The 41,837-nt window shown below is 43.8% G+C and carries 39 protein-coding genes; 14 read left to right on the top strand and 25 right to left on the bottom strand.

Annotated features, from left to right (window positions below):
* Positions 1-1,074 (bottom strand): PAS domain-containing protein (locus tag ACJ751_RS13865; protein ID WP_407746093.1); only part of this gene is annotated, 1,074 nt, incomplete at its 3' end.
* A 636-nt stretch (positions 1,075-1,710) separates the two neighbouring features.
* On the opposite strand from ACJ751_RS13865, the gene ACJ751_RS13860 reads away from it, so the two are divergent.
* The 4 genes from ACJ751_RS13860 to ACJ751_RS13845 all read left to right on the top strand — a co-directional run bounded on the left by ACJ751_RS13860 (position 1,711) and on the right by ACJ751_RS13845 (position 3,990).
* Positions 1,711-2,148 carry a thioredoxin family protein gene (locus ACJ751_RS13860; protein ID WP_407746092.1) on the top strand — a complete coding sequence of 146 codons (438 nt, stop codon included), beginning with the start codon at positions 1,711-1,713 and terminating at the stop codon, positions 2,146-2,148.
* Positions 2,149-2,152: 4 nt separating this feature from the next.
* Complete coding sequence (locus ACJ751_RS13855) at positions 2,153-2,389, top strand: DUF4266 domain-containing protein (protein WP_407746091.1); 237 nt, start codon at positions 2,153-2,155, stop codon at positions 2,387-2,389.
* A gap of 27 nt (positions 2,390-2,416) precedes the next feature.
* Positions 2,417-3,619, top strand: coding sequence for a DUF3570 domain-containing protein (locus ACJ751_RS13850; protein ID WP_407746090.1), 1,203 nt, complete (start codon positions 2,417-2,419; stop codon positions 3,617-3,619).
* Positions 3,620-3,744: 125 nt separating this feature from the next.
* Positions 3,745-3,990: a hypothetical protein gene (locus ACJ751_RS13845; protein WP_407746089.1), complete on the top strand. Its 246-nt coding sequence runs from the start codon at positions 3,745-3,747 to the stop codon at positions 3,988-3,990.
* A gap of 86 nt (positions 3,991-4,076) precedes the next feature.
* On the opposite strand, the gene ACJ751_RS13840 is transcribed toward ACJ751_RS13845, so the two are convergent.
* The 11 genes from ACJ751_RS13840 to ACJ751_RS13790 form a co-directional block, all read right to left on the bottom strand.
* Positions 4,077-4,553 (bottom strand): DUF4251 domain-containing protein, encoded by a 477-nt coding sequence (locus tag ACJ751_RS13840; RefSeq protein ID WP_407746088.1) that lies wholly within the window; start codon positions 4,551-4,553, stop codon positions 4,077-4,079.
* A gap of 78 nt (positions 4,554-4,631) precedes the next feature.
* The gene (locus ACJ751_RS13835) at positions 4,632-5,351 is read right to left on the bottom strand and encodes a DUF3307 domain-containing protein (RefSeq protein ID WP_407746087.1); all 720 of its coding nucleotides are present in this window, start codon (positions 5,349-5,351) and stop codon (positions 4,632-4,634) included.
* Between the two features lie 15 nt (positions 5,352-5,366).
* Complete coding sequence (locus tag ACJ751_RS13830) at positions 5,367-5,999, bottom strand: sigma factor-like helix-turn-helix DNA-binding protein (RefSeq protein ID WP_407746086.1); 633 nt, start codon at positions 5,997-5,999, stop codon at positions 5,367-5,369.
* 242 nt (positions 6,000-6,241) lie between these two features.
* Positions 6,242-7,567 carry an adenosylhomocysteinase gene (ahcY, locus tag ACJ751_RS13825; protein WP_407746085.1) on the bottom strand — a complete coding sequence of 442 codons (1,326 nt, stop codon included), beginning with the start codon at positions 7,565-7,567 and terminating at the stop codon, positions 6,242-6,244.
* Between the two features lie 112 nt (positions 7,568-7,679).
* Complete coding sequence (locus tag ACJ751_RS13820; protein ID WP_407746084.1) at positions 7,680-8,096, bottom strand: RrF2 family transcriptional regulator; 417 nt, start codon at positions 8,094-8,096, stop codon at positions 7,680-7,682.
* Between the two features lie 157 nt (positions 8,097-8,253).
* Complete coding sequence (locus ACJ751_RS13815; protein ID WP_407746083.1) at positions 8,254-8,907, bottom strand: response regulator transcription factor; 654 nt, start codon at positions 8,905-8,907, stop codon at positions 8,254-8,256.
* A 486-nt stretch (positions 8,908-9,393) separates the two neighbouring features.
* Positions 9,394-10,110, bottom strand: a complete 717-nt coding sequence (gene dapB / locus ACJ751_RS13810; protein ID WP_407746082.1) for a 4-hydroxy-tetrahydrodipicolinate reductase — start codon at positions 10,108-10,110, stop codon at positions 9,394-9,396.
* Positions 10,111-10,172: 62 nt separating this feature from the next.
* Entirely contained in the window at positions 10,173-10,823 is a 651-nt protein-coding gene (locus ACJ751_RS13805; protein ID WP_407746081.1) for a DUF5683 domain-containing protein, read from the bottom strand.
* 10 nt (positions 10,824-10,833) lie between these two features.
* Complete coding sequence (locus tag ACJ751_RS13800) at positions 10,834-11,754, bottom strand: ParB/RepB/Spo0J family partition protein (RefSeq protein ID WP_407746080.1); 921 nt, start codon at positions 11,752-11,754, stop codon at positions 10,834-10,836.
* 55 nt (positions 11,755-11,809) lie between these two features.
* Positions 11,810-12,610, bottom strand: coding sequence for a ParA family protein (locus ACJ751_RS13795; protein WP_407746079.1), 801 nt, complete (start codon positions 12,608-12,610; stop codon positions 11,810-11,812).
* A gap of 395 nt (positions 12,611-13,005) precedes the next feature.
* Complete coding sequence (locus ACJ751_RS13790) at positions 13,006-13,695, bottom strand: metal-dependent hydrolase (RefSeq protein WP_407746078.1); 690 nt, start codon at positions 13,693-13,695, stop codon at positions 13,006-13,008.
* 77 nt (positions 13,696-13,772) lie between these two features.
* Here ACJ751_RS13790 and ACJ751_RS13785 point away from each other — a divergent pair, with 77 nt between their 5' ends.
* Positions 13,773-14,285 carry an NADPH-dependent FMN reductase gene (locus ACJ751_RS13785; RefSeq protein ID WP_407746077.1) on the top strand — a complete coding sequence of 171 codons (513 nt, stop codon included), beginning with the start codon at positions 13,773-13,775 and terminating at the stop codon, positions 14,283-14,285.
* A 44-nt stretch (positions 14,286-14,329) separates the two neighbouring features.
* Positions 14,330-15,571, top strand: a complete 1,242-nt coding sequence (locus ACJ751_RS13780) for a metallophosphoesterase (RefSeq protein WP_407746076.1) — start codon at positions 14,330-14,332, stop codon at positions 15,569-15,571.
* A 740-nt stretch (positions 15,572-16,311) separates the two neighbouring features.
* Here the strand turns inward: ACJ751_RS13780 and ACJ751_RS13775 are convergent.
* Positions 16,312-18,942, bottom strand: coding sequence for an ATP-binding protein (locus ACJ751_RS13775; RefSeq protein ID WP_407746075.1), 2,631 nt, complete (start codon positions 18,940-18,942; stop codon positions 16,312-16,314).
* A 129-nt stretch (positions 18,943-19,071) separates the two neighbouring features.
* Positions 19,072-19,767 carry a LytR/AlgR family response regulator transcription factor gene (locus tag ACJ751_RS13770; protein WP_407746074.1) on the bottom strand — a complete coding sequence of 232 codons (696 nt, stop codon included), beginning with the start codon at positions 19,765-19,767 and terminating at the stop codon, positions 19,072-19,074.
* A 141-nt stretch (positions 19,768-19,908) separates the two neighbouring features.
* Here ACJ751_RS13770 and ACJ751_RS13765 point away from each other — a divergent pair, with 141 nt between their 5' ends.
* A complete protein-coding gene (locus ACJ751_RS13765; RefSeq protein WP_407746073.1) occupies positions 19,909-20,910 on the top strand; it encodes a hypothetical protein in 1,002 nt (333 codons plus the stop codon).
* 113 nt (positions 20,911-21,023) lie between these two features.
* Positions 21,024-21,626, top strand: coding sequence for a porin family protein (locus tag ACJ751_RS13760; RefSeq protein ID WP_407746072.1), 603 nt, complete (start codon positions 21,024-21,026; stop codon positions 21,624-21,626).
* Between the two features lie 77 nt (positions 21,627-21,703).
* On the opposite strand, the gene ACJ751_RS13755 is transcribed toward ACJ751_RS13760, so the two are convergent.
* The 3 genes from ACJ751_RS13755 to ACJ751_RS13745 all read right to left on the bottom strand — a co-directional run bounded on the left by ACJ751_RS13755 (position 21,704) and on the right by ACJ751_RS13745 (position 25,130).
* Complete coding sequence (locus tag ACJ751_RS13755) at positions 21,704-22,207, bottom strand: hypothetical protein (RefSeq protein WP_407746071.1); 504 nt, start codon at positions 22,205-22,207, stop codon at positions 21,704-21,706.
* A gap of 160 nt (positions 22,208-22,367) precedes the next feature.
* Positions 22,368-24,026, bottom strand: a complete 1,659-nt coding sequence (pgi, locus tag ACJ751_RS13750; protein WP_407746070.1) for a glucose-6-phosphate isomerase — start codon at positions 24,024-24,026, stop codon at positions 22,368-22,370.
* Between the two features lie 81 nt (positions 24,027-24,107).
* Entirely contained in the window at positions 24,108-25,130 is a 1,023-nt protein-coding gene (locus ACJ751_RS13745) for a threonine aldolase family protein (RefSeq protein ID WP_407746069.1), read from the bottom strand.
* A 245-nt stretch (positions 25,131-25,375) separates the two neighbouring features.
* On the opposite strand from ACJ751_RS13745, the gene ACJ751_RS13740 reads away from it, so the two are divergent.
* Positions 25,376-26,269 (top strand): hypothetical protein, encoded by an 894-nt coding sequence (locus ACJ751_RS13740; protein ID WP_407746068.1) that lies wholly within the window; start codon positions 25,376-25,378, stop codon positions 26,267-26,269.
* Between the two features lie 92 nt (positions 26,270-26,361).
* Here the strand turns inward: ACJ751_RS13740 and ACJ751_RS13735 are convergent, their stop codons facing one another.
* On the bottom strand, positions 26,362-26,778 hold the full coding sequence (locus tag ACJ751_RS13735; RefSeq protein WP_407746067.1) for a DUF5684 domain-containing protein: 417 nt from the start codon (positions 26,776-26,778) through the stop codon (positions 26,362-26,364).
* A 238-nt stretch (positions 26,779-27,016) separates the two neighbouring features.
* Positions 27,017-27,496 carry a YqaE/Pmp3 family membrane protein gene (locus ACJ751_RS13730; RefSeq protein ID WP_407746066.1) on the bottom strand — a complete coding sequence of 160 codons (480 nt, stop codon included), beginning with the start codon at positions 27,494-27,496 and terminating at the stop codon, positions 27,017-27,019.
* A gap of 292 nt (positions 27,497-27,788) precedes the next feature.
* Here ACJ751_RS13730 and ACJ751_RS13725 point away from each other — a divergent pair, with 292 nt between their 5' ends.
* The gene (locus ACJ751_RS13725) at positions 27,789-28,892 is read left to right on the top strand and encodes a DUF695 domain-containing protein (protein WP_407746065.1); all 1,104 of its coding nucleotides are present in this window, start codon (positions 27,789-27,791) and stop codon (positions 28,890-28,892) included.
* A gap of 232 nt (positions 28,893-29,124) precedes the next feature.
* The gene (locus ACJ751_RS13720; RefSeq protein ID WP_407746064.1) at positions 29,125-30,507 is read left to right on the top strand and encodes a sensor histidine kinase; all 1,383 of its coding nucleotides are present in this window, start codon (positions 29,125-29,127) and stop codon (positions 30,505-30,507) included.
* Positions 30,508-30,570: 63 nt separating this feature from the next.
* Here ACJ751_RS13720 and ACJ751_RS13715 read toward each other — a convergent pair whose 3' ends face one another.
* The 3 genes from ACJ751_RS13715 to ACJ751_RS13705 form a co-directional block, all read right to left on the bottom strand.
* Positions 30,571-31,413 (bottom strand): dienelactone hydrolase family protein, encoded by an 843-nt coding sequence (locus ACJ751_RS13715; protein ID WP_407746063.1) that lies wholly within the window; start codon positions 31,411-31,413, stop codon positions 30,571-30,573.
* Positions 31,414-31,514: 101 nt separating this feature from the next.
* Entirely contained in the window at positions 31,515-32,354 is an 840-nt protein-coding gene (locus tag ACJ751_RS13710; protein ID WP_407746062.1) for a class I SAM-dependent methyltransferase, read from the bottom strand.
* Positions 32,355-32,360: 6 nt separating this feature from the next.
* A complete protein-coding gene (locus ACJ751_RS13705; RefSeq protein WP_407746061.1) occupies positions 32,361-34,121 on the bottom strand; it encodes a hypothetical protein in 1,761 nt (586 codons plus the stop codon).
* A 256-nt stretch (positions 34,122-34,377) separates the two neighbouring features.
* Here ACJ751_RS13705 and prfB point away from each other — a divergent pair.
* Positions 34,378-35,467 (top strand): peptide chain release factor 2 gene (gene prfB, locus ACJ751_RS13700; RefSeq protein ID WP_407746060.1). Its coding sequence is split into 2 segments (ribosomal slippage): positions 34,378-34,437 and positions 34,439-35,467, totalling 1,089 coding nucleotides; the frame shifts between segments, so codons are not numbered across the junction.
* A gap of 542 nt (positions 35,468-36,009) precedes the next feature.
* On the opposite strand, the gene ACJ751_RS13695 is transcribed toward prfB, so the two are convergent.
* From ACJ751_RS13695 to ACJ751_RS13685, 3 genes are all read right to left on the bottom strand, one after another.
* Complete coding sequence (locus ACJ751_RS13695; RefSeq protein ID WP_014217451.1) at positions 36,010-36,921, bottom strand: hypothetical protein; 912 nt, start codon at positions 36,919-36,921, stop codon at positions 36,010-36,012.
* Between the two features lie 14 nt (positions 36,922-36,935).
* Positions 36,936-38,132: a hypothetical protein gene (locus tag ACJ751_RS13690; protein ID WP_407746059.1), complete on the bottom strand. Its 1,197-nt coding sequence runs from the start codon at positions 38,130-38,132 to the stop codon at positions 36,936-36,938.
* A 102-nt stretch (positions 38,133-38,234) separates the two neighbouring features.
* The gene (locus ACJ751_RS13685; protein ID WP_407746058.1) at positions 38,235-39,488 is read right to left on the bottom strand and encodes a hypothetical protein; all 1,254 of its coding nucleotides are present in this window, start codon (positions 39,486-39,488) and stop codon (positions 38,235-38,237) included.
* Between the two features lie 210 nt (positions 39,489-39,698).
* On the opposite strand from ACJ751_RS13685, the gene pruA reads away from it, so the two are divergent.
* On the top strand, positions 39,699-41,330 hold the full coding sequence (pruA, locus tag ACJ751_RS13680) for an L-glutamate gamma-semialdehyde dehydrogenase (protein ID WP_407746057.1): 1,632 nt from the start codon (positions 39,699-39,701) through the stop codon (positions 41,328-41,330).
* A 163-nt stretch (positions 41,331-41,493) separates the two neighbouring features.
* Positions 41,494-41,837, top strand: a 344-nt coding sequence (locus ACJ751_RS13675; protein WP_407746056.1) for a bifunctional pyr operon transcriptional regulator/uracil phosphoribosyltransferase, incomplete at its 3' end; no start/stop codon positions are given.

The raw sequence follows: 41,837 nt of genomic DNA, 5'->3' as shown, positions 1-41,837 counted from the left end.
GGGGGCAGCGGTGATCATAGCTTTTCCGTTATAAGTTTCTACCCGGTTTAAAATATTGGTAATGCCAACGCCATTGCGGCACTGATTGGTGTTGAAACCAATGCCATCGTCTTCGATGCAAAGGAACACACTGATAGCAGTGTTGTATATTTTTATGATTGCCTTTTTAGCTTTGGCATGGCGGATAATGTTGGTTAACTGTTCCTGGATAATCCGGTAAATGGTTTCCTTGATATTATCGGGGATCAGCGATTCATCCAATCCATGCAGATCGAGGCAAACAGGTTGTTGCTGCAGGATGTTATCAATTGTTTTTTGTAATTCTGCCAGCAAGGTTGTTTCGGCAAAACGGGGCAATACCAGGCGGTGCGATAAATTGCGGATCTCCCGGATAACTTCTTCAATATTGTTTTTACATCTTTCAACAGTGCTTTTTTCTTCATCATAGTTCTCCAGGCTGTATTCCAACTGCAGTTTTACCGCAGCCAGGATCTGGTTGATGTTATCGTGTAATTCCCGGCCTAATTCATTCCGTTCGTTTTCCTGGGTTTTTATCATCATCTTATTAATTACCTTCTGCTGCTCCAGTTTGTTTTTGTGTGCAGCCTGATTGGTCAATTCTTCTGCAGTGATATCCTTCAGGGTAGCAATCACGCCCACCGGTTTTTTATGGTTGTCCCGGGCAAACGTAACGGTTGATAAAAGATGAAACTTCCGGTTATCCTTCCTGGTAAAAACTACCTTGCCCTGCCAGTTACCGGTTTGTTGTAATATTTGTAAAGCCTGTTCGGGCGAATCGTTGATATACTCGTATTTAATGACCTCGCGAAAAAGACAGCCGGTTACATCTTTTGATCGAATGCCATAAACCTGTTCAGCCATTTTGTTGATGTAAATGATACGCAGGTCCATGTCGGTAAAGATCACTGCATCGCTGATATGATCGAGCAGGGCATTCCGTTGAATGTGTATGGTACGGCTATTGGTTTGGGGGTTAACCTGGCGGAATGTAACAGCAGTGTCTGGTTTTTCGGCACAGTAAAAGTTAACGTGCAGGCGATTAGTTTGGCGCATAGGGATTTTGAGATTTTAAGTGATTTTCTTTTAGGATCTGGCAGGAATAAGGGTGTACATGTAAATCTAACGTAGGAATCCCTCGTAATAATATGATTTAACTCAGGTGTAGTGCAAATTTTAAAAGAAGTTGTTTTAGATCAACTAACAAGTAAGAACGTTTGTAATTTTTTTGTTAATACAGGTAAGGATAAACGTAGCGTTAGAAATAGGGTAAATTTCAGCATTTGATAAGGGTTAGCCTGTACACATTTAGTTGATCAGTTGACAAGTTAACACGTTAACAGGTAAACAAGTTAACTGATTGCCATTTGTATAAGCAAGGGCTTTTTTGCCTTTGGTCGCCGTAGCCTTGGCGTAGGAGACCTTCTGCCTTCTGCTGTCTGCCGTCTGCCTTTTCCTTCATAGCTGTATCAGCCACACCTTCACCTGTTTCGTATTCCTGACGCTCGTCAGGCTTTAACGATAAAGTTTTAGTATGGTTCTTGAGTTTCTTTTCCTGCCATAAAGATGGGTAATAGATTGGTAGGTAAAAACTCTTACCCGTCTGACTTTGAGTATTAATTACCGGTTAATGGCCCATTTCAGGCATACTTTTTCCGGTGTAGCAACGTACCTGTTAAAATCTATATTCAAATGAACTTACCAGCATTGTTGTTGATTGTCACCAGGCTATTATTGCCGGGTTGGGGAACTGATTATGAGCATGCGAAGGAAACTGCTAAACAGGAAAACAAATACATCCTGCTGAACTTCTCAGGTTCCGACTGGTGTGGCCCCTGCATACGAATGCACGATGAAGTATTTGGCAGCGATGCCTTTAAACAGGTTGCAGGCAATAACCTGGTGTTGGTGAATGCCGATTTTCCGCGTTTGAAGAAGAACCAGTTGCCCAAAGAACAACAAAAGCAAAATGAGCACCTGGCCGATCTATATAATCAAAAAGGAAGCTTCCCGTTAACTGTATTATTGTCGGCCGATGGAAAGGTCTTAAAAGAATGGCCGGGCTTTCCTGAAGGAGGCGCCGGGCAATTTGTAAATGAGATAAAAGCAGTCTGTCATGCCGGTAACTGATGTAATGAAGCAAAAGAGCTTACCCCGCTCTTTTTGTGCCATACTCCTGATCGCGGGTAGCCTGTTCATGGGAAGCGCTTGTAAAACCGTTAAGGAATACCAGAAAAACAGGCTCAATGATGCAGAGATGTCATTAAGCAGCAGAAAAGTTGAAAAGCCCGAAGGAAATTTTGAATCGTATCGGGAAGGAGCATCCGGCGCCAATACCGGAAAGCTCGGCGGTGGTTGTGGATGTAACTAATTGCTGGCTTCTACCATTCAATAATTTATGAAGAAGATCTGTTTAACCGTAGTGGGTTTGTATCTGGGATTGTTAACTGCCTTCTCACAAACCATCCCCAAAGACTCCACCGCCTACAAAAGCCGGAAACTAAAACTGGAAGAAGTGAACCTGGTATCGAGCTATTATCAGCAGGATGGCGATCATGCAGCGGTAACCGGCGGTATTGGGTCGCAGCATTTAACCAATATTTCAGGGTCGATAGATCTAAAGCTGAGTAAAAGAGACCGTAAAGACCGTAAACACAGTTTCGTGCTTGATGTAGGGGTTGACCATTTTACATCGGCTTCCACAGATAAAATAGATCCTGCTACTATTTCTTCTGCTTCCCGTAATGATACCCGCATTTATCCCTCTCTGAACTGGTCGGTTGAAAGTGAGAAGAAGGGAACAACAGTTGGGCTGGGAGCCTACTATTCCCGGGAGTGTGATTATTTCGCACATGGGGCCAGTGTAAATTTTGCGGCCAAAACAAAAGACCGCAGTGGCGAATTTTCCATAAACGCCCAGGTATACCTGGATAATGTAAAATTGATCCGGCCAATTGAATTGCGTGACGGCAAACCCATTCCGGGCGACGCCGATAACAATGGCTATGCGCCGCGTAACTCATTCAGCACGTCCTGGTCGTATGCTCAAATAATAAACCAGCGGTTACAGGTCATGTTCCTGATGGACCTTGTTTACCAGCAGGGATACCTGGGACTACCTTTTCACCGGGTGTATTTGAATGATAATTCCGTGCACATTGAACATTTGCCCGACAGGCGGTTTAAACTACCGCTCGGGTTCAGGGCCAATTATTTTGCAGGCGATAAACTCATCATCCGCAGCTTTTACCGGTATTACCAGGATGATTGGGGTTTAAAAGCCCATACGGCAGAGTTGGAAACCGCCATCAAGCTATCCCCGTTTTTTTCTGTTACGCCCTTTTATCGCTTTTATACGCAGCAGGCAACCGATTACTTTGCACCCTACCAGGCCCATACGGCAGCCGATCAATATTTTACCAGTAATTATGACCAGTCATCCTTCAACAGCCACCTGTTTGGCGCAGGAGTACGATTGGCCCCGCCAAAGGGCATATTGGGTAATTCACATGTCAACATGATTGAGGTACGGTATGGACATTATACCCGCACCAATAATTTAAGCTCGAACATTGTTTCAATAAATTGGCGATTTAAATAAAATGTGGCGGCATTTGACGCAATAATTACACAATCTTTAGTTAAACGCTCATGCGTTTGCAATTGGTTAACAATCGGCAGGGAGTGTGGCACGGAATTTTTGGTTGTATCCATAAAGATATAATTATGAAAAAGACCATATTGATGTTATGTGTAGCTTGTGCGCTTGCATTTACCACAACTACAACTTTTGCCCAGGATAAAAAGAAGACAGAGACAGAGGATTCGAAGACAAAAGTAAAACCGAATACAACAGCAGGAGATAAGGCCCATAATGTGATCCATCCTAAACATAAGAAATCACATGGGGTAAAGGCAAAGCATAAAACAGATGAAGGTAAAACGAAAGTAGAAACACAGCCTAACCAATAACATTTATTGAATGCTGAAAAAACAAAAGCTCCTCGCGGAGCTTTTGTTTTTTGTATGTCGACGTTAAGGCTGGTTACATTGTATAATTACTTCTTCGCAGTAACATACCCATTGAATGAAATAGGTTGCCGGTTATTACTGTTAACAACCATCGAGGCTGAACCATTATCAAAGATGGTCATAATAAGTTCCCGGGGGTCTGTGAGGTCTTTGGGCGTAATAGTAACATTCCAGCCGCCCTTTTTATTATTACTCACCATGTATTGAAATTTTGTTGTTGTAAACTGCAGGGGCCCTTCACTGGGGTTTAACGGAGCGGTATAAGCCCGGCCAAAATAGGGGAGGTCGCTTACGATGGTGTCTTTGGATACCCGTAAATCATAATCTGATGTCAGTTGCCGGGTGGCGCCTGCTGTAGGTAAAGCTGTTTGGGCTTTAAACACATAGTTCTGCGCTTCTACTATTTTTTTTATTTCTGCTTTCCTGTCTTTTTTATGTTGTTGAGCCCAGCCAATACCAGGCAGACATATAAAAGCTATTATCGCTAACCAAACATTTTTCATATAACACCCTGTTTAGTCCTATATAAAGAACGGCAAAGGGCTATAAAATGTTTGTTAAATGGGATAACAGGCTGCAGGTCAGATAAAACTTTTAACAATCAGGCCAATCAGTATACTCAGCGAGAAGCTCATCAGCGTGCCAATTAAAATGTACTCTGCTTCCTTACGGGCCTCGGCGCCTTTAATATCATTAAAGCGCAGGATCGATTTGGCGGTAATTAAAAAGCCAACGCCTTCAAAATGGCCTGTTATTACAAATGTGAATACCAGTAAACGTTCAAAAATACCGATCCATTTCCCGGCTTCATTCAGGCTTACGGATGAGCGGATGTTTTGTTCTTCCGCTTCCCGGCGCCAGCGTTGGGTTGCACTGGCCAGTAATAATGATAAGGGAAAGGTAACTATCAAATAGCCGGTGGCAATGGCCCAGGCGCCTTGACTATGCAGTACTGATAGCCAGTTCCTGGGCAACCAGCCGGAAGGGGCTACAAACACACACCATAAAATAAACAGAGTAAGTAAATGCAGGAACTGATCAATGATAAAGTAAATGATCCCCTCCTTTTGATTCAGCTTCCAAAGGTCAATAACAAAGTGCGTGAATATAACCAGTACGGGGAGTTGCCACAGGCCCCAACTGGGAGCAAACAGGTAAACTAAAACCCCATGGATGGCGCAATGCAGGTAAAGCATCCACGAACGCGCTTTTAACCGTTGTTTGTGGCGTACCATGGCACGCGATTGCAAAATGAAGTCGCCTAAGAGGTGAGCGAATATCCATTGAAATAAGGTTACCATGGTTTCGAAGATAACTTAAACCATTGGTATAACCGATTCAAAACGGGTAAGAATTTTTTGCACAACCGGCCAGCCTGCCGCCTGAAGCCGTTGGTGAACCGAAGGTTGTTTTATCTTTAATTTTTTAGCGATGGAAGCCTGGGTATGGTCCTGTAACTGCAGGTAAACCGCTTCGGCCTGTTGTTTGGTTAAACGCTCCAGAATGTAATTGAGGGAAGCACTGTGTACCTGCCATTCGCTGGTGAATTCTTCATCGAAGCAGGCAATGCTAATCATTTCTCCGGTTTTGGTCAATGCATCGAGGTAGGGGCCCGATGCCTGAAATGCCGACCCATCGGAAGTAATTACCTCTCCGCTTTTAAAAGTTATATCACCTATTCCAATGGCCAGCCGTATTTTAAAATTATCCTTTATAAGACAGGTTTGTAATAACAGGGCTATGCGTAAGGCTGCCAGGCGATTTACGGTAAGTGTTATTTGAATGCTATCGCCTCGATATTGTTGCGCCTGCATATCGTGCCATTCCAGTGTGGTGCCTTCAAAGAAGGAACTTAGTAGTTGTTGTAATTTTTTTCTTGAGGCTGGTTTCAGTTGCGATGAGCCTATTATATCGCCACTGATCACTGCTGCCCTTGAGTAATTAGACATAAACTCCCCGGCTTTTCACAAATGTACTCCTTTTCCCGCGGTTTTCCATTATAGTATCACAATACTATAATTGGCCATTATAGTACTGGAATACTATATTGGGCCATTATAGTATTCCAGTACTATATTCACTTTTTTGCATTTTTACGCCAAAAACGTAAAAAGTGAATAGGGCCACTGCAAAAAAATAACCCTTCCCGATGTATCGGGAAGGGTTATCCATATATAACTTCCGGTTATTTTTAGTAGCGGTAGTGCTCTGGCTTAAATGGCCCTTCTTTGGGTATACCCAGGTAAGAAGACTGCTCGTTGGTCAGTTCATCCAGCTCAACACCGATCTTTTTCAGGTGCAAACGGGCAACTTTTTCATCGAGGTGTTTAGGCAGAACGTACACTTTATTTTCGTAGTTCTTGTTGTTTGTCCACAGCTCTAATTGGGCCAGCGTTTGGTTGGTAAATGAATTACTCATTACAAAGCTGGGGTGGCCAGTGGCGCAACCAAGGTTCACTAAGCGGCCTTCAGCCAGCAAAATAACATCCTTTCCATCGATGCTGTATAGGTCTACCTGAGGTTTAATGGTGTCTTTGGTATTTCCGTAGTTGTTATTCAACCAGGCAACGTCAATTTCAATATCAAAGTGGCCAATGTTACAAACAATGGCTTTATCCTTCATAGCACGGAAGTGCTTTTCAGTGATCAGGTCGCGGCAGCCGGAAGCGGTAACAATGATATCAGCTTCTTTAACAGCATCAACCATCTTTTTAACTTCAAAGCCATCCATAGCAGCCTGTAAAGCGCATATAGGATCAATTTCGGTAACGATCACGCGGCAACCTGAACCTGCCAGTGAAGCGGCAGAACCTTTGCCTACGTCGCCATAACCACCTACAACAGCTACTTTACCAGCCAGCATAACATCGGTAGCACGGCGGATAGCATCCACCAGGCTCTCTTTACAACCGTATTTGTTATCGAACTTTGACTTGGTAACTGAGTCGTTTACGTTGATGGCAGGAATGGGTAAAGTACCTTTTGCCATTCTTTCGTACAGGCGGTGAACACCGGTAGTGGTTTCTTCGCTCAAACCTCTGATGTGCTGAACCAGCTCAGGGTATTTATCAAATACGATGTTGGTAAGGTCGCCACCATCGTCGAGGATCATATTCAGCGGGCGGTCGGCGCCACCAAAGAACAGGGTTTGTTCAATGCACCAGTCAGCTTCTTCCAGTGTTTGGCCTTTCCAGGCATATACGCCAATACCGGCAGCAGCAATAGCAGCAGCGGCATGGTCCTGGGTGGAGAAGATGTTGCAAGAGCTCCATTTAACCTCTGCGCCTAAAGCGATCAGGGTTTCAATAAGCACCGCAGTTTGAATGGTCATATGTAAGCAACCTGCAATACGGGCGCCTTTTAAAGGTTGTGACGCTCCATATTCTGCACGCAACGCCATCAAACCCGGCATTTCTGCTTCTGCAAGGCGAATTTCTTTACGACCCCATTCTGCAAGGCTGATATCTTTAACCTTATAAGGAAGTGAAAAATCAATGTTTTTGCTGATAGTAGACATATCTGATTGAATATTTATTTCGGCCGCAAAACTACAATTTTAAGTATAAAACTCAATATAAATCCCCGTTATTAATGGGTGTGGGTTTGGGCCGGTATTTTAACAAAGTGTTTTAAACCATCTTTTTAGTGAGATCGGCTACTGTTTTCTTTTCAAGAATGCGCAGGTTGGCGTCCCGAACCAGTACCATCATGTCGTGCAGCCCGCACTGCTTTTCATCACAGTTTTTACAACGCTCATAAAAGTAAAGGCTTACACAGGGCAGCATGGCTATGGGCCCATCTATTAAGCGAACAATTTTAGCCAGGGGAATGTCTTTGGGCGATTCTTTAAAGAAATACCCACCGCCTTTTCCTTTCTTGCTCTCGAGAATACCGGCTTTTTTCAGTTCCAGCAAGATGTTTTCCAGAAACTTGAGGGGAATGCGTTTCTTTTTTGATATTTCCGCAATAAGAATGGGTTCATTTTCTTTTTTATCAGCCATATACATCAAGGCCTTAAAGGCATACTGGGCTTTCTTGGATAGCATGTATTTTCTTATTTAAACACGTAAAGTCGTCCCGACCTGGGTCGGGGATTATAAGGCCGTAAGATAAAATAATTTATTTATCCTCCACTATGTTAAATGGATGGGTGTATAAGTCCCTGTTAACCGGTATTTGCCAATCCATGCTGCCCGGGAACCTTTATCTTATTATAACCAGTTTATGGTTATAAGCATACTTTATAAGCCCTATTACGCTGTTTGTTTTGGTTTTACGGAAGATGTTCTTGCGATGCGTTTCAACCGTCCGTTCGCTGATGAACAGCCTTTCGGCAATCTGCTTATTGCTGTATTCCTGTTCAATAAGACGAATGACTTCCAACTCCCGGCCGGTAAGGTGGGATTGTTCGGGCGTTACTTTTCTGAGGCGGACAGTAGGATTAGGCATTTCTTTCAGCGTTTTATCGGTTGAGTAAATTTTCTCTATCATATTTTCCAGTGCTTTGGTTATGCTATGTTTATCAATGCTTTTTAGTACATACCCCGTTATGGAACCTTCTTCTATCATGGTATTTACAATGTTATGCTGCTCCTTTTCGAACAAGGCAACCATTTTTACCTGGGGAAATAGCTCTTTTACTTTGTTGACCAGCTCGTGCCCCGTGCGGTATAGCATGGTGATGTCTGCAAACAAGATATCAACGGGTGTACAGGCCATCTGCCGGAGCAGCTCATTGGGGTTGGTGGTTATAATAACAGCTTTGAAATATTCATTTCTTTGTAACAGGGTCAGCAATCCGTCGATTACCGTCTGGTGATCTTCTGCAATAGCCATGCGAATTATATTTCGTTTCATGTCTGGCAGGTTAAGGCCCTAATAGTCAGGTGTATCAAATCTTCTGCCACTGCCTGTAAAAGAAAGAGGCCTGGCTGCAAAGGAGGTAAATAACAGAACGAAGGCGGGAGGACCAGCGGATGTTTTTCCAATTCCAATGTGTGGGAAAGAAGGAAAGGTATAAGCGTATGTAGGATGATCCGGTTTACAGTAGTTCATGTAGCAGTAGTTTGGTAAATCTTACCATAATTTACTTAATTACCCAACAAAAAAGTACAACCGGAATAAAAATTGAGCAATGTCAAATTTCGTATAAGGCAAAAGATGAAACCGCCGGTGAATGGTAAAGTAAATGCAATCCGGTTTTTCAGCTATTATGATTCAAAAAATGACGGTTTTTATAAGTGAATTTTTAAAAAAAACGGGGTTTCCGTTATAAAAAGCAAATAACCCCGTTAGTACGGGGTTATTTACCTATATATAATATTTTAAGTATTTGAAAGGCTGTTATAATCCAAGCACATCGTTCATGGTGAAAATACCTTTTTTATTTTGAAGAAATTCAGCGGCCAATACTGCGCCGGAAGCAAACCCCTTGCGGTTGTGAGCGGTATGTTTTATCTCAATATCGTCAATTTCCGATTTGTATGTGATCGTATGCGTGCCGGGAGCCGGGTCCTCACGTTCACTGATGATCGGCAGTTCCGACGGGTTATTGGTGGCCTCGTTCACCCACTTCTTCTTTTGGCTTATTGAGCCCATAATGCCTTCGGCCAGTGTAATGGCTGTACCACTGGGCGCATCTTTCTTTTGGGTGTGGTGAAGCTCTGTGATCGATACCTGGTATTCCGGATGGGGAGCTATGAGATCAGCCAGCATTTTATTGATGGCAAAGAAAATATTTACGCCTACACTGAAGTTACTGGCATATAACAGCGCGCCGTTCTTTTTAGTACAATGCTCTTTTGCTTCGTTAAACCGTTGCAACCAGCCGGTAGAACCGCTTACCACAGGTACACCTGCATCCAGGCATCTGATAACATTGTCAAAAGCTACTTCAGGACCGGTAAATTCAATAGCTACATCGGCCTTCTTTATATTTTCGATGGTATTATCTCCTATGTTCTCAATACCTACTTTTAAAACTATTTCATGGCCACGTTGCAAGGCGATCTCCTCAATGGCATGGCCCATTTTTCCATATCCTATTAAAGCTATTTTCATCTCTTTGAAGTTAGTTGAACGCGTAAGATTTACAGGGGTGCTAAGTTATCGCTTTTGTGCGATTATCTATCGGCAAACTTGAACACCAGGCTTATACCAATGCTATGGGGCGATGTAATAGCCGGCTTTATTTGCATGGCGAGATTATCGTTTACATTAAAACCTTTCAGGTGGGCGTCAACAGTGGCATCCACAACATTTAACCCCCATAACAGCAGGGTGAATAAAATGGAGTAGTCCATGTCTTTGCGGTACTCGTTACGATAGTTAGCCAGAGAATTTGTTGATCGGCGCTCAACAAGATATTGCATCTTGGGATCTACCTTGTCAAACATGTCCGGGTAGGTGGGATCTGTCGGATCAAGATTAGCAACCGTTATTGCGTATTGAATTTTGTGATATATCCCTCTGTTATAGATGTAAGAATAAATAGGGATGCCTACAGCAGCCCAGGCGAGAGGAACTTTCCAGTATTTTTTGTTGTAAGCCTGGCCAAGTCCGGGGAGAATAGCCGACAAAATAGCCGCCTTGCGTGGTTCGTAAACGCGCTTACCTGTAGAATCGTACTTATATACCCAGTTGCTCTGCTTCACTTTCGAACTGGCCACCACTTTACCTGTAGGTTCTTTTACTATGAGACTATCTTTATGCTGAGACAATGCCAGCACGGGTATACATAGGATAAGCACAATAACAAAGAAAACATGTTTCATGCAGGCGAACTTAAGCCGAGACACCGATTTGATCTAATATCTTATTCAGTTCCTGGATAGAATAGTATTCGATCGAAATAGCTCCGTGCCCGTTTTTATTATGATTTAATCTAACCTTGGTACTGAAATGTGTTGCTAAGTTATCTTCAATTTTTTTATATGCAGGAGGGAGGGAACTTTTTACCGATTCTTTAACGCCGGCAGCGGTACCGCTCTTGTACATTTTTCTAACCAGGTCTTCGGTTTGCCTAACCGACAGGCTGCGGCTTCTGATCTCGTTGTATATGAATAACTGTTTATCTACTGTGTCTACATTGATCAGTGCGCGGGCATGTCCCATGCTGATCTCGTTCTTGCGTACAGCTACCTGAATATCGGGGGGTAATTTAAGCAGGCGAATATAGTTGGCAACGGTGCTTCTTTCCTTACCCATGCGTTCGGCCACCTGTTCCTGCGTATGGTTCAGTTCTTCCATCATCCGCTTATAGCTGAGGGCTATCTCAACGGCATTCAGGTCTTCACGTTGCAGGTTTTCGAGCAGGGCCAGCTCCAGCAGTTCCTGGTCGTTTGCCTGGCGAATATAGGCCGGTACATCAACCAACCCGGCAATTTTAGAAGCGCGCCACCGGCGTTCGCCCGAAATAAGGCGGTATTTGCCGCCGGCTATCTGGGAAACGGTAATGGGTTGCACAATGTCGTGCAACTTTATAGAAGAAGCCAGTTCCTGCAAAGCCTGTTCGTCAAAATCATGACGGGGCTGGCGGGGATTGGGTTCAATTTGATCAACGGGAATGCGTGCAGTGGCAACAACTGTTTCAGCAACATCTTTTTTCAGGTTGCCGGCCGCGTTTTTCAGATCAGAATCAATATTCTGCAACAGGGAACGAATTCCCTTACCCAGCGCGTCTTTATTTTGTTTGGGGGTGGTCATTGATTGTATATGGTTTTTTGTTTTGGATCATGTCAGCTGTTTTGATCCCACCTGATTATTCTAATATCCGTTCTTCCTGCTTGATCTTCGTCATGTCGTTCTTTTGCAGGATCTCTTTGGCCAGGTTCAGATAGTTGACAGCCCCTTTACTTTGACCATCATACAAAATCACCGGTTTTCCAACGCTGGGCGCCTCGCTGATGCGGGCATTGCGGTGGATAATTGTATCAAACACCATTTCGTCAAAATGTTTGCGCACCTCATTTACCACCTGTGTGCACAGGCGCAAACGGCCGTCGTACATAGTCATTAATATCCCTTCAATAGCAAGATCAGGATTTAAACGGCTTTGAACGATCTTAATTGTGTTTAATAATTTGCCAAGACCTTCCAATGCAAAAAATTCTGCCTGTACCGGAACCATTACCGAATCAGCAGCGGTAAGGGCGTTCACAGTTATTAAACCAAGTGAAGGCGAACAGTCGATGATGATAAAATCGTACTGCTCTCTCACCGGCTCCAGTATGTTCTTTAATACACCTTCGCGGTTGGGATAATTAATCATCTCAATTTCAGCACCAACCAGATCAATGTGCGACGGAATGATATCCAGGTTGGGAATTTCTGACTTTAAAATCACATCTTTCCCCGGGGTACCGTTTACCATGCAGTCGTACAAGCTCGTTTGAATATTGTGCAGATCAAAACCTACACCGCTGGTACTATTGGCCTGCGGATCGGCATCTACCAATAATGTTTTGAACTCCAGAACGGCCAGGCTGGCCGCCAGGTTGATGGCGGAAGTAGTTTTCCCAACTCCCCCTTTTTGATTGGCTACTCCAATTACTCGGGCCATAGTGATTAATTACATTCCTCTACCTGCATCTGCAGGTCATTGGATTTTTTAAATTGGTTTCACTTACATCGGCTGCGACCTCGTAAAAACACGAAAAATCAGTACAGTCCATTCGTCTTTTCCGGTATTCAAACCGTATAAAGGGCAAAATTCGGTGACAATATACTTATTTACCGCATTCAATACAGTCGGCAGGGCCGATAGTGAATAAAATTGTATTAACTCCCCAATAAAAAGCATCCCCCAAAAAATGGAGGATGCCCAAATTGGAACGCAAAATTATTACATTAGGTTTATTATCAGCATTTAATGTTTTAATATTTTAAAAGCCGTTGTTTTTCGCCGTTTTTAGCGAAAAATACTCCGGAAAAGCCGACGGATCGCCTGGTTCATTCCTAATGCTTCATTTCCACGGTTTCGCCGATTTTGGGCAAATGCAGTACACAGCTGGTATCGGCAAAAGCTTTTTTGGCGGCGTTATGGTCAATTTTAATATAGCCAAAAGTATCGTAATGTACCCCGATGATCTGCTGGCATTTGATCAGGGCGGCGCAACGCACGGCATCTTCCACATCCATGGTAAAGTTGGAGCCTATGGGCAACACGGCAAAGTTCAATTCAGCCCAGGTAGGCACCAGTTGCATATCCAGCGTAAGCGCAGTATCGCCACTGTAATAGAAATTCCCTGCTTCTGAGGTCACAATAAAACCAACAGGGTTACCGCCATAAGAACCATCAGGTAAGTTAGAGGAGTGTTGGGCAACCACCATTCTCACGCTAAAGTCGCCAAAGTTCCATTTACCACCGGTATTCATGGGGTGAACGTTGGTTACGCCCTGTTTGCCCAGCCATTCGTAAATTTCCCAGTTGCATACCACTTTGGCCCCGGTACGTTTGGCAATGCTTATCAGATCGGCAGTATGATCGGCATGGCCATGCGAAACCAGGATGTAATCAGCTTCCACAGTATCGGCGTTCACCACTTTATTGGCTAATTCGTTGGGCGTAATAAATGGATCGAATAACAGTTTTGTACCTTTGATCTCAACGGAGAAGCAGGAGTGCCCGTAATAAGTAAAATTCATGTAGTATGTTTTCGCAAACATACAATCCATGAACCAAATACAAGAACCAACCCCTTTATTCCAACGTTATTAATACAATGAGTGACATATATACCATCGTTTCCGGAACCAACAGACCGGGAAGTAATACCGAAAAAGTTGCCCGGCATTATCAACAGGTTTTAAAATCAAAGAACATTGCCCCGAATTTCCTTTCCCTGGAAGGTTGGAAGTACATTGATAAAACACCTGAGTTCGTACAGCTGGAAAATGACATTTTAGTACCTACCAATAAATTCATCTTTATAGTGCCCGAATACAACGGCAGCATACCCGGGGTGTTAAAGCTTATGTTCGATATTTCAGATTACAAAAAAACATGGTGGGGCAAAAAGGCCCTGCTTACCGGCGTGGCCACCGGCCGGGGCGGCAATTTGCGTGGCCTGGAGCATTTAACAAGTATTTTACATTATCTGCGGGTGGTGGTTTATCCCAATAAACTGCCTATATCATTGGTGCATAATCTTATGGATGGCAGCACCGGCGATTTTCACGATGCCGGCACCCTGCGCGCCATCGATATGCAGGTGGATGAATTTTTACAATTTTAGTGCAGTTGGTTCGTCTACGCTATTAGTAACAATCAAAGACAATCATGCGTAATTCAGGTTTTATCTTTTTTCTGCTGGGATTAATGGCCTTACTGGATATTTATGTTTTCCAGGTTTTGCAGGTGATACTGCCTGCCTCTTCAAAGGCCCGGCTGGCGATTATTATAGGGTATTGGGTTATTTCGGTATCAGCCATGCTGTATGTGTTTTCAATGCCTTACATCAATCATGACAACTGGCCGCGCTGGGTGGTTACCTATACGCGGGCCATCGTATTCGGACTGATATTATCTAAATTATTAGCCTCCCTGTTTTTTGCGGTAGATGATATTCGCCGGGCCGGCACCTGGGTAATTGGGAAGATGGTACAAAAACCAGCCGAGGTTGCCCAAAGTGGGGCGGGAATTTCCCGTTCGGTGTTTCTGAGCTGGCTGGGTTTGGCTGTGGGTGGAACCGTTTTCAGTACACTCGTGTATGGTTTCGGTAATAAATACCGCTACCATGTAAACCGCTTACGGATGAGTTTTAAGAACCTGCCTGCGGGGTTCAAAGGCATGCGCATCGTGCACATCTCCGATATTCACAGCGGCAGTTTTACCGATAAGGAAGCCGTTGAAAAAGGCATTAAAAAGATCCTGAAAGAAAAGCCCGATATGATCCTGTTTACCGGCGACCTGGTAAACGACCGGGCTTCTGAAATGAAGGATTATATGGACGTGTTCAGCAAGCTGAAGGCGCCCATGGGCGTGTATTCAACGCTGGGCAATCACGATTATGGCGATTATGTTCGATGGGAGAGTGTTGAAGCCAAAAAAGAAAACCTGGAGCAATTGAAACTGGTTCATAAAAACATGGGCTGGCGCCTGCTGATGAATGAACATGTGGTGTTGGAAAAAGGGGGCGACCGCATTGCCTTGTTAGGGATCGAGAACTGGAGCGCCAAAGGCAATTTCGGCCGCTATGGTAAAATGGAGGAAGCTTATCCCGGTTCGGAACAACATCCCTTCAAAATACTCATGAGCCACGACCCCAGCCATTGGGATGCGGAAGTGCGCACTAAATATGGTGACATCGATCTTACATTAGCTGGTCATACCCACGGCATGCAATTCGGGCTTGAATTGCCCGGTTTTAAATGGAGCCCTGTTCAGTATATGTATAAGCAATGGGCGGGTTTGTACGAAGCCGGTGAACAGAAATTATATGTGAACCGGGGCTATGGATTTATCGGTTATCCTGGCAGGATAGGTATTTTGCCGGAAATAACAGTGATAGAGTTGAGTTGAAAAAGTTGATAAAGTTGACAAGTTGATAGGGTTGACAATCACTCCCCATTCACGATAAAGAAAGGACTGTCGGTTTTACCCAGACAGTCCTTTTTTAGTAAGCAGGTTTTTTAAGGGCTTCAGAAGTAGCTGTATAGGGCTTAACCATGCTATGGAGCCGTACGGATTATTACAGGTTACGGATTGAAATGATCTTGAACCAGGTTTGGTTGTCCGGTAAGGGTAAAAAAGGGGTAAAATAAGAGACCAGCTAAAATGCTATTTGCTACTTTACGGTTCGGGTTGTTATAGATGAAAAGTTCGTTTACGAGCGTGGGCCAACGTAAACCCATTTTAGCCAGTCTCCTTTCAGAATACTAAATCAGACCTTAACCAATGAACTCATTAGGGTTATTTACTATGCCAGGGGCATTTCTACGGTAAAGGGAAAAGGAAATTTCTACGATGTCAGGGATTAGGGGAAAACTATTTAAAATAAATTGATTACTAATTTATTTCATTCGGTTGTTCTTAGGGTGTTCTTTCGTATTGACCACACAAATTTACGTTGTAAAAGCCCCCTTCATCGATTTGTTTCGATGAACCAGGCTAACCTATAGCCGAATGAGCGGAAATTTACGGTGAAGCCGGTGAATGGTCAACCGTTAATGGTGAATGAGTTCTCGTAATTCTACGCTTGCTAATAATTCGAGGTTTCACGATCGCGAGCTATTCACCATTGACCACTGACCATTGACCATTCAGAAAACTTTGGCGTTCAATAGTTGATTTACTTCCTGTAAGAGCAGGTGTTTGTAGTCGTGCAGTTTATTAAACCCGGAGGAGAGGGTGGAGGCTGCTGCCTGTTTAGTGGCCAGTTTTTCCAGCTTTTCCAGTTGTTGAAAGAAAGGCGTGTTTTTGCCCAGGATGGAAACGGTTGATTGTATATGATGGGCGAGGGTAGCTACCTGTTTATGATCTTTTTGGTCTACTGCGTTTTTAAGGGCTTCCATTTCGCCCGGGAACTGTTTCAGGAACTGTTTTATGATGGTTTTCAAAAACTCTCCATTGCCCATTACCATATCTTCTAAAAAGTTAAGATCGATGTAATGCAGCTCGTTTTTGAGCGATTCAAGATTGGAATCCCGGTCGCCGTCGAGGTATTTTTTAAGCAGGGAAAACAATTCCTTTTCATGAATGGGTTTTGAAATATAATCGTTCATGCCATAGCTTATACATTTTTCCCGTTCACCGGCCAACGCATGCGCCGTCATGGCAATTATGGGAATATCGCTTTTCAGTTCTTTTCGAATAGCCTGTGCAGTGGCATAGCCATCCATCAGCGGCATTTGAATATCCAGCAGCACCAGGTTAAAGGTGGAGCGTTGTAACCATTCAATGGCTCTGGCGCCGTTATCGGCTAACTGGTAATTCACTTTCCAGCTTTCGAAGGTGAATTTTATCAGCAGCTGGTTCATGGAGTTGTCTTCCACCACCAGGATATGAGCGTCTGGGAAGGCGCCGGCCATTATGGTTGTTGTATCGCTCAGGGATGCAGGCAATGGCTCGCCCACTGGCACCAGTGAATAGGTAATGTCGAATATAAATTCAGTGCCTTTGCCCTGTTCGCTTTCCACGGTGATATTTCCACCCTGCAGCTCTACCAGGTTCCTGACAATAGAAAGGCCCAAACCGGTTCCGCCATATTTGCGCGTAGTATCTGTTTCGCCCTGTTGAAACCGTTCAAAAATGGGTTCCAGTTTATCGGCGGGAATACCAATACCACTGTCTTTAACTGAAAACCGTAATCGTACGGCTTCATTTTGTTGGTCCGGGGCGGTAATGTTGATGGAGATGCCGCCTTTTTGCGTGAACTTGATGGCATTGCTGATAAGGTTGACCATTATTTGAGTAAGCCGAACCGCATCGCCGGTGAGGGTATCGGGAATATTATCCTGGATGTATAACGAAAAAGAAAGGTTCTTCTCCCGCGCTTTGTGATAGAACATGGTTTCAATAGAACTGCAAAGCCCGCGCAAACTGAACGGGTTCTTTTCAATGCGCAACATACCGGCTTCTATCTTGGAAATATCAAGAATGTCATTGATGATAGTAAGCAGGTTTTCACTGGCTGATTGTATCAGGTTCACAAACTGCTGTTGTTCCTCCGTCATTGTTGTTTTTTGTATCAGGTTGGTAAAGCCAATAACCGAGTTGATAGGCGTTCTTATTTCATGGCTCATATTGGCCAGGAACTGTTCTTTTACATTGGCCGATTCAATGGCCTGTTGCCGCGCTTCTTTTAACGCCGTTTCAGCTTTTTGTTGTTGGGTAATGTCGAAAATGGTTGAGCGGCTCGATACATAATTACCATCCGCATCGTATACGGCAATGGAGTTCAACACTACCGGAAAGGTTTGACCGGTTTTGGTACGCATGGTTAGCCGGCGTTCGCTTACCGAACCGTTTTTCTTAAAGGTGGAAAAATTCTCCCGTACGCTTTTGGCGGTTTCTTCATCAAGTAAGTCGTACACGAATAGTTTACCTATCACTTCTTCTCTCGTATACCCCAGCCATTTTAATTCAGTATCATTGATGGCAACAATATGTGCTTCATGATCTACAGAATGATAACCACAGGGAGCATTGTTGTACAGGTCCTGTATGTCGGCAGAGATGCGTTCTATGTTCAGCCGGGCTTCTGTTTCGTTTTTATTAGCCTGTTCCAGCTCCCGTATCAGTTTATGCTGTTGGAGTATATGGCGAATAACCAGCATGGATAAAATTACAATGCCCGAGAGACCGAGTATGGTCAATAAGCGGCTGATGATTAAAACATACAGGGTGCGTTTTCGGTTCTGCGAAATACCAGCCTGCAACTCGTCATATAGTTCTTTTTCCAACTGCATGGACAGGTCGGTAATACTGTCGCGCAGAATGGTGCCCGCTTTGCTGGAAATTCTTTTTTCCGCCTGCGCTTTTCCAAAGCCGGTATATACCTGAATGATTTCGTGGGTGGTAAGTATCCTTTTTTCAATCAACGAAGCCAGGGTGGTGAATGACGCCTGGTTATACTGGTTCATGGATGCTTTTTGTAAACCTTCCAGGTCGTGTTTTAATAAATTGAGGGTATCCTCAACGCCAACTATAAAATTGCTATCGCCGGTAATTACAAAGCCACGTACGCGGCTTTCGGTAAGTATAACATTCTTGACAATGTTCTGCAGTTTGTTATGTAAATGAAATGACTCGATGGCTTCGCGGCTGGCAGAGCGGGATTTGCTAATGATCCGCTCAGTGTTGAGTTGAAGAATGATGCCAGTTGCAATAAAGACCACCGAAAACGCAATACTGTAGAGAATAAGCCTGTTAGGTTTTATGTTTCTTTTCATGGTAACTGATGCTACCTCAGTTAACCTAACCTTAACCATGGGAACGGACGAGTTGCTACGCTAATCAAACTTTGTGTGCATGTTTGACCGTTAGTTATGCACATTAACTACTGCAATTTAAATATAATATTACAATAACTTTATTTTCTGTATCAATTTAGAGCGATAACTTTCGGCAACCGGTATAGGGGTATTGATGATATTTACGACGCCATCCTCAATAGAATCTATTTTATCGAGCGAGATGATATAACTACGATGAACACGCATCAACCGCACTGACTTCAGTTTTTCTTCCACCGCTTTAAGCGTAGTATGTACGATATGCCATTGGCTTTCGGTTCGTATTTTTACATAATCACCCATAGCCTCGATCCATAATATTTCTTCGAGCCGTAATTTTTTCAGCATATTGTTATCCCTGATAAAAAGATAGTCGTCCGGAGCGGCTGTTATTTCTTCTTCGTCCCGGGATAGAATATCCTGCACTTTGTCGATGGCCTGCATCAGTCGGGATAAATTCACCGGTTTTACCAGGTAATCCACCACATTCAGGTCAAAAGCTTCAACGGCGTAATCCTTTTTTGAAGTAGTGAGGATGGCAAGGGTTTTTTTGGGTAATATTTTCAACAGCTCAATACCGGTCATTCCCGGCATTTCTATGTCTAAAAGAACCAAATCAGGCGGATTGGCCGTAATATTGCGATGGGCTTCAATGGCATCTTTACATTCGCCGGTAACCTGTAACCTTCCGGTTTGTAGCACCAGTTGGCGTAAAGTAAGCCTCGACAGGTCGTTATCGTCAACTATCAAACAGGTTATCATAGCGTAATGGTAATATAAGTTAAGGTACTATAAGTTAGCAAAAAATTAGTAATGATTAAACCGGCAGCCATTTTTTTAATCTCATCTTCGTTGTGTACACCGCGAACCCCGTACGCTGCCAGTAGACTATTTAGCAAACGTATGAAGAAATTGCTCGTTCTGATTGTTTTAGTGGTTGCTATGCAGCCGGCTTTTTCCCAGAACGGGGGAAAGCTGGATTCATTATTTTCAAAGGGCGACACCACAGCCATCCTGGATTCATTATTAAAGGACTTTGATTCTTATCTGGACAGTTTAGCGGGCAACAAAAGCTTTTTTACCATTAATACAGGTATAGGTACCGGGTATTTTAGTTTTAATGAAAAGAATTCCGTTACGGTAAATACCCAAAAGAAGCTGATCTTTTTTCCTGCTGTTGGGTATTTTCATAAATCAGGTTTGGGCATTTCTGCCTCGGCGTTTGCCCTGTTGCATAACGGGATGAATTTTTACCAGTATTCATTCAGTCCCTCGTACGACAGGATAAAAAAGAGTTATTCCACTGGCATCGCTTATACAAGGTACTTCACCAAAGATTCGCTTGATTTTTATACGACGCCTATCCAGAATGAATTTTTTGCTTATTTCTCTTATAAGAAATGGTGGGTGCGGCCAACCCTGAGCCTGAGTTACGGCTGGGGTAGCAAGGAAGAAATTCAAAAAAGAGAAGCAACCCGCCTGGCCCGCTTACTGGAAGGAAGGCGCCGTTATTTTGTAAAGACCACCACTTCGGTAAGCGATTTTTCAGCCACCATTTCGCTTCGTAAAGATATTGACTGGTACGGTGTACTGTTTAAACGGGATAATGTAACGTTAACACCTATTGCCATGTTGAATGCCGGCACCCAAACCTATGGTTTTAATACCTCTTATTCATATAACTTTTCGCCGGTGCGTGCCAATTCCTTACCCAGTAACAACGACATCAGCGACAATTCGCAATTTGCGTTTCAGTCGGCTTGTTTCGCGCTCAGGGGAAGTTATTTAAAAGGCAGGTTCCTGTTGCAGTCGCAGGTACTGTTCGATTATTACCTGCTGGATGTGCAGGACCCCAATTCCAAATTGAATACCGTTTACTCCATAACAGCTGGATTGAGTTTTTAGTGATTGATTTTTAAGCATTTCTTCACGCAGCTGTTAAGGTTAATTAACAGCCGGGGGTGAACCTTGGCATGTAAGTTGAAATTCTATACAATGAACCAATAAAATCAACAAGTATGAAACTAAAATCCCTGGCATTATTAACTATTGCTTCAACATTGACTTCGCTTTCATTTGCACAAGGAGGGGGAGGATTTCATATTGGTGCAAAAGCCGGAGCCAACATCTTTAAAATAGATGGCACATCGATGAAAGATGAATTTAATTTTGGATATAACGTGGGCGCATTTGCCGAAATAAAGTTTAATAAAGAGTGGGGTATTCAACCAGAAGTAATGTGGAACCAAACCAATTACCGTACTGGTGAACATTTCAGTGATATTTATAATACGGAAGGTGGTGTAAATAATTTTAAAGGAAAGCTGAATTATTTAAGCATTCCTGTCCTGTTAAGCTACAGTCCGGCCAAGATCATCTCTTTTCAGCTTGGTCCGCAGTTTGGGGTGCTGCTTAACCAGGATAAAAGCCTTGTAAAGAATGGAGAGGAAGCCTTTAAAAAGGGCGATTTCTCCGCGCTGGGCGGTGTGCAGTTGAACCTCGGTGGCCTAAAAGTAGGCGGCCGTTATGTAATAGGGCTGAACAATATCAATGATATTGATGATAAGGAAAAATGGAAAAACCAGGGATTCCAGGTGTATATAGGAGCAAGATTTTTATAAGTAAGTCCTCAATAATGTAAAAGAGCCCTGCCGATCATCGGGAGGGCTCTTTTATTAAGCTCGATTATCTTAAGTCGTTATTTGTACGAATAAGCAAAGCCTTTTTTGATAGACTGGGTAGACCATCTGCTGTCTTTTTCGCTTGTAAGCAAAATGAACGGTGCGCCTAATTCAGCAGCTTCTTTTTTCAATCTTTCCATAGATTTTTTGTCGGCATTACCAGCTGTACGGTAAGAAAGCATACCAGCTGTTTTACCTTTGATCTCTCCTTGTCTTTTAAGACCTACAGTGGCAGCTACATCTTCCAGGATAACCACTTTTTCCCAATCATCTTTGCTGGAAACAACAATCTTTTCAGTGATATCTTCCTTACGGCCACTGCCATACTCAATTTTTGCAATAGCGTATTTGGCTATTGTTTGTTCTGCTGTCTCATTGGGATAGGTAAAGGTAACAGTGAATTCGGCAACTTTGATGATCTTAACATCCAGCTTTTCACCGGTATGTTTATACATTTTGTCTTGGGCAAAGGTTACGATAGTTGCAAACAGGGCAACCATTAGCATGATAGATTTGCGCATGGGAGGGTGTTTTTTAAGCTAGAATTATGTTTTTGGTTAAAATAAATGCCAAATTTAACGTTAATCTGCGTATGATATTGTGAATTTGCTCAATTTTTATGCGCAATAGGGCGTTTAACAATCCTGGTTAATGGTATACCCGTAATACTAATATTTAATATCAGAGATCTGACTTCATCCTCTTCCAGGCATTTATCAAACCATTGGTAGATGAATCGTGGTTGCTTACAGGTTTGTCGTTCTGCAACTCAGGTAAAATATTGTTGGCAAGTTGTTTCCCCAATTCCACGCCCCACTGGTCAAAACTGAATATATTCCAGATAACGCCCTGTACAAAGATCTTGTGTTCGTATAAGGCTATCAGCTGACCCAGTGTGTAGGGGGTGATCTTTTTAATCAGGAATGAATTGGTTGGCCGGTTGCCGGTAAACTCTTTAAACGGCACCAGGGCTTTTATTTCTTCAGCCGATTTGCCTGCCTTTAATAACTCAGCTTCTGCTTCCACTTCGGTTTTACCATTCATCAGCGCTTCTGTTTGCGCAAAGAAGTTCGATAACAGTTTGGCATGGTGATCACCAATAGGGTTATGGCTGTTGGCCGGCGCAATAAAATCGCAGGGGATCAGCAACGTGCCCTGGTGTATTAACTGGTAAAACGCATGCTGGCCATTAGTGCCCGGTTCGCCCCAGATAACAGGACCGGTATTGTACCGAACCGGTTTGCCTCTGCGGTCAACACTTTTCCCATTGCTTTCCATGTTGCCCTGTTGAAAATAAGCGGCAAAGCGGTGCATGTACTGGTCGTATGGTAAAATGGCTTCTGTCTGGCTCTCGAAAAAGTTGGTGTACCAAAGGCCTATAAGGGCCATGATAACCGGAATGTTTTTTTCGAAAGGTGTAGTGCGGAAATGGTTGTCGGTTGAATGTGCGCCTTTTAAAAGCGATTCAAAATGCTCAAAACCGATGGTTAATGCAATGGATAAACCAATAGCGCTCCATAAGGAGTAGCGGCCGCCTACCCAGTCCCAGAATTCGAACATATTGGCTTTATCGATACCGAATTTCACCACTTCTTTTTCATTGGTGCTAAGCGCCACAAAATGCTTGGCGATATAGCTTTCCTCACCGGCTGCATCGAGGAACCATTGGCGTGCCGTATGCGCATTGGTCATGGTTTCCTGAGTGGTGAATGTTTTGGAGGCAACGAGGAACAGGGTTTCCTGTGGGGTAACCTTCCGCAGCGTTTCAACAATATGAGTAGCATCAACATTTGATACGTAAAAAACCTGGATGTCTTTTTTCCAGTAAGGTTTCAGCGCTTCGGTAACCATATAAGGGCCCAGGTCGCTGCCGCCAATACCAATGTTAACGATGTATTTTATTTTGCTACCGGTGTAGCCCGTCCATTCGCCGCTGTGAATGCGCTCGCAGAACTGTTTCATTTGCTGCAATACCTGGTGTATCTGGGGCATCACATTTTTGCCTTCAGAATATACAGGTTCGTTGCCCATGTTGCGCAGGGCGGTATGCAGCACCGATCTGCCTTCAGTTTCGTTAATTACATCGCCGGTGAACATGGCCTCGATGGCATCGGACAGTTTGCATTCCTCTGCCAGATCGAGCAGCAACGACATGGTTTTTGCGTTGATGCGGTTCTTGGAGTAATCGAACAATATATCTTCAAACGAAATGGAAAAGTTGTTGAATCTATCCGGGTCATCGGCAAACAATTCGCGCAAATGCGTTTCGGAGATCTTCTTGTAATGGCGTTCCAGTTTGTCCCATGCGTCTGTCTGGTGAGGCTTGATCTTTGGTAACATACTTGATTGAATTAGGTCCAAAAGTACTTGTTTTTTTATTGCTGTTAGCTGGTAAACCATTGACGATTGACCATTCACGGATCACATTTGTAAATTAAGAACAGTGTCCACCACGTATTGCACCATGTCGGGTGTTATGCCCAAATGCAGTACCATCCTGATCTGTGTAGGGGAAATGGGGATCGCCAGGATGTTCTTTTCCTTTAACGCCGCCGCTACCTGGGCTGCCTGAAAAGGTGGTTGTATTTCAAAGATGATGATGTTGGTCTCTACAGGTAATAAACCGTCTGTAAACGTTGTCTTAATAAGGTTCGACGCAATTTCCCGGGCATTTTCGTGGTCCTGCTGTAAGCGGATGATGTTATTTTTAAGGGCATACACGCCGCAGGCAGCCATATAACCCGCCTGGCGCATGCCGCCGCCAAACACTTTACGCACCCGTCTTGCCTTTTTAATGAAGGCCTGGCTGCCTGTCAGAATGCTTCCAATGGGACATCCCAATCCTTTGTTTAAACAAACCGAAATGCTATGGAACAATTCCCCATATTGTTTGGGTGATTCGTTGCGGGCCACAATAGCATTGAACAAACGGGCCCCATCGAGGTGCAGGGAAAGATTGTTATTATCACAAACGGCGCGAATGTGTTGTATCTCCTGCAGATCATAACAACTGCCGCCGCCGCGGTTGGAGGTATTTTCAAGGCAAACCAGTGAGGTGTGCGCTTTATGAACGTCATCAGGATTAATAGCAGCGGCTACCTGTTCGGCGGTGATGCGTCCCCGGTTGCCGGGGAGCAGCCTCGATTGCACGCCTGAATTGAAAGCCATACCGCCGCCTTCATATTGATACACATGCGCGGTTTGATCGCAGATCACTTCATCGCCCGGTTGCGTATGCACTTTAATGGCAATCTGGTTGCTCATGGTGCCGGTAGGGCAGTACAGGGCTGCTTCCATGCCAAACAATTCGGCAGCCATGGTTTCCAGCAAATTTACGGTAGCATCTTCCCCAAAAACATCATCCCCGACATGCGCTCTTAACATAGCGTCCATCATTTCCGACGTTGGTTGGGTAACTGTATCCGATCTTAAGTCAACTATCATGGGAATTTTATATTAAATCATAAATGTAAAATGTTGAAGTGAAAATTCAATGAGCAATTTGAAAACCGTTACAGGTTTCAGGTTGCAGGTTGCAAGGCTTTGGCTTAAATCTGTATTCCCTGAAGCCTGCTACTACCACTTAACCTGCAATATTTTTATTTAACATGAAATTAAACTTAGGCTATCAACGGCCTTCATAGTAGCGCACTTTACCAATACAATTTTTACACTTTAAAAGAACACTCATGAAATGTAGAATTTCAGCAGCTATTGCTATGCTCTTACTGATGGCTTTATCGATGGGCTCCTGTAAAAAAGACGACAGTACGCAAACCCCTGTAAGCGATATGGAAGCACAAACCATTAGTCAGGAAGACGCTACCGCCGAAGGTGAATATGACGATGTTACCGAAATGGGACTGGCAGCCGGCGCCGATTTACAGAGTGGCGCAGTGGATAATGGCCGGATAGCAACCGATGGCAACACCGCACGTATTCGCATTGACCTGTTTGTTAACCTGGCACTGAAACTGGGTCCTGGTGTTATAATTACTGCTGAACCTAACGACACCACTTTCCCTAAAACTGTTACGGTAAATTATGGCGATGGTACAGTTTGCCGTGATGGTAAAGTAAGAAAAGGTAAAGTAATATTGAACTTCTCTGCACCTATCCGCAAACCAGGTGCTGTACTCACTGTTACATTACAGGATTACTACGTAAATAAGGCGCATATTGAAGGCGTAAAAACCATTACCAACCTCACCGCAAACGGCACTGTAAAGTATTCGGTTAATATTGCTGGCGGTAAAGTAACCTGGCCAAACGGAAGAGGATTTACATATGTAGGCACAAAAACAGTTACGCAAATTGATGGTGCTGCCACTGCTACCTGTTCTGATGATGTGTATTCAACTGAGGTTAACACCACCATCAAATATGCTAATGGCATCACTGTAACCAAGAGCACAGAGTCTCCGTTAATTAAACCGGTAGCCTGTCAGTGGATAGCAAAAGGCAAGCTGAAAATAACCATCAACAATCGTGTATTGTATGTTGATTTTGGTACAACCGGTGATTGTGATAATAGCGCATTATTGATATGGGCCAACGGCCAGGTAGAAATTACCCTGCCATAGAAAGGGACCATGATCCGTATCGCGAAAATTAAAGACCCTCCCCCCGGCTGAGCCAGGGGGAGGGTTAATGTTTTTACGGGGTGTACGATCAGCTATTGAACTTGTTTTTGCTGGGCATCAAAATCAAAATCGGGTTGTTGGGCGGCAGCAAAAGCAGCGGGATCACCATAAGGGCCTATGTATCGTGCATCGCCAAAAGCAAGCAGGGGATAAAAAACAACCCCTAATAAAAGCAGGCCAACTGTGTAGCCTTCGTCTTTACCAAAGCTTTTCGACAGCATATTTACCGCCATAACTATGAAAACGATATTTACTACAGGAATGCACATCAGCAGCAACCACCACCAGGGCTTTCCTATAATTTTCATCATAATGAAATTATTGTATACAGGGATAAGAACTTCCCAACCGGGGCGGCCGGCTTTTTCAAAAATTTTCCAATAGGTAATCACGAAGAAAATTACAATGGCAAATACAAAGATGAATAGAAAGATAAAGGCGCCTACCATAGTTTAGTCGGTTTTAGATTAGAAATATGAACAGCTAAAAATGTGAATAATTTTTAGTATTTGCAAGTTTTAGGGGCAGTAATCAATTGCAGATGGGTGGGGGAAATTGTCATACCGACTGTTGCTAAACAGATTTGCCAGGTGATTAGCACATTTTTGTACATGGCCGTATTCTGTCATGTGCAATAAAAAAGCCCTCCGATGCATCGGAGAGCCTTTATTATGTAATACAAATGAATTAAGCTAAACTAATTACATCAAATACGACTAATAAGGAGAATATAACCGGAATAAGCCACAGTGCGAATGTGATGAAGGCCAGTATACAAAGCAGCAGTGATACCAGGGTGTTAATGGTCAATTCTTTTTCTTTGATCCATACCCCTAATGGTGGTATAAGAATGGCGAAAATGACAGCCAGAACCAGTCTGACATCATCGTCCATTTCTCTTTTTCCTCTTCTTTGTGCCTTAAACGCTTTAAAAGCCTTCTTGGCTTCTTTCAGGCGGCTTTTCTTCTCGCTCTTCGACAGGTTCTTGAAATCATCGAGCGCAGACTTTACTTCAGGATCTGGTTCAGCTGTAGCTGTTGTTGCAGCTGGCTGGCTGGCAGGAGCCGGTTCGCTGGCCATAGCTGGTAAACTGGCCGCGGATACAGACGATGCCGAAACAGATACCACAAACAGTAACGACAGGAATTGGGTAGTGATCTTTTTCATATTATCCATTTTGGTAAGGCAAATATAATGAGGAATTTTTCAGATAGTTGCATCACATGCAATTTAAAGACCAGATATTCTATTCAGTTCCGGTAAGTAATGTCAAATTACCCCCATAATATTCCCATCCCTTACATTTGTTTTGGGAACAAACATAAAAAACGGTTACCATTGTGTTGGAAAAGGCCTGGTGATAGCGATTGCAGGTTATGTATGACAGTTAGAGCGGAACTGCATACACCATAAGAAAAGATTATTATTGCAAATACAATTTTTGTAGAAAATATATACCATGGCTGGCTTAAGCAAATATTACAGAAAGAAAGGGGAGGTGGAGCAGACGATCACGGCATTCTGGCAATGGTTCATTGACAATGAGCACCGGTTCCGGGGGCTTGAAAAGAATGATTCTGATCAGGCTTTGTCGTTTTTGGAGGATCTTATTCAGCACATGCAACCATATAATCCTTATCTTAAAGCATTGGCCGGCCCGGATAGTAATGGCAATTACGAACTCATCATTACTGCCGATGGCGATATTGCTTTGTTTTGTAAAGTGGAAGACCTGGTAAACGCAGCGCCCACGGTCAGCAACTGGGTGTTTACAGCGCATAAACCTGCACTTGGATTTGAAGGCATCAGCATAGACCTGTATGGCCTTCAATTCACAACCGATACTACCAGCTTTTATCCTATTGTACAGGAAAATTATCCCGACGAAGTAAGTATTGTGATCACACATTCAGGTTATGACAGTGAAATGGATGATCATTTTCAGGCCGGTGGTATGATCTATCTGGAAAACGGGTTGGGCGAGGTGAATACCGCTACCAAGATCGACAATTATGAAACCGGCGCCATACCTGCCCCTGATCAGGGCATTGAAGTGATACCGATCATAAAACTGAACGAATATTTAAGCTGGCGCGAGAAAGAATTTGTGGAGAAATATGAATCTGTTCCGGCCGAACGGCCCGATACATTTCATTTGCTGGAAGCCGAAGACCGGGATGGCAAAAAGATGTTGCTAACCGTTAATATGGAATGCAGGTATTGGGACAAAAAGCCGGCTTATTCCTGGTTATTACAGATAAATATAAATTTTACCGGCGATGAAAACGGGTTTCCGTTCGAGGAGCAATTAATGGTGTTGCAAACCCTGGAGGAGGAGCTATTCACCCTGCTGCCGGAAGATACAGCCATATTGGCCGGAAATAAAACCTACGACAACTGCAAGAATATTTACTTTTATGTAAGTGAATATAAAAACACGGCGGTTTTATTGAACCAGTACATTGAAAGTAAGGAAACCCCCTATGAGATCGTGTTCTTTATAAGAAGGGATAAATACTGGCGAACCATGGAGCAGTATTTCAATTTGCCTATTGAAGATTGAATAGTAACCTTTTCCAGCCATGTAATAAAAACGTTTTGGGTTGTGTAAACCGTTATATTTGAGCCATGCACGCCAAATGAATAGGGGTATACGTATATGCAATGTTTTTGTTATGAGTGTTGTTGGGCAGATGATTGATCAAAAACAGTTAGCATAGGTGCAGAAATAAATTGTGTGCTTTTACGTTTTCAATAGTATTCAATTTCCTTAGAAACAACACGTTAGTAGCAGTATGCACGCTTTACGCCTGGATTTGATGCGTTATTGGGTATCTATAAAATCCATTGGGGTAACCCCCGAGATGGAGGAGTATGACAAAAGGAAAATGAGCATTTTTAACCAGCTTAATTTCCTTGGGATCATTACCGGCATCATTGTCCCCCTCATTGGCCTCCTATTCAACGATCACCTTCCCCCGCTTGCCTGGTTTATTGCAGCCTCTCCGCTGGCCATCAGTGTTATTGTACTTTGGCTGAATCACGAACAGTATTATGAACACGCACGTCTTGTATATTTCAGCTTATATCCCATTGCAACCTGTTTGGTGTACCTGGGAAAGGTAGATGTAGGGGTTGAACTGTTCTTTGTATTGTATGGGGTGTTGTCGGTTTTCTTTCTACAGGAAATTATGCATATCATCTTTGCCTTCTCCCTGGCAATTACCTGTTACTTCATTGCCTGCATAGTACCGCATGATTATTATTTCAGACTGGCAAAGTCAAATTATTATTTCTACGTTTTCAATCATATCACAGCCATCTCCTTTATTTTTTACGCGATATATTTTATTAAGCAGGAGAATAACGGCTATCATTATAGCTTGCTGAACAAGTCGAGGGAAAGTGACCTGCAGAAACAGGAAATTGCGCAAAAAGCCAGTTTGCTGGAAGAACAAACCGCCAAGCTAACTGAGTTGAATCAGCTCAAGAATAAACTGTTCTCTGTTATTGCCCATGACCTGAAAACGCCTATGTATGCGTTGCGGAACCTGTTCAATAATATGCACATCAATGAAATGCCGGTGAAAGAAATAAAGGCGCTGCTGCCCGGCATTGTGAGCGAAATGAACTATACCACCAACCTCATGGAAAACCTGTTGCAATGGGCCAAGTCGCAAATGGAAAATACGAGCCTGCAACCTGAGGTGCTGGATATTGAAACCATGATCCGCCGGGTATTACAGTTATTACACTGGCAGGCCAGTAATAAACGCATTCACCTGGAGTCGCAGGTAGAAGAACCGTTGTTTTGTTATGCCGATAAAGAAATGGTGAACCTGGTATTACGCAACCTGCTGTCAAATGCTATCAAATTCACTCCCGAAAACGGACACGTACGGGTAGGGGCCAAGGAACAGGCTTCCTGCGTTGAAATATATGTGCAGGATGATGGTGTTGGCATCAGCGCCGAACGCATGCAACAATTGTTTGGGGAAATGTTCTATACCACCAAAGGCACTAACTCCGAAACAGGCACTGGTTTGGGACTTAAACTCTGTAAAGATTTCCTGGAAAAGAATGGTGGCCGTATTGCCGTACAAAGCCAGTTGGGCAAAGGCAGCACGTTCACTGTTATTCTGCCCCGGTTTGGCGGCGAAATAGGACCAAGACGTTAATAAGCAATAAAAAAAGGTGGGTCACTCTTAATGAGTGGCTCACCTTTTTATATTTTAAGTCAGCTATTTAAAGATCGTATCGAAGAAGGTCTTCATATCCTTCCAGGAAGCAGAATCAGCTGCGCCATTATACCCGATAGGCAGGTTCCACTTCTTTCCTAATTCAGTTGCCTTCGGATTGGTAAACGCATGCAGAGCGCCAGGATACGATTTGAAAGTATAATCGGCCTTTATGGAGTCCATTTGTTTTTTAAAGGCGGCTACTTCTTCCTTCTTTACAAAAGGATCGGCTTCGCCATGACATACCAGTATTTTGGCCTTTAGCAGGTCTTTGTTGGCAGGCACGCCTATCAGGTTGCCATGAAAGCTTACCACGCCTTTTAAGGGCTCACCCAGGCGCGCTGCATTCAATACCATGGCGCCGCCAAAGCAATAACCTATGGCAGCTAATTTGCCGGTATCTGTTTGCTGAAAGCTTTTTAAGGCTACCAGGGCTGCTTCGATGCGGGCTTTGGCGCTTAAAGGTTTGGTGTAAAATTGTCCGGCCCATTTACCCGCTACAGCAGGTGAATCGGTATTCATGCCGTTACCATACATATCCATGGCCATGGCTATGTAACCCAGTTTTGCCAGCTCACGGGCCCGCATTTTCACATAATCATTCAATCCCCACCATTCAGGAATGATCAGGATGGCCGGGCGCTTGGTATCGAGGCTGGTATCGAAGGCAACATAGCCTTTCATGGTAATGTTATCACCTGCATAGTCGAGATCCAGTTCTTTTAAGCCCGGTTGCCTGGTTTCGGCTGTTGGTTGTTCAGTAGCTGGTTTTGATGAATTGTCATTACAGGAAACAACAGCTGCAATGCACAAAGAAAGAAAAGCAAAACCCAATTTTTGTTTCATGATAGTATGGTTTATTATCGGTTAATAAGTTAACAGGTTAAAAAGTTAACGAGGTAACAATTTTGCAGGATACAGAAACCAGGGGAATCCTTGTCAACTCATCAACAGGTCAACCCGTCAACCTTTTCATATATACCGCTTTCCAGAACGACCCTTTCTTCTATCAGGTTGCTGCGCAGGTTATTTAATTGCTGCTGCGCCGCATCGCCCATCAGCAAATGCAATCCTAATGCCGGTATCCCTTTTTGGGCAATACGGGTAAAGAGCTTATTAAAGAAACCGATCCCTTTCTCTGTTTCATCCGTTACCTGTATGCGTTGAAAACCCGTTTCGGTCAGCAATGTATGCAGTTGTTGCGAGGTAATCAAAAAGCTCAGGGATGCATCGCCGGCCCAGGGTACGGGATAGTGTACCGGTTCCGCTTTGCCCAGGATATCGTAATAAATAAACCGTCCGCCGGTTCTTAATACGCGGTTTATTTCCGCATAAGCCATTTTTTTATCGGCTATATTCATTTGTACATGTTGTGTTAACACGGCATCAAAAGCGTTCCCGCCAAAAGGAAGCGCCAGCACGCTGCCCTGTACAAACCGGATGTGATGTTGCAGGCCGGTCAATGCCGATAATTTTTCAGCCGTTCGAATATAGTCACCTGTTATATCAATACCAGTAACAGCACAGCCAAACTCCGCTGCCAGCAAACGGCAGGCGCCGCCCAAACCACAACCGGCATCTAAAACGCGCATGCTCTGTTGCAGGGCGGCGGCTGTGGCCAGTTCACGCGATACTTCCTGTCCGCGCACATGAAACTCATCGATGGGCGCAAGATCCTGCCGCGTTATAGCGCCAGGCATTTTGCCCTCACTGGCTAAGGCCTTCAGAATGGTCTCGTACAGGTGGTCATGCGCATAATGTGCCGCTATTTGCGATTCATTGGTCATGGCTCATCAGTTTGATGGTTTACAATTATCGCAGTAAATGTTGCGCAATATATTATATTCAAGCAACTGAAAGCTGGCGCCCCCCTTATCCATTGCATTAAAGAACCGGCAGTATCTTTTACTATTGATGCTGATAGCATTCTGTACAGCTTTTTGTACACTTTCCAGCGAGAATTGCGCCGGATCAAACAATTTCAGGTTCAGGTAATAAAATAACAGGTCTTCGTTTACATCGAGCTGATGTATCCGTTTCTCAAGCAACAGTTCCGACAATTTCATATGGGAGTAATAACAAAGGAATTTGGCCATGGCCAGGATGTCTTCATCGGAAAGTTGCATATCCACGTACGTTAAATAAATGTATTTAACCGCTTCGTCTTTGGCATCGTACTTATATTGGCTCATATAGATCCCGCACATAATAATGTGGTAATTGATAAGCATGCGCTTTACCAGGGAAGAATCGGTACCGGTTTTTGGAAGCTCGTTGATGTATAGCAGGAACGAGTCTGGTTGTGCAAAACCGGGATCGTATTGCCACATCCGAAAAGTAAGGGCGCAGATGTTATATTTTATTTTACCATTGGCGGGAGAAAGGGTCTCAATCTCTTTCAGTTCTTCAAGAGCCTCTTCCTCGTAAGTGATATTCAGCAAAAGTTTGTACGTGATCTGGTTATTTTTCAGGTCGCTGAAAATGGCTTCATGGGGAATTTCAAGCTGGTTGATATATGCCTCCGGTAGTTTTCCGTCGGCAACCCGGTCAAAAATGGCGTCCTGTATAATGGAAGCTTTTGCCACCTGTTTCTTTTCGATCGCTTTTTTAAATTGCATTACCAGTGAGTCGGCTTTTGTTCTTTCCAGACCGGTCTTTTTATTCAGGTAAATAGTAATGATCGCTTTCCGGTGATCTTTCAGGTAAGGTTCAAGCTGATCGAGCAGGGCTTTATCGAGCAGTTTTGATTTAATAGTGGCCTTATCAAAATCAGCCAGGTCTTTGTACGGAGATTGAGCGATGTCGTTGTAAAACTCTATCCAGTTTTCACCAGCCGTAATGGTAGTTTTTATTTCGCGTGTTTGAAACTGTTGTAACGCTTTAACGATCGATTTCGCCCGTTGCTGCTGTAACAGGCTGTTAGCCTGTTCGGCGCCTTCTATGGAGGAATAGGCGCGAATATGAATGGACTTAATGCTGTAATCTTTCAGTTCCAGGGAGTCATACAGCGGTTTTATATCCTTTGTGTCATATACTGCTTTATTCTTTGAGAAGGGGATAATGAACTGTAGCTTTTTGGAATAGAAGCGTGGATTTGAAGTTGTGTCTGCTTCATTATCAGGTTCAACATTCAGCAGCGTATCTGTATACATCCCCATGGGCAACAGGGCCCACGAGCTGCGGGGGATGTCAACAAAATTCGTATAATGGCAAACCACGCCGTTTTTGATGATAATCAGGTTGCCTTCCATCTCTTTATTTAAAAGGTTTTTTGGAACCTGGCCCACTTTTACAGAAAAATGGCCTTCGGTCAACTGCTCCATATTTTTTTTGAGCGCTGCGAGATAAACGGGAGGCAGCACCACGCCTTTGGAAACGGAATGCGCGATTGGTAAAGTAGCATTACAGACATACTGTTCTTTCAATACCAGGTCAACCGAAACCCCGTCCTGGGCGCCGGTAAAGAGTTTATTAAACCATTCCATATTCGACATGGAAAAATATACATCCCCATCGGTATGTATATCGATGCCGAATAATACCTCTTTCGGCATGTCATGTAATAATTTTTCGCATGCGGTGCAGTAGGCCGACTGTCGACCATCCTGAATAAAAACTTTTGTTTGGGCAGTTGCCATTACGGGCAGGCATAGCCAGAGGACCAGGGTTAATAAGTGACGCACGTTTTTATAAGGCATTATGTAAGGTGTGTAGGGTGCTGCTAAGTTAGTCACGATTTGGCGGAATTGTTACAACGGGGTTAACCGGTTAACTCGTCAACTTTTCAACTTTTCAACTATCTTTGACGCTATGACACAAGAAAAAATAAACGATATGAGGTCCCGCCTTGGTGGACTGAGGAGGTTTCTTTGACGTCGATAACCGTCAGTACAAAGTAAACGAAGAAAAACAACTTTCCCTTTCGCCCGGTTTTTGGGACGATAACAAACGGGCCACTGAAATACTCAAAAGCATTAAGCTAAACGAATTTTGGATCAAACTCTACGACCAGTCAAAAGCGGACGTGGAGGATTTTGTTGTGTTGTTTGATTTCTGGAAAGCCGGCGAAGCCAGCGAAGAGGAAACCAAACAGGCTTATGAAAAAGCCTTACAACAATTAGATGAAGCCGAGTTCAAAAGCACCCTTAACCAGCCGGAAGATGAATTACCTGGCGTGCTGCAGATAAACAGCGGCGCGGGTGGTACGGAAAGCCAGGACTGGGCCGAAATGCTGGCGCGCATGTACCGCATGTATGGCGAAAAACAGGGCTGGCAGGTAACCGAGCTCGACTGGCAGGAAGGTGATGGCGCCGGTATCAAAAGCGCTACGCTGCAGTTCGATGGACCGTTCGCCTACGGCTTTTTAAAGGCCGAGAGCGGCGTTCACCGCCTGGTGCGTATTTCGCCCTTCGACAGCAATGCCCGCCGCCATACGTCTTTTGCGTCGGTTTTCGCGTATCCGCTGGTTGATGACAGCATTGCGGTGGAAGTAAACCCCGCCGACCTGGAATGGGAGTTTTACCGAAGCGGTGGTAAGGGCGGACAAAACGTAAACAAGGTGGAAACGGCTGTGCGTTTAAAGCATCATCCCAGCGGTATTGTGGTGGAATGCCAGAAAGCCCGTACACAGGGCGAAAACCGCGAAATGGCGCTCCAGATGTTGAAGAGCCGCCTGTATGAGGAGGAGCTGCGTCGCCGTGAAGCGTTGAAGAATGCCACCAATGCTTCTAAAAAGAAGATAGAGTGGGGCAGCCAGATCCGCAGCTATGTATTCCATCCTTATAAAATGATCAAGGACCATCGCACCGATTATGAAGTAGGTAACGTGCAGCCGGTGATGGATGGTGAGCTGGATGGGTTTATTAAAGCGTATTTGATGAAGGAGGCGGAGGCGGGTTGATCAGTTGACCAGTTGGCGAGTTGACAAGTTAACAAGTTGATAGGGTTGACGGAGTTGACAGGATGATAAAGAAAATAAGAATTAATCTGAGGCCGAAGGCCGAAGTAAAAAATAGAAAGCCGCGAAAAGGGCCAAAGCTGTTTAAAACAACTTTGGCCCTTTCTATTATTTTGAACTTAAAACTTTCAACTTAAAACTTTGAACTAACAAACTCAATAACTAACAAACTCAATAACCTAAGAACTCAATAACTGCCACTTTTACGCAGGATCCTACTTGAATTTAACCTGGTTAACTGATCAACTAATAACCCCACCAAAAATAAAAACGCCACACTGTTAAGCGTGGCGTTTTTACATGAGTGTATCTCAGCTGACTGAGAACCCAGAAACTCATTCACTGAGAACTCAGAACAAGAATTTTGCCTGCAGTTGCATAACAGGATTATGGTCTGCAGGCAAAATATGAATACACCAATTAATATTGCCAGAGTAATGTAAACCAATCCGGCATTACTCGCGTGTTTATACTTTCATCAACGATTAATTCATTGCTGTATCGTTGCTGAGGCCTTGCGCATATAAAGAACCCGGTAATACGTTCCAGATCAAAGACACCATACGACGACGTTTGTCATCAGCATGATAATCTTTTACTCTGTCCGGGTAAGGCAGCTCTTCCCCTTTACCCATCCACTTGATGTCGTAGTTGATGAGCTTAGGATTAGGAATAAGAGCTTCATTTATTTTGATAAGGTCAACCAGAAGGTTGGCAATAGATTTTGCTCTAAGTTCAGATAATTTTACGTTCAACTCCTGACGGGTTGGGTTGTTCGTTTTCATCTTGGCGAGCAGCGGAGAGTACAAAGGAGATTCCTTTGCGATCGGCGTTTCGTCAGAGAAACCATAACAAACAATTACCGCCACGAATCTTTGTCGGGGGTGGTCACCAAAGAACTTGATGATCCGCTGTACAATTGGTTCGATCGATTTTTTGGCTTCATCCTGTTTTTCAGGAGGAATACCATAACCACCTGCTGGGAAGAAAGTGGCTGTTTCAAATGAAGAGAAAGTGGAAATGTCATAAAGGTCGTTCAACGATTTCAGATCGGTCAACGCACTCTGGATGATTACGTTTGTACGTTCTGCGAACTGCATGATCTCTTCTTTGGTACCATTCACCGACAGTTGTTGTGCAACTGCAAGCTGGGTGTCGATCTTTCTTTCAGCCTCTTTGAGGTTTTTGATGATCTCCTTACCAATGTCAGGATCCACTTCATAATTTTTCACTTTTTCTACGGTCAGGGCGATGGCGCGCTGAGCTTCTTTCTTGACTAACTCAAGTGTTTCTTGTGTGGTTTTCGTCAAGGTTTGGACTGATTTACTAGGGCCGCATGATACTGCCATGCCCAGCGCCAGTCCTGTTACTACCATGATTAATAGGCTACGAAGCATAAGAGTAAAGGTTTTTAATAAGCAGGACCAAACGTGACCTGCTCCTTTGGTTTACTAATTGGCTTTTTCGGATTGGTTCTTAAATGGATACTAGAAGTATCTATCTGACTTTTAACGGCAGATGCGCGAATATATTCTCTTTCTTTAACATTTTTTTCCTTTTTTGTCGCTTCTGCCGGCTCAGAATAAGCGTAAGAACTGTACGAATTGTAAGATTTACTATTCTCTTTTTTTGGCGCAATTTCCGGAGCGCTTTCAGTAACCGTTGGAGTTTCAGGTTGTTGTACTACCGTTGTTGATCTGTTCCTGGCAGCCTTCGTAATTTCCGGGTCCGTTTCGGTTACCGGAGTCCATGAGACAGACGTAATATTCGCAGATGATGGTAATTTTACCTTTAGTAGTTTTTCGATCGACTCATTTATCTCATTAATGTTGTCGTCTTTGATGAATGCGTACGACTTTATTCCCATTTCGGTAAACCATTTACTCCAGATGGTAGTAAGCAGGTTGTACTCACCGGTCCAGTCATCCTTTGGGTTTAATTCCAGCACAAGAACTTTTAAATTGGGGAAACGTTTATTTACCGGAAGCAGACCATAGTCACCTTCTTTAAAACGACTGTTCCAGTCGGGTGCTTTTTTCAGGTTGTTGATGATCTGTGCGCAGGAAGTATACCGGTTGTTGCGGCTGCTGCGGCCTTGCAGGCTTTCAAAATCCATATAGCCATCAGTGATGATGAATAGTGTATTTTGTGCATCTTTCTCCAGGTCGTCCTGCAGGTCTTCATTGAAGTATTTCCAGATGTCGGCGCCCGCATAAGAAGTGCTGTTATTGCTGATCACTGCCTTTTTATAGATCTTCGGCAACAGGGTGTTGAAATTTTTTTCTGTTTCTTCCAGCATCTTGGCCTTTTGTTCGGGCTGGGCCGAGGCCAGGGTGAGCCGCAGGTTGCCGGCCAGGTCATACACTTCGTTTGCAGTAGTGCGTTGGGGCGCTACCATCAACTTCAGTTTATCGTTCACCGTAAAATATAACCTGGTGGGATCTTTTGCATTCAGCTTTGACTTGAAAGCGGCGTAGATGGATTGAATGACCTGTATATCCTTTGGAACCTGTTGCTGGTTGTTATACAGTATTCGGTCGCTCAGGTCAAGCAAAACCATGTAATTGTCTTTGGGCGGTGCGGATCCGTCTTTTTTTGCATCCTTCACAGCCTCTTCGATTTCATTGCAGCCTGATAAAACCCAGGCGCACATGATTGTGATTAGGAGGTAACGTGCCATAACTCAAGGATAAAGAAACCTATTAAGTGATTATTTGAAATAAGATTCCTGAAACTCTTTTAATTCCTTTATATAGGCATCCGTTTTCTCGTTGATGAGCTTGATCTGCTCTTCTCCTTTTTCGCGGCCATATAAAGTTGCCAGGTAACCGTTCCAGCCATCCCTGAAGTAATTGATGTTCTTCTCAATTGCATCAACGGGCAGAACGAGTCTGTCTTTTTCCTTGCTTAGGTCTTCCGCTCTTTGGGTTATTTGTTGTAACTCAGTTTCGTATAACATCCGTTTTTCTTCCAGCTGCAGGATCTCATCCTGTAAACGGTGAATGCGTTTGTACCGAAGTCTCAACTGGTTGCGTTTGCCCCATTCCATCTGCATCAGATAATATACAGAGCTCCAGATGGCAAACACCCCAAAACCCAAAAAAAGTACCAGGTAAAATCGCGAATCCGCGAATACCGGTACAATCAACGTTTTAAATTCATCCCGATTCAATTTGATCAAAATCTCGTTCACGGCGGTATGAACCTGAAGAGCAAGCAAAATGTCACCAATAAAAACCAGGCTTAGCAATCCCCAAACAATTTTCTTGTATTTAATACCTCTTTCCGAGAACAGATGAATAGATGTTCCCAGTGCAAAGAAAATAGTGGGGAATACGATCAGGGGGGGGTAGTTAATAATAAGATAGACCAGTCTTCGAAGGCTGGGTAACAATTGTATGTTTAGCCTTCCTTCCTGGAAAAGGGTCATTGGATCTACACCATTCAGCGCAAAATCCGCAACACTCATGTAAAAGTATAATAAGTAGAACGATAATGCAACTAAAAGAAATAATAAAAATAAAAAAGTGCCCCAACTGAAGCTGTTATACATCGCCTGGTGGCGGGGAGAATGAGCCGTACTTATTTCATCTAATTGATTTTTAAGCATATTGATCTCAGTCTGCTTACTGGGTACCAACCCCTTGGTAATATCACGACTGTTATGAATTTCTTCCACCTTGCCCTTGACCTCGTAGAATTTTTCCAGTAAGGCCTCAATTTGCTTTTGGATCCGGTTACGCGTATCCTCCGTTTTGGGTAATAATCGTAGGGAATCCTGCTCAGATAGGATGGAACCGCTGCGCACTTTGTTTAACAGGCCCTTATACGCTTCAATACCGCCTTTATAAGTACCTGCCTGCTCAACGCCATACCCGCGCATGTCTTTCACTACGATGTTCGACAGATCAGGCATATGATACCTGTTGCTATCGGTTAGTTTTGATTTGCCAGAAATGATCACTGATTAATGGATGTGTTTTGGGTTATTGCTTCCAAATTTAATTTATTGCGCTGTTTAAAAATTAGCATGTGCACACCCTGTGGATAAAAGCAGGGGCTGGTTTTAAGCCTATTTTATAATATTTTGTTAGTCAGGGTTTTGACTCGGTACTACCTTTTTGTTAATTAAAAACCAGCTAAGTAACTTCGCAACCTCAAAAAACACATGATTATGGAATTCGGCTATTTTCACTATCCACTGCCGGCAAACGAACCTGTTTTGTCGTACGCACCGGGGTCGCCCGAAAAAAAGCGGTTGAAGGAAGTGCTCGCATTGTTAAAACAGGAACCCGTAGACGTACCGATGTACATTGGCGGACGGGAAGTGCGCACTAATAAAAAAGAAACCATGAATCCCCCGCATGAAATAAAACATGTGCTGGGGCATTATCATATTGGTGAAGAAAAACATGTAAAGCAGGCAGTTGAAGCAGCCCTGGCCGCCCGCGAAAGCTGGGCCGCCATGAGCTGGGAGAACCGCGCGCACATCTTCCTGAAAGCTGCCGACCTCATTGCTACTAAGTACCGGCCATATATGAACCGTACTACTATGCTGGGTCAAAGCAAGAACGCTTACCAGGCCGAGATCGACAGCGCCTGCGAGCTCATCGACTTCTTACGTTTCAATGTACACTTTCTGAGTGAGATCTACCGTCAGCAACCCATTAGTGCAGCTGGCATCCATAACCGTATGGAGTATCGCCCGCTCGAAGGGTTTGTGCTTGCAGTTACTCCATTCAACTTTACAGCGATCGGCGGCAACCTGCCTACCTCAGCAGCCATGTGTGGTAATGTAGTAGTTTGGAAGCCTGCCCACACCCAGGTTTATTCGGCCCAGATGTTCATGCGCATATTAAAAGAAGCCGGCCTGCCCGATGGCGTTATCAATTTAATTTACGTTGACGGTCCTACGTTAGGTAAAGTTTGTTTCAGCCATCCTGATTTTGCCGGGGTGCATTTTACCGGTTCAACAGGCGTATTCAACAATATGTGGGAAACCATTGGTAAGAACATGTCTTCTTATAAATCATACCCCCGCATTGTTGGAGAAACCGGTGGAAAGGATTTTGTACTGGCGCACAAAAGTGCTGATGTAGACCTACTGGTTACAGCATTATTACGCGGTGCGTTTGAATACCAGGGTCAGAAATGTTCTGCGGCTTCACGTGCTTACATTCCCAGCAACCTGGCTGAAGATGTAAAAAAGAAACTGAGTGCCGGCATTGAAAGCTTTACCATGGGCACGGTAGAAAACTTCAGCAATTTTATCAATGCCGTGATCGATGAAAAAAGCTTTGATAAAATTGAGAACTATATCGAGAACGCGAAGAACGATCCCAAAGCAGTACTCTGGGCAGGCGGCAAGTGCGATAAATCACAAGGTTATTTTGTGCAGCCTACTGTTATTGAAGCAAAGGACCCCATGTACGTTACCATGTGCGAAGAGATCTTTGGCCCCGTGTTAACTGTATATGTATACAATGCCGAAAAGTTTGAAGATACCCTGGAGCTGGTGAATAAAACCTCCCCATATGCATTAACAGGATCGATCATTGCGCAGGATAGGGCAGCGGTTGAACAGGCTACGGTGAAACTGCGTCATGCAGCTGGTAATTTTTACATTAATGACAAACCAACCGGCGCCGTTGTTGGACAACAACCTTTTGGTGGCGCCCGCGCCAGTGGCACCAATGATAAAGCCGGTTCTATTTTGAACCTGTATCGCTGGCTCAGTGCAAGAACCATTAAGGAAACATTCAACGCCCCTGTTGATTATCGTTATCCGTTTATGGCAGAAGAATAAGCCAATAGGCAATAGACAATAAGCAATAGATAATAAAAAAGAGGCTTTTTTTCAATGACAGCCTCTTTTTTGCCTGTTGCCAGTTGTCAATTGATTTTTTTTACCCCTTTAGCTTAATTTTCTAATTTGCGGGTTTGCGTTTATTTTTATCAAAATATTTTCCTTGAAGACGATCTTAAATGAGCAGCAACTGGCTATAATTATCCGGCGGCTTAGTCACCAGGTATTGGAGAATAATATCAATCTCGATAATACGGTCTTTATTGGCATTCAGCCAAGGGGCATTTTTGTGAGCGATCAAATGATTCAGGTGATCCGGGAGCTGGTTGCACCCGAAAAAGTGCAGTATGGCAAGCTGGATATTACTTTTTATCGTGATGATGTCCGCAACCAGATCCACGTACCCAATCAAACCGATATTCCATTTAGCATAGAAGGTAAGAATGTTGTCTTGATCGATGACGTATTGTATACCGGCCGCACCATCAGGGCTGCGCTGGATGCGTT

Origin of the sequence: Niastella sp. (assembly GCF_045805085.1) — a bacterium.
Taxonomy (GTDB): Bacteria; Bacteroidota; Bacteroidia; order Chitinophagales; family Chitinophagaceae; genus Niastella.
This window is presented reverse-complemented; position numbering and strand designations above follow the sequence as displayed.

Coding starts and splice junctions, on each gene's coding strand:
- ACJ751_RS13760 (WP_407746072.1), top strand. CDS start 21,024: ATGAAACTAAAATCCCTGGCATTATTAACTATTGCTTCAACATTGACT.
- ACJ751_RS13820 (WP_407746084.1), bottom strand. CDS start 8,096: ATGCTATCCAAGAAAGCCCAGTATGCCTTTAAGGCCTTGATGTATATG.
- ACJ751_RS13770 (WP_407746074.1), bottom strand. CDS start 19,767: ATGATAACCTGTTTGATAGTTGACGATAACGACCTGTCGAGGCTTACT.
- ACJ751_RS13740 (WP_407746068.1), top strand. CDS start 25,376: ATGAAATGTAGAATTTCAGCAGCTATTGCTATGCTCTTACTGATGGCT.
- ACJ751_RS13860 (WP_407746092.1), top strand. CDS start 1,711: ATGAACTTACCAGCATTGTTGTTGATTGTCACCAGGCTATTATTGCCG.
- ACJ751_RS13850 (WP_407746090.1), top strand. CDS start 2,417: ATGAAGAAGATCTGTTTAACCGTAGTGGGTTTGTATCTGGGATTGTTA.
- ACJ751_RS13830 (WP_407746086.1), bottom strand. CDS start 5,999: ATGTCTAATTACTCAAGGGCAGCAGTGATCAGTGGCGATATAATAGGC.
- ACJ751_RS13775 (WP_407746075.1), bottom strand. CDS start 18,942: ATGAAAAGAAACATAAAACCTAACAGGCTTATTCTCTACAGTATTGCG.
- ACJ751_RS13695 (WP_014217451.1), bottom strand. CDS start 36,921: ATGCTTCGTAGCCTATTAATCATGGTAGTAACAGGACTGGCGCTGGGC.
- pruA (WP_407746057.1), top strand. CDS start 39,699: ATGGAATTCGGCTATTTTCACTATCCACTGCCGGCAAACGAACCTGTT.
- ACJ751_RS13840 (WP_407746088.1), bottom strand. CDS start 4,553: ATGAAAAATGTTTGGTTAGCGATAATAGCTTTTATATGTCTGCCTGGT.
- ACJ751_RS13730 (WP_407746066.1), bottom strand. CDS start 27,496: ATGAAAAAGATCACTACCCAATTCCTGTCGTTACTGTTTGTGGTATCT.
- ACJ751_RS13845 (WP_407746089.1), top strand. CDS start 3,745: ATGAAAAAGACCATATTGATGTTATGTGTAGCTTGTGCGCTTGCATTT.
- ahcY (WP_407746085.1), bottom strand. CDS start 7,567: ATGTCTACTATCAGCAAAAACATTGATTTTTCACTTCCTTATAAGGTT.
- ACJ751_RS13790 (WP_407746078.1), bottom strand. CDS start 13,695: ATGAATTTTACTTATTACGGGCACTCCTGCTTCTCCGTTGAGATCAAA.
- ACJ751_RS13735 (WP_407746067.1), bottom strand. CDS start 26,778: ATGGTAGGCGCCTTTATCTTTCTATTCATCTTTGTATTTGCCATTGTA.
- ACJ751_RS13815 (WP_407746083.1), bottom strand. CDS start 8,907: ATGAAACGAAATATAATTCGCATGGCTATTGCAGAAGATCACCAGACG.
- ACJ751_RS13725 (WP_407746065.1), top strand. CDS start 27,789: ATGGCTGGCTTAAGCAAATATTACAGAAAGAAAGGGGAGGTGGAGCAG.
- ACJ751_RS13855 (WP_407746091.1), top strand. CDS start 2,153: ATGAAGCAAAAGAGCTTACCCCGCTCTTTTTGTGCCATACTCCTGATC.
- ACJ751_RS13805 (WP_407746081.1), bottom strand. CDS start 10,823: ATGAAACATGTTTTCTTTGTTATTGTGCTTATCCTATGTATACCCGTG.
- ACJ751_RS13800 (WP_407746080.1), bottom strand. CDS start 11,754: ATGACCACCCCCAAACAAAATAAAGACGCGCTGGGTAAGGGAATTCGT.
- ACJ751_RS13720 (WP_407746064.1), top strand. CDS start 29,125: ATGCACGCTTTACGCCTGGATTTGATGCGTTATTGGGTATCTATAAAA.
- dapB (WP_407746082.1), bottom strand. CDS start 10,110: ATGAAAATAGCTTTAATAGGATATGGAAAAATGGGCCATGCCATTGAG.
- pgi (WP_407746070.1), bottom strand. CDS start 24,026: ATGTTACCAAAGATCAAGCCTCACCAGACAGACGCATGGGACAAACTG.
- ACJ751_RS13765 (WP_407746073.1), top strand. CDS start 19,909: ATGAAGAAATTGCTCGTTCTGATTGTTTTAGTGGTTGCTATGCAGCCG.
- ACJ751_RS13745 (WP_407746069.1), bottom strand. CDS start 25,130: ATGATAGTTGACTTAAGATCGGATACAGTTACCCAACCAACGTCGGAA.
- ACJ751_RS13715 (WP_407746063.1), bottom strand. CDS start 31,413: ATGAAACAAAAATTGGGTTTTGCTTTTCTTTCTTTGTGCATTGCAGCT.
- ACJ751_RS13710 (WP_407746062.1), bottom strand. CDS start 32,354: ATGACCAATGAATCGCAAATAGCGGCACATTATGCGCATGACCACCTG.
- ACJ751_RS13795 (WP_407746079.1), bottom strand. CDS start 12,610: ATGGCCCGAGTAATTGGAGTAGCCAATCAAAAAGGGGGAGTTGGGAAA.
- ACJ751_RS13835 (WP_407746087.1), bottom strand. CDS start 5,351: ATGGTAACCTTATTTCAATGGATATTCGCTCACCTCTTAGGCGACTTC.
- ACJ751_RS13755 (WP_407746071.1), bottom strand. CDS start 22,207: ATGCGCAAATCTATCATGCTAATGGTTGCCCTGTTTGCAACTATCGTA.
- ACJ751_RS13780 (WP_407746076.1), top strand. CDS start 14,330: ATGCGTAATTCAGGTTTTATCTTTTTTCTGCTGGGATTAATGGCCTTA.
- ACJ751_RS13785 (WP_407746077.1), top strand. CDS start 13,773: ATGAGTGACATATATACCATCGTTTCCGGAACCAACAGACCGGGAAGT.
- ACJ751_RS13705 (WP_407746061.1), bottom strand. CDS start 34,121: ATGCCGAAAGAGGTATTATTCGGCATCGATATACATACCGATGGGGAT.